We start from the raw sequence: 55,022 nt of genomic DNA on the forward strand, positions 1-55,022 counted from the left end.
GCGAGATCAGCGCGCTTGGGCGAGAGTGGCGTCGAGCGCGGCGAGCCGTTCGGGCGTGCCGACGTCGGTCCAGGCGCCGCGGTGGTGCTCGCCCGAGACCGCGCCCCGCGCCATTGCCGCGCGCAGCAGCGGCGCCAGGCGGAACCGTGGCGGCGTGGCATCGGCCCCTGTCGCGTCGCCGATGATGTCGCGCCATCCCCGCAGCAACGCCGGGCGGTAGATCCCGATGCCGGCGAAGGTCAGCCGGTCCGGACCCGATGCGTGCACGCGGTCGCCTTCGAGCACGAAGTCGCCTTCGCTGTGGTGCGCCGGATTGTCGACCAACACCAGGTGCGCGTCGCCGTTCGGCTCGCGCGGTAGCGATGCGAGATCGTGGTCGCTCCAAATGTCGCCGTTGATCGCCAGAAACGGCGCCTCGCCCAGCAACGGTAACGCCTGCAGCATGCCGCCCCCGGTTTCCAGCGGCGGGGTGCCCTCGTGCGAATAGTGCAGTTGCAGGCCCCAGCGTTCGCCATCGCCCAGGACGGGCGCGAAGCATTCGGCCAGCCACGAGACGTTGATGACGACCTCGCGCACGCCTGCGCTGGCAAGACGCTCCAGGTGCCAGACGATCAGCGGCTTACCGCCCACGACCAACAGCGGCTTGGGGGTGTGGTCGGTCAGCGGCCGCATGCGTTCGCCAAGGCCCGCAGCGAAGATCAGTGCCTTCATCGGGCGGCGCTCGTATCGGGCGTGCGCATCCGTGCTGCGGGAGTGGGGAAGGAGGGAAGCAACGTGGCGGCCTGCTCGCGCGATGGGGCCGTCAGCTTACCGGGGCGCCGCGATGTGGGCTCGATCACCGGATGCTCAGCGTGCGGGGGCGACCACGTGGTCGAACAGCCCGCCGGCGGCGAAGTGCACCCGGTGGGCGTGTTGCCAGCCACCGAATGCCGCATCGACCGTCACCATCGGCACGGCGCGGAAGCGCGCACGCTGCGAGGCCGGCACCTGGCTCGGGTCGGAAGGCCGGTAGTGGTGTTGCGCGGCGAGCCGTTGCCCGGTCGGCGAGTACAGGTACCGCAGGTAGGCGTCTGCGCACGCGCGGGTGCCGTGCGCATCGACATTGCGGTCGATCAGCGCGACTTGCGGCTCGGCGCGGATGCTCAGGCTCGGATAGACGATCTCCAACGCCTGGCTGGTGTGCGGATCGGCGAGCAGGCGCAGCGCCTCGCTCTCCCAGGCCAGCAGTACGTCGCCGCGGCCGCCCTCGACGAACGAACGGGTCGCCGCGCGCGCGCCGGCGTCGGCAACGACGACATGGGCGAACAGGCGCCGCATCCAGTCCAGCACCTGGGTGCCGTCGCGATACGTGCGCGAAGCCCAGGCCCACGCGGCGAGATAGTTCCAGCGCCCGCCGCCGGAGGTCCGCGGGTCGGGCGTGACCACGCCCACGCCGGGCCGCACCAGATCGCCCCAGTCGTGAATCCGTTGCGGGTTGCCCTTGCGCACGAGCAGGACGACGGTCGAGGTGTAGGGCACGCTGTCATGGGGCAGACGGGTGCGCCAGTCCGGATCCAGCAGGCCGGCTCCGGCGAGGGCATCGATGTCCGCAGCCAGTGCCAGTGTCGCCACGTCTGCAGCCAGCCCGTCGACGATCGCCCGCACCTGCTTACCCGAACCGCCATGGTGCATGCGCACGTCGACGGTCTCGCCGGTGCGCTGGCGCCAGTACGAGGCGAACGCACGGTTGTAGTCGACGTAGAACTCGCGGGTCGGATCGAACGACGCGTTGTGCAGGGTCGTGTCCTGCGCGGCGGCATCGCGACAGGCGAGGCCCGTGGCCAGCGCCAGGACGAGCACGGCGATCGACGGCAGACGACAGCTCATGATGCGCGCAATCGAAGGGGTGGGCGCCCGACCTTAGCGCGGTGCGGGACGCCGCGACAGTGCGCGCGACGGGACGGTGCCGCAGCACCGTCCCGTGCCGGGATCAGCAGCCGCCGGGATCAGCAGCAGCCGTGGTCGCCGTGACGCTGGCCGCTGTCGGCAGCGACTGCCGATCCCGAGGTCTCACCGCGCTGGCTGGCGTGGTGATGCTCGGCGATCACCCGGGCCACGCAGGCAGTGACCCGCTTGCCCATCTCGATGTGCAGGAACTCGTTCGGCCCGTGGGCGTTGGAGTGCGGACCGAGCACGCCGGTGATCATGAACTGCGCGCCGGGGAACTTCTCGCCCAACATGCCCATGAACGGGATCGAGCCGCCTTCGCCCATGTACATCGCCGGCTTGCCGAAAAACGCCTGGCTGGCCGCCTCGATCGCCTCCGACAGCCACGGCGACATCGCCGGCGCGTTCCAGCCGGTCGCGGCCTTCTCCAGCGCCAGCGTGACCGTCGCGCCGTTGGGCGGATCCTGGGTCAGCGCTTGCTGCAGCAGCTCACCGGCCTGTTTGCCGTCGACCGTGGGCGGCAGGCGCAGCGAGAGCTTGACCGCGGTGTGCGGGCGCAGCACGTTGCCGGCCGACTGCAGCGACGGCAGCCCGTCGACGCCGGTCACCGACAGCGCCGGACGCCAGGTGCGGTTGAGCACGAGCTCGGCGAGGTCCTCGGTGACCTGGCCGTCGGCATCGACCGGGAACATCGGACGCAGCGCGCCGGTCAGCGGGAACTTGTCGTAGATCGCCGTATCGAGCACCTCGGCAGCGCGGCGCGCCTGCTCCAGCCGCTCGGCCGGAATGTCGGCATGCAGCCCCTCGGGCAGGATCCGGCCGGTCTTCTCGTCCTCGATGCGCGACAGCAGCTGACGCAGCAGGCGGAAGCTCGAGGGCACCACGCCCGACGCGTCGCCCGAGTGCACGCCCTCGTCGAGCACCTTGACCGTCAGGTTGCCGCCGGCCAGGCCGCGCAGCGACGTGGTGCACCACAGCTGGTCGTAGTTGCCGCAGCCCGAGTCCAGGCAGACGACCAGCGACGGCTTGCCGATGCGGTCGGCGAGGTGGTCGACGTAGGCGGACAGATCGTAGCTGCCCGATTCCTCGCAGGCTTCGATCAGCACCACGCAGCGCGCGTGGGGCAGGCCCTGCTCGTGCAGCGCCAGGATGGCGGTCAGCGAGCCGTAGATCGCATAGCCGTCGTCCGCGCCACCGCGGCCGTAGAGCTTGCCGTCGCGCAGCACCGGCTGCCAGGGACCGAGGTCATCGTCCCAGCCGGTCATCTCCGGCTGCTTGTCCAGATGCCCGTACAGCAGCACGCAATCGTCGTTGCTGCCGCCGTTGGCGGCCGGGATCTCGATGAAGATCAGCGGCGTGCGGCCTTCCAGACGCACCACCTCCAGTTGCATGCCGGGGATCGCCTGGGCGCCGGCCCAACCGGCCATCAGCTCGACGGCGCGCTCCATGTGGCCGTTGGCCACCCAATCGGCGTCGAACATCGGCGATTTGTTCGGAATACGGATGTATTCGACAAGCTGCGGGACGATCTCGTCGTCCCATTTGGCGCCGACGAAACGGTCGGTGCGGCGGGTATCCATGGCGCGAGCTCCACTTGCGGCGTAAGCGGCCATTCTACCGCGCGGGCGTTGTAGGACTTTTCCTACACGAAATTGAGGAGTCGGCCTGCTTCGCGACGGCGGACAGGCGGATAGGCTGTGTCCATGGCGTTGGGGAGACTGGCAACACCGACAGGGATGACAGATCGCCAGTCGGGAAAGGAATCCACCCAATCGCCAAGGAGTTCGCCATGAAGCCGTTCAAAGCCCTCATCGCCGCTCTCGTCCTCTCGCTGTTGATGGCCGGTTCGGCCTTCGGCGCAGACGGGGTCGAGAAGGTCAACGTCAACACCGCCGATGCCACGACCCTCGCCCGGGTGCTGCACAACATCGGGCCGTCCAAGGCCGAGGCGATCGTGGCTTACCGGGACGAGAACGGGCCGTTCCGCAGCGCCGAGCAACTGGCCATGGTCAAGGGCATCGGTCTGCGTACGGTCGAGAACAACCGGGACCGGATCGAGCTGGGGTCGCCGATGGCGCGCCAGCAGCAGACCGCCCAGCGCGCGTCGGGGACGCCGGCCAAGGGCGCGGCGCAGCAGCGCTGAGCCACCCATCGCCCGCACCGGGGCAAGGAGCGTCGGTGCAGGTCGAGGAGCGGGATGCTCCACAGGATCCGGCAAGGACGCCGTTACATGGATGTAGCCGTCGCCCGCCCCGCATTGGATGCGTGGCGGGCGACCTCTTTTGGGGCCCGGCCGATTGCACGGGCCCCATCTGGGAACCACCATCCGGCAGCCGGCGCGCCACGGCCCCGCTGATCGGCCGGGGTGTGCTCGATCCGGGGTCTTCTTGATCGGGGCGTGTTCTCGATCAGGCCTTAGACTCGGGCGATGGCCGACCCTGCAACCGTCCGGATCATTCCCGCCGCCACCGCGCGTTCGGTGCGCTGGCGCAATGGCCACGGCTGGACGCGCGAATTGTTCTGCGCGCCCGCCCCCGCCCCCGCGGCCGCGGCCGCGCCTTCGGTCGACGCCGCCGCGGCCCCTTGGCCCTGGCGGATCTCGATCGCGCGGATCGACCGCGATGCGCCGTTCTCGGCGTTCCCCGGCGTCGACCGCGAACTGATGCTGCTGCGCGGCGGCCGGCTGGACCTGCAGGTCGCGGACCGCCGCATCGCGCTGGCGTCGCGGTATGCCCGGCACCGCTTCGCCGGCGAACGCGACGTGGCCGCCTGTGTGCCGGCAGGCGGCGTCGAGGTGTTCAACCTGATGTGGCGGCGCGACCTGCATCGGGCCCGGCTTTGGCACCTGCCGTTGGCCGGCGCCTTGGCGTGGCGCGCCGACCCGGCGACGACCTGGATCGTCCATTTGCTGGCCGGGCACGCGCGATGCGGCAGCGGCGCGGCGCAGGCGGCGCTGGCGGCCGGCGATACCGCCGTGCTGAGCGATGCGTCTGCATCCGGCCGGGTGTCGATCGAGGGCGAGGGCGCCTTGCTCGCGATCTGCCTGCGCGACCGGCTGGACGCAGGCCCGGACGACGCGTGCGCGCCTGCCGGGCCGGACCCGAGGCCAGGGATCAGAAGCTGACGTTCACGCTCAGCCAGATGCTGCGCGCCTTGTCCTTGTTGTTGTAGTCGTCCTGGGCCGACAGCGTGTAGCTGCCGCTGTCCTCGACGAAGCTGTACTGATAGGACGTGAAGTCGCGATCGAGCAGGTTGTTGATTCGGCCGTTGATGGTGACCGCCTCGTTGACGCGGTACGAGGCGCCGAGGTGGAGTACCTCGTAGTCCTTCCAGTACAACTCCTGCTCGAGCACCGTGTCGAAGCCGCGGTAGCGCTTGGAGCGGGCCTCGGCGGTCAGGAACACCGTGAAGGCCTCGGTGGCGCGCCAGTCGAGCGTGGCGTTGGCCATATGCCGGGCGCTGTTGCCCAAGGGCCGGCCGGAGTTGCTGCCGCTCTTCTGCTCGCTGTCGGTGAAGGTGTAGTTGGCGCGGAAGCCGAAGGCATCGCTGATCCGCCAGCGGCCGGCGAGTTCGGCGCCCTGGACCACGACCTCGTCGATGTTGACCGTCTTGGTCGAGTTCGAATAGCCCAGGTCGGCATAGTCACCGGTGCCGCTGCAGGCGATCGTCAGCGTCGGGCCGCAGTTCTCCGACCCGATCTTGTCGTCGAACTTGTTGTGGAAGATCGTCGCGTTGAAGCCGTGGCCGTCGGGGTGCTGCCAGTAGGCCGCCAGTTCGGTGCTGGTGCTGGTTTCGGGCTGCAGGTCGGGATTGCCGAACATCGGCGAGACGCCCTGGGCGCCGAAGCCGGTGATGCCGTCATAGAGCTGGGTGGTCTTGGGCGTCTTGAAGCCGGTGCTCACGCCGCCCTTGACCGTCCACTGCTCGCTCAGCGTCCACACGCCATACAGACGCGGGCTGACGTGATTGCCGAACACCTTGTGATCGTCGTAGCGCAGGCCGGCGGTGACCGACACCGGCTCGGCGATGGTCCAGGTGTCCTCGGCGAACAGCGAATACATGTCGTGCTTCTGCTTGGCGCCGGCAACGCCGCGCTCCATGCCGAACACGCCATCGATCAGCTCGCCGCGGATGACCTGGGCGCCGACCACGGCGACGTGCGCGCCATTCCAGTCGAAGGGCAGGTCCAGCTTGGCGTCGAGCGTGTACTGGTTGCTCTCGAGCGTGCGATCGGGGCGCGGCAGGTAGGCCAGCAACTGCGCGTACTGGTCCGGCGCGAGATGGGCCTCCATGACTGCGAGCTTCTGCGCCTCCGACAGGTTGTTCCAGGCGGTCGCGCTGTAGCCGGTGCCGCCAGCCGAATTGGGGCAGTAGCCGGCGGCATTGACCGTCCCGCCCAGGTTGCCGCAGGCCGCGTTCCACAGCGACTGCAGGCTCTGGCGCTCGGCCACGGTGTAGGGCAGGGTGCGGCCCTCGTTGCGGGTTTCGACATAGCCCAGCGACACCAGGCTGTTGCCGAACGACCAGCGTCCCTCGTGTGCGATCGACCAGGTGTCGCGGGTGAATTCCTGGCTGGGCCGATAGCCGGCGCGCGGTTCGATGCGGCCGTTGTTGCCGATGCGCAGCATCGCGCCGTAGTCGTCGACGGTGCCGACCGGATATTCCTCGACCCCGTTGTCGTTGAGCCGGGTGCTGTTGTCGTACTCCTGGCGCGAGGCATCGATGTCGAGGGTCACGGTCTGCGCGTCGGTCGGTGTCCAGCTCAAGGTGATGCCGGCCGCCTTGTTGGTGTTGTCCACGGTCTTGCCGCCGCCGCCGAAGCCCAGTGCGCGGGTGTGGACCTCGCCATTGGGGTCGGTGACCGGCGCGTACACAGGATTGGAGGCCTCGCGGTCGTACCAGCTGGCGCGCGCGCTCAGGTTGAGCTTGCCCGGCACCAGCGGCCCGGTGACGAAGAGGTCGACGGTGGTGTCGTCGCCGAACTGGTCGTCGGTCTCGAACGTGCGGCCCAGCGTGACCGAGCCGGCCCAGCTGTCGAGCTCGCGCTTGGTGATGATGTTGATCACCCCGCCCATCGCGTCGGCGCCATAGAGCGTGGACATCGGGCCGCGGATCACTTCGATGCGCTCGATCGCATCCAGCGGCGGAATGTGGTTGAACTGGTTGCCGACGAAGCTGTTGGGATAGATGTCGCCGTGGTTGTTCTGGCGCCGACCGTTGATCAGGATCAGCGTGTAGTCCGCGCCCATGCCGCGCATCGAGATCGTGCCCTGGCCGGTCTTGTCGCGCGTCTCGCCGATGTCGATGCCTTCGATATCGCGCACTGCGTCGAGCAGGGTCATGTAGGGGCGATGGGTCAGGTCGTCCTGCGTGATCACGCTGATGCTCGCCGGGGCGTCGGTGATCTTCTGCTCGAAGCCGGCGGCAGTGACGACGATGGTGGCGAAGTTGCGGGCGTCGTCCTGGGGCAGGACGGTGTCGGCCAGCGCGGGCGCGGACAGCAGGGCGAGCAGGCTCACGGCCAGCGCACGGCGGCGCGGGGCGGTCGAACGGATCATGGAAGGTCCTTGTCGAAAGATCGGAAAACGGCCGCACACGCGGCGTGGCGCGCCACCGGACGGCGGCGTCGCAAGACGGAGGCACACAGACGGCGAGGCGAGCAGCGCGGTCCGGGATCGCCGGCGCGCGGTGTGTCAGGCGCGCGGAGGCGCCTGTCCCGGCGGCAGCGTCAGATCTGGACGCAGCGCATGTGGCGCGTCGACCGCGTCGGGGAAGGACGGCGGCCCGAGCGCCTGCGTGGCGTCGGCGGGCGGCAGCAGCAGTGTCGAGGCCATTGCGGGGGGCGGCGGCAGGCCGGGCGCGGCATCGCGCGGCGCGACACGAGCCGACAGCGGCAGTGGGCGACGGAACTTGGCCTCAGGCGGCGCGTCCTGCGTGGCCGGAAGATCGGGCAGCGCGACCGCATCGCCGAGGCCGGCGACCGCCGGCAGGCTGCGGGGTGCGACGCCGAGGACGACAGCCAGCGCCAGTAAGGCCGCCAGGGCCAGTCTGGCCCAGCCCGATATCGTCCACTGCGATGGAGGCCGCGTCGTCACGAACCGGGCACGCTCGAGCAAGAAAGCTGACGAGCGATTATATGAGAATGATTTTCATAAACAAGTCTTAACGCAATTCATTCTCATATGTGACATGCAGCAAGCGCGAACCAGCCGGAGGCTTCTATCGCAGCGGGTCAGCGCAACGACCGCTGGACCGTCAATCCCGGTCGTCGCGCGTCCAGACCCCGCCGTGCTCGATCTTGGTCGGGAACTTCGCGACCGGTTCGTAGGCCGGCGCGCACAGGGCGCGGCCGTCGCGCACATCGAACTTCGCGCCGTGCAGCACGCATTCGATCGTTGCTTCGCCCGGATCGAAGTCGCCGCCACCCGACAGCGCGAAATCCTCGTGGCTGCACTGGTCCTCCAGCGCGTACAGGTCGCCGTCGAGGTTGAACACCACGATCGGCACGCCGGTCACCTCGTCGAAGGTGGTGCGCATCTCGCCGGGCAGCAGCTCGGCGGTTGCGCACACGAAGGTCCAGGTCTCGCTCATCGTGCGGCTCCGAAAGAGGTGGCCGCGAACATCTTTTCCAGCACTTCGAAGCGCAGATCGGCGCGCAACGGGATGCCGAAACGGACGTCGCCATAGGGAAACGGCTTGTGGCGTCCGGTGCGGCGATAGCCGCGGCGCTCGTACCATGCGATCAGCGCCTCACGCACATCGATGACGGTCATGCGCATGCCGGGCAGGCGCCAGTCGTCGCGGACGATGCGCTCGCATTCGGCCAGCACCGCGTCCCCGGTGCCCCGGCCCTGCAACTGCGGGGAGACGGCGAACATGCCGAAGTAGCCGTGGCCGTCCTCGATCGCGACGTGGGCACAGGCCAGCGGCGTACCGTCCATGCCGTCGACCACGACCACGCGGCTGTCGGGACGCACGATGTCGGCGCGCAGCACGTCCGGATCGATCCGGGCGCCGTCGAGGAGGTCGGCTTCGGTGGTCCAGCCCACACGACTGGTGTCGCCGCGATAGGCGGACGTCACCAGTGCGACCAGCGCGGGCACGTCGTCGACAGTGGCAAGGCGGAAGGTGGGAAAAGCGGGCATCGTGGCGAGGCTAGCGGACGGGAAGATCACCATTATGGCCGGCGGCGCGCGCGGCGCCGACCGGGACGCCGCGATGCGGCGCGTCAGCCCAGCAGTCGGCGGACCTTGCGCAGCGCGGCGACGAAGGCGTCGATCTCGTCGTGGGTGTTGTAGAACGCCGGCGAGGCGCGACAGGTGGCCGCGACCCCGTAGAACTGCAGCAGCGGATGCGCGCAGTGCTGGCCCGAGCGCACGGCCACGCCCTCCAGGTCGAGTAGCGTCGCCAGGTCGTGCGCATGCGCGCCCTCGACCAGGAACGACACCACCGCGGCCTTGTCCGGTGCGGCGCCGAGGATGCGCAGGCCGTCGATCGTGCCCAGCGCTTCGGTCAGGTGCGCGAGCAGCGCGGCTTCGCGCTGTTCGATGTGGTCCATGCCGAGTCGTTCGAGGTAGTCGACCGCCGCGCCCAGACCCGCGAAGCCGGCAATGTTCGGGGTGCCGGCTTCGAAGCGCTGCGGCGGGTCGTTGTAGACCGTGCCGCCGAAGGCGACCTCCTTGATCATCTCGCCGCCACCCAGGAACGGCGGCATCGCCTCGAGGTGCTCGCGGCGCGCCCACAGCGCTCCGGTACCCGTCGGCCCGCACATCTTGTGGCCGGTGAAAGCGTAGAAGTCGCAACCGATCGCGGCGATGTCCACCCGGCGGTGCGGCACTGCCTGCGAGCCGTCGACGACGGTCGTCACGCCGTGCCGGCGCGCCAGGCGACAGATCTCGCGTACCGGGGTGACGGTGCCCAGCACGTTGGAGACATGGGTGACCGCAAGCAGCTTCACGTCCGGCGTCATCGCACGGCGCAGCGCCTCGAGGTCGAGCGTGCCGTCCTCGAGGATCTCCGCCACTCGCACCGTCGCACCGGTGCGCTCGGCGACGATCTGCCAGGGCACGATGTTGGCGTGGTGCTCCATGCGCGAGACCAGGATCGTGTCGCCGGCCTTCAGCCGCGGCAGCGCCCACGAGTAGGCCACCAGGTTGATCGCGAACGTGGTGCCGCTGCACAGCACCAGTTCGTCGGCGCGCACGTTGAGGAACTGCGCCAGCTTGCGCCGCGTGCCTTCGTAGGCTTCGGTCGCTTCGGTGCCGAGCTGGTGCACGGCCCGGCTTACGTTGGCGTTGTGGCGGCGGTAGTGGCCGTCGACCGCCTCGATCACGCAGGCGGGCTTCTGGCCGGTGTTGGCGTTGTCGAAGTAGATCAGCGGCTTGCCGTGTACCTCCCGCAGCAGCAGCGGGAAGTCGGCACGTACCGACGCCCAGTCGATTTCGCCGTGACCGTCGGCGGGCACGCTGGGGCCGTCGAACGGCGGATCGAGCGGCGGCAGGGCGCTCATGCGCGCACGAGCGCGGCGAGCGCGTCGTCCAGTGCGGTTTCGGCCAGCGTGCGCAGCGTCTCGTCGGCGATCGCGGCCAGCGGTTCGCGCACGAAGGCGGCGGTGAGCAGACGCTGCGCATCGCCAGCGGGCAGGCCGCGCGAGCGCAGGTAGAACAGCGCGCCGGGATCGAGCTGGCCGACCGTGGCGCCGTGCGCGGCCTGGACCTCGTCGGCATGGATCACCAGCACCGGCTGGGTATCGATCTCGGCGGTCGCCGACAGCAGCAGATTCTTGTTCGACAGCCGCGCATCGGTGCCGTCGGCGCCGGCATCGATGGTGATGCCGCCGTGGAAGACCACCCGGCCGCGGCCATCGCCGATCCCGCGCCACAACAGCTGGCAGGCGGTGTCGCGGGCGATGTGGCGGATGCCCAGGCGCGTGTCCAAGTGGCCGCGGCCGCCGGCCAGCAGCACGCCGTTGGCCGTCAGGCGCGCATCGGCACCGACCAGGCGCACGTCGAGCTCGTGGCGCGACAGCGCCGCGCCGGCCTCGACGTCGACGCGGTCGTAGATCGCGCCGGTCTGCAGCTCCGCGTCGGTGCGCAGGAACGCAGTCGCGCCGACGTCGCGGCGCTGCAGCCGCAGATGGCGCAGGTGTGCGCGATCGGCGAGGCGCAGCGAGCACACGTCGTTGTCGAGGTGGCGATGGGTGCCCGCATCGAGATGGTGCTCGACCACGGTCAGCCGCGCGCCGGCGCCGAGCGCGATGTGGTGGCGCAGGTGCCAGGCCTGGTCGGTGTCGGCCGGCGCACCGACGAACACCAGGTGCAGCGGGGACGCGACGTGGACGCCGGCGTCGACCGCGATCGCCACGCCGTCGGTGGCGAGCGCGGCGTTGAGCCGGACGAACACCGCGTCGGCCCGGTCCTCGATCGCAGGCAGCGCATCGGCCGCCTGGACGGCGCCGATGGACAGCCCGGCGACGCCAGGGCCGGGATCGGAGAGCGCGGGCGCGGCGCGGCCGTTGACGAACACCAGCCGCGGCGCCGGAATGCCGGCGATCAGCGCCGGGTCGATCGCGACGTCGCCCGGCGCGGCAAAGCTGCGGCGCTCGAGCGCGCGCAGCGAGGTGTACTTCCAGGATTCGCTGCGCGGGCCGGGCAGGCCGGCAGCCAGCGCGGCGTCGAGTGCAGGACGACGCGCAGCGTCGCCATCGAAGCCCGCGGCGAGGGAGTCGAGCAGGGCGCTCATCACGCCGCCGCCTCGGGTGCGACGCGGTCCTTGACCCACGCATAGCCCTTTTCTTCGAGCTGCAGCGCGAGCTCCGGACCGCCGCTCTGCACGATGCGACCGTCGGCCAGCACATGCACCACGTCGGGTCGGATGTAGTCGAGCAGACGCTGGTAGTGGGTGATCACGATGAACGCGCGATCGGGCGAGCGCAGCGCATTGACGCCGTCGGCGACGTTCTTGAGCGCGTCGATGTCCAAACCCGAATCGGTCTCGTCGAGAATCGCCAGCTTGGGCTCGAGCACGGCCAACTGGAAGATCTCGTTGCGCTTCTTCTCGCCGCCGGAAAAGCCCTCGTTGACGCCGCGGTGCAGCAGGCGGTCGTCGAGGTGCAGCACCGCGAGCTTCTCGCGCACCAGGCGCAGGAACTGCATCGAGTCGAGTTCCTCCTGGCCACGCGCCTTGCGCTGCGCGTTGAGTGCGCTGCGCAGGAAGTAGGTGTTGTTCACGCCCGGGATCTCGACCGGGTACTGGAACGCCAGGAACACGCCGGCGGCGGCGCGCTCTTCGGGCTCGAGCGCCAGCAGGTCCTGGCCCTCGAACGTGACCGTACCCGCGGTGACGTCGTAGCCATCGCGACCGGAGAGGATGTTGCCCAGCGTGGACTTGCCGGCGCCGTTGGGGCCCATGATGGCGTGCACCTGGCCCGGCTTCACGTCGAGCGAGAGGCCCTTGAGGATGTCGCGTTCGCCGATGCGGGCGTGGAGGTTGTCGATGTTGAGCATGGGATTCGGCATTGGGGATGGGGGGACGGAAAAAGCGGGTCGAAAGGCTGGGGCGGGCTCGAGGCCCGAATCCCCCGGTCCGTCGCCCGGGAAGGGTCGCTTGTGTCAGCCGACAGAGCCTTCCAGCGAGACTTCCAGCAGCTTCTTGGCCTCGACCGCGAATTCCATCGGCAGCTCACGGAAGACCTGCTTGCAGAAGCCGTCGACGATCAGGCTGACCGCGTCTTCCTCGGAGATGCCGCGCGCGCGGCAGTAGAACAGCTGGTCGTCGCTGATCTTGGACGTCGTCGCCTCGTGCTCGACGGTCGCGCCGGGGTGGCGGACCTCGATGTACGGGAACGTATGCGCGCCGCAGTCCTTGCCGATCAGCAGCGAGTCGCACTGGGTGTAGTTGCGCGCGCCTTCCGCGCCACTGCCGACCTTGACCAGACCGCGGTAGGTGTTCTGGCCGCGGCCGGCGCTGATGCCCTTGCTGACGATCTTGCTCTTGGTGCGCTTGCCGACGTGGATCATCTTGGTGCCGGTGTCGGCCTGCTGGCGATGGTGGGTCAGTGCCACGGAGTGGAACTCGCCCGAGGAGTCGTCGCCCAGCAGCACGCAGGACGGATACTTCCAGGTAATCGCCGAACCGGTCTCGACCTGGGTCCAGGTCACCTTGCTGCGCGCGCCACGGCACTCGGCGCGCTTGGTCACGAAGTTGTAGATGCCACCCACGCCGTTCTCGTCGCCGGGGTACCAGTTCTGCACCGTCGAATACTTGATCTCCGCATCCTCGAGCGCGACCAGCTCCACCACCGCGGCGTGCAGCTGGTTCTCGTCGCGCATCGGCGCGGTGCAGCCTTCCAAATACGAGACGTAGGCCTTGTCTTCGCAGATGATCAGCGTGCGCTCGAACTGACCGGTGTGGCCGGCATTGATGCGGAAGTAGGTGCTCAGTTCCATCGGGCAGCGCACGCCCTTGGGAATGAACACGAAGCTGCCGTCGGAGAACACCGCCGAATTGAGCGCGGCGAAGTAGTTGTCGCCGACCGGGACCACGCTGCCCAGGTACTGGCGCACCAGGTCCGGGTGTTCCTGGATGGCTTCGGACATCGAGCAAAAGATCACGCCCTTCTCGGCCAGTTCCTTGCGGAACGTGGTGCCGACCGAGACCGAGTCGAATACCGCGTCGACCGCGACGCCGGCGAGCTTGGCGCGCTCGTGCAGCGGCACGCCGAGCTTGTCGTAGGTGTCGATCAGTTCCTTGGGCACCTCGTCGAGCGACTTGTACTTCGGCCCCTTGGGCGCGGAGTAGTAGCTGACCGCCTGCAGGTCGATCGGCGCGATCTGCAGCTTGGCCCAGTGCGGCACCGGCATCGTCAACCAGTGGCGATAGGCGGCGACGCGCCAGTCGGTCATCCACGCAGGCTCGCCCTTCTTGTGCGACAGGGCGCGCACGACGTCCTCGTCCAGACCGGGCGGGAAGCTGTCGGATTCGATATCGGTGACGAAGCCGGCGTCGTAGCGACGGCCCAGCTGCGCGTGGATCTCCCGATTGGTCTCGGGGGCTTCGATGATGTCGGTGGCCATGGGGGCGGCTGCCTACTGTCTATGGGTGCGCGAGGCGGGCGTCGATGCGCTTCGCCCCGGCAGGGGTGGGAAAGGAAGGGGCGCGCGGGGCGTCGTCGAGCATCTGCGCCAGCGTCACGCCGCGCAGGGCCTCGGCGACGACCTCGTTGATGCGGCGCCAGTTGCCCTGTACGCCGCACTGGTCGGAAATCCCGCACTGGCTGTCGTGCAGGCTGCACTCGGTCATCGCCAGCGGGCCTTCCATCGCCTCGACGATCTGCACCAGGTTGATCGCCGACGGCGCGCGTGCCAGGCGGTAGCCGCCGTTGGCGCCGCGGAAGCCCTCGACCAGCCCGGCCTGGGCCAGCGGCTTGAGCAGCTTGCTGACCGTCGGCGTCTCCAGGCCTGCGCGCTCGGCGAGCTCGGTCGCGCTCATCACCGTGTCCGGCCGGGCGGCGAGCACGGTCAGAACGACGGTGGCGTAATCGGTGAGCTTGGTGACCCGGAGCATCGTGAGAAAAGCTGACTGCGGAATGTGGACCAAAATTGTACTTTTTTGGTCGTGCGATCACAACGTCCGCGCATGCCGGCGTTCAGTGCGACGCGCCAGTGGCGGTGGACGGGCGGGTCCGCGACAATGCGGCGCTTGTCCTCATCGCCCCAGAGCGCACGATGCCCAAGAAGAAGACCAGGAAGATCGAGGCCCGCCGTTCGGCGATCCACGGCAATGGCGTGTTCGCCACCGAAGCGATCGCCAAGGGCGAGCGCATCATCCGCTACAAGGGCTTTCTGCGCAGCCACGCGGACGTCGATGCCGAGTACGGCGACCAGGAAGAGGACGGCCATACCTTCCTGTTCACGCTCAACGACGAGTACGTCATCGACGCCAACATCGAGGGCAACGTCGCGCGCTGGATCAACCACTCCTGCGATCCGAACTGCGAGGCGGTGGTCGAGGAAGACGCCAAAGACCGGCGCCACAAGGACAAGGTCTTCATCGAGGCGCTGCGCGATATCGCCCAGGGCGAGGAGCTGACCTACAACTACGGCATCACCCTGGCCGAGCGGCACACGCCCGCGCTCAAGAAGCTGTGGGGCTGCCGCTGCGGCGCGGCGAACTGCACCGGCACCATGCTCCAGCCCAAGCGCTGAGGTCAGCGCGCAGCCGCCCGCGCCCGGCGATCAGGGCGCGGCCACCTCGCGCAGGTCCGCAGACGCGATGTGCCAGGCGCGCTGCGCCTGGCTGGCCCCATCGACCGCCGCAGCGCGCAGGACGTAACGCCCCTCGTAGCGGCGGATCGAACCGTCCGCCTGCTGGGCGCGCAGCGACACCGGCACCTCGATGTAGCGCGAACCGGCGGCCGCATCGATGGGCCCGGGCGCGCCGATGTCGACCATGACCGTGGATGTCTGCGCAAAGCCGGCGGCGAACTGCTCGGGCGTCTGCCCGCTCGCCCGGCCGCCATCCGACCACAGGGCATAGGCGCTGGCGTAATCGAGCGCGTTGATCGCGGTGTAGTAGCTGCGGATCGCCGCCACCGCCGCCTCCGGGCTCGGCGGCGCGATGTCCGCGGTGGCGTCCGTCGCTGCCGGCAACAGGCCGGTCTCGGGATTGTCCTCGAGCGGAACGGCGGCCAGATCGGGCGCCGGGGCCCGGCCGCCCAGTGGCACATCGCCGGGGCCGGGCGCGCCCGGCATGCCGGTCACCGGATCGCCGGTGGCAACGGGTTGCGGCAGGCCGGTGGTGTCCGCACTGCCGTCCGCGGCCTTGCTGCGCTGGGCATCGCGGTCGCCACAGGCTGCCAGCGCCAGTACGGTGCACAGCGCCAGCGCGGCGCGGTCAGCGCGCAAGGTGCACCACCACGCGGCCGTCGCCGACTGCGACCTCACCGATGCGCTTGCCGGCCGGCAGCTTCGACAGCAGGTCGTCGTCGAGCCGGTAGATCGGCTCGCTGCGCGCGTACTCGGCCAGCAGGCCATTGACGATGCCCTGCGCGCCGCCCTTGAGCAGCGCATGGGTGCCTGGCAGATCGAATTGCAGCAACTGTGGATCCTCCAGATGCAGGCCGCGCGTGGCGGCGTCGTAGCGCAGGCCACTGACCAGCGCCAGGTGGCCCAGACGGTCGTCGGCGACGGCACCACCCACGCCCAGATCGAAATCCAGTCGCAGCCGCTGCTCGCCTTGCGGGATCGTCAATCGCGGGTTCTGCAGCGTCACCGAGACCAGCCCGCCGACGCGCTCGAAGGTCCTGGGAAAGCGCGTGTCGAGCTGGCGCTGCAACTGTGGCGCGGTGAACGCGACCTGGTCGCCGAGCCAGGCCTGGACCACGCCCAGCGAGGTGCAGGCGGTCAGTACGAGCAGCAGCGACAAGACAACGGGACGGGCGAGGGCGCGCATGTGACGGTCTCCTGGTGCAGTCCTGCGCACCCTACGTGTCGGCGGTGAATGCCGGGTTAGCGGTGACCACGCTCGTCGGGCGCGGGCGCGAGCACGCGGCGATGCGGTTGCAGCCACGCCAGCAGCAGACCGAGCAACTGCAGCGCGATCACATCGAGCACGACCTGGCGCAGCATCAGACTCAGCGGGAACGGCTGGCCGGCATGGGCGAGCAGATGCCAGGGCACGAACGACACCATTGCCAGCGCCAGCCCGAAGCGGGCGCCATGCCAGCGCTTGCTGCGCACCGGTGGCGGCAGCCAGCGGTAGAGCCAGGTCATCGCCAGGCCGAGCGACAGATACGCCAGCAGGATCCAGCCGACATTGGCGTTGGCATCCTCGCGTGGGCGGAACAGATGGGCGAGCGCCAGGTAGTCGGCGCGCAGCAGCACGCCATGGACCAGGAAACCCAGCAGCAGCGCGCTGGCCGAGAGCGTCAACCCGCAGATCCAGAAACGCTTGTCCATCTCCAACTCCGATGATGCATGCCAGCGCCGCGCGCAGGGTAACCCGGAAGTGCGGCGCAGTGCCGGGCCGCGCCGGTGCGCTGCGGCAGCGCACGCCGTCGGTGGCGCTTCAACGCGCGGCGGGGGCGTCGTCGGACGCCGCGGCGGCGCGCAACAGGGGCAGCGGGTCGAACGCGCCGTCGGCCGCGTAGATGCCGTAGTGCAGATGCGGCGGCGTGCCGCGCGCATTGCCGGTGTCGCCGACTGTGCCCAGCATGTCGCCCGGACGGACCACGTCGCCGACCGACAGCAGCTCGGCGAAATCGTCCAGGTGCGCGTAGTAGTGCCGTTGGCGTCCCGGGCCGACGACCCAGACCTGGCGTCCCCCGAGGCCAGCGTCGCGGATGCCCACGACCAGGCCCTCGGTGGTGCTGCGCACCGGCGTGCCGCGCGGCGCGAAGATGTCCACGCCCTCGTGCTGCCGATCGCGCCCGCGTAGCGCACCGAAAGTGTCGGCGACGCGGCCGGCGGTGACGCCGTCGACCGGCATCGGCAGGGCCTCGGGCGCTGGCGCGGCGGCGATCCGGGCGACGGCGCGCGGCTGCGCCATGAAGGGTTGATGCCAGGCCCAGTGGCCGGCGGCGGCCAGTACCGCCAACACCAGCACCGCACGCAAGGTGCGGCGCAACTGCGGCGTGTAGTCGCGGGGGCGGGTGGAGGCAGGCGGCGTCATGGCAGCGACGGTAACCGCGTCGCTGCGAAGGTGGGGTCGGCGCGCTGTGCGTCAACGTCCGGCGGCAGCGCGGACTTCCTTCTCGAGGTTCGCCTTGAGCTCGGGCGCGATGCCCAACTGACGCGCAAGCTCGTCGAGATAGCTCCGTTCCATGAAGCTCGTCTCGTCGGCGACCAGCACGCTGGCCAGGTACATCTCCGAGGCGATCTCCGGCGAGGTCGCGGCGCGTGCGATCTCGGCCGGATCCAGCGGTTTCTCCAGTTCGGCGTGCAGCCAGGGCTGGATGTCGGCAGCGGTGTCGATGCGCCGGAACTCGGCCTCGATCACCTCGCGCTCGCGTGCGTCGAGATGGCCGTCCGCCTTGGCGGCGCCGACCAGGGCCTTGAGGATCGCCTGGCTGTGCAGATCGGCCTGCGGTGCGGGCAACCGGTCGACGGTCTGCGGCGCCGGTACGGCCACGTCCGCCTGCTGTTTCTGATAATCGCCATAGGCGCGGTAGGCCATCATGCCGATCGCGGCCAGGCCGCCGTAGCTGGCGAGCTTGCGGGTCTTGCGATGCTTGCCCAGCAACAGGCCCAGCGCACCACCGGCGACTGCGCCCTTGCCGAAGTCCGCATTGAGCAGGCTGCTGCCCGGCTTGCCGCCGCTCTGGGAGGTGAGGAGATGGTTGAGGAACCCCTGGAAACTCATGGCGGCGATCCGACGTGATGGGCGCTCAGGCGCGGGCCGGCGAGCTTGCGGTGCCGACCGTTCGCATCGTGTGCACGTTGCGCTACAGGGTGCATGTGCGGGGCCCGTAGGGCAGCACGGGGGATCGCGCGCGGTCCGGAAACGCGATCGGGACGGCCAAGGCCGTCCCGATCGGGGCAACGCATCATCCGCCTGGGATCAGGCAGCGGCGTCCTTGAGCTTCTTGAGCGGGCGCACCTTGACCTTGACCGAGGCGGGCTTGGCGGCGAACCACTGCTCTTCCTTGGTGAAGGGGTTGATGCCCTTGCGCTTGGGCTTGGCCGGCACGCTGACCGAGGTGATCTTCAGCAGGCCCGGCAGGGTGAACGAGCCGGCGCCCTTCTTGCTGATCGAGCCGTGCACGGCGCCTTCGAGCGCGGAGAACACGGCGCGGACCTCCTTCGCAGCCAGGCCGGTGGCGTCGGCAATGTGCGCGACCAGACCCGACTTGCTCAGCGCTTCCTTGATCGGCTTGGGTGCTGCGGACTTGGCGGCGGTCTTCTTCGGCGCAGCCGCCTTCTTGGCCGGCACTTTCTTGGTGGTGGCCTTCTTCGTTGCCATGGGTCTGTGGTTCCCTCGTCAAATATGGATTGGATGATTCCTGGCCGAGCGAGCCGGCAAGCGAAATGTAGGGCATCCCTGCGCACCCGCCAATAGGAAAGCGCAAAAAAACAGCGGTTTTAGGCCGCCCGCAGCGCCGCCGATCGCGGTTGCGCCTGTCTGGCGGCTGTCCGCGTGCGCAAACGCGACCCGTTGGCGCACCCATGGCCACCTGGGACGGCAGCGCGTCGCCCCAAGAACGCCCGCGTCACGTCTGCACCGATACCCTCGCCGGCTCCTGTCCCGATGGAGAACGCGTCATGGGTATTTCCCGCCACGCCACCGCCCGCTGGAGCGGCGATCTGAAGTCCGGCAAGGGCGCTTTGTCGACGCCGCAAAGCGGTCTGCTGGACGCCGTGCGCTACGGGTTCAACAGCCGATTCGGCGAGGAAAAGGGCACCAATCCCGAAGAGCTCATTGCCGCCGCGCATGCCGGCTGCTTCACGATGGCGCTGTCGGCCAAGCTCACCGAGGCCGGGTTCGCGCCCGAGTCGATCGACACCCGCGCCGATGTCGACCTGTCGATGGATGGCGGCCCGCAACTGAGCGCGATCCGCTTGAAGACGCGCGCCAAGGTGCCGGGCATCAACGCGGCGCAGTTCCGCGAGATCGCCGACGACGCCAAGCAGAATTGTCCGGTCTCCAAGGCGCTGTCGGCGGTGCCGCTGTCGCTGGAGGCCGAACTCGAGGGCTGATGCACCTGCCTCCTGCCGTGCCGCAGCGCGGTGCGGCAGGGGCCTGTCGGCGTTGATGCCAGCAGGCCGATGCTTGGCTCAGCGCCAGTCGATCATGCCGCGCACCACGCTTTGAACCCGGCCGCCCGACCAGACCTCGCCATCGGCGTCGACACGCAGTTCGAGCATCGCATCGTGGCCGACTTCCCGGCCCTGGCTGACACGGTAGCCACCGTCTTGCCCGGGCAGCGCGTCGCGCGCCGCGAGCCAGGCGGCCAGCGTCGCGTTGGCCGCGCCCGAGGCAGCGTCCTCGAAGCATGCGGTGGCGCCGACGAACGCGCGCACCGCCAGGTCGTAATCGCTGCCGCCTGCGCTGCGCGCGAAGGCGCACACACCCATGCTGCCGGTGGCCTCGGCCAAGGCGGCGATCGCATCCCACTGCGGGGTCGCCGCGCGCAGCGACGACTCGTCGGCAACTTCGGCCAGCCACCAGCGTCGCCCGCCGTCCATCAGTGCCGGCGGTAGCGCGCCCGGCGGCAGCGACGCCAAGGCGGTACGCAGCCGCGGGTCCTCGCTGCTCGCGACTTCGACGATGCGTGCGCGCGGCGTGCGCACGGCGATTGTCCGGGCCGCGCCCTCGCCGACCACCGCCAGCGGCAGGCATCCGGCGATGCCCTCCTGCACCAGCACGCCGTCGCGCGGATGCGCCAGGCCGGCGTCGAGCACGACGTGCGCGGTGCCGACGCTCGGATGTCCGGCGAACGGCACTTCGCGGCGGGGCGAGAACATGCGGATGCGGTAGCTGGCCGCCTCGCTCGAGGCTGGGAAGACGAATGTGGTCTCGGGCAGCCGGGTCCAGCGGGCGATGGCCTGCATCGCATCGTCGGTCAGCCCCTCGGCATCGAGCACCACCGCCAGCGGATTGCCGGCACCGGGCCGGTCGGCAAACACGTCCACCTGGACGAAACGTCGGGAAGTCATGCGCAGGGGGCGTCATGCGGCGCGACAGCTTACCCAACCCGTGCCCGAAATCGGGCGGTTCGATTCCCTCCGCCTCCGCCGGCGCCTAGAATCGGCGTTCCGCCGCGCATGGCCTTTGCGTCGGCGACGCGTCCACTGCAGCGCCCGCGCGGTGCTGTCTTCCCCCTTCGTCCGAGACCCCACCTCCGATGTCCTCACCTTTCGACGATCGCTGGATCGTGCTCAAGTTCGGCGGCACTTCGGTGTCGCGCCGCCACCGCTGGGACACCATCGGCCGGCTGGCGAAACGCCGGGCGCAGGAGCACGACGCACGCGTGCTGGTCGTGGTGTCGGCGCTGTCGGGGGTGACCAACGAACTGACCGCGATCGCCGATGGCAACGCGGCGGACGGGACTGTCGATGCGCTGGTCGAGCGCCATCGCACGTTCGTCGCCGAGCTCGGGCTCGATGCCGACGCCGTGCTCGGCGTCCGCCTCGCCGCGCTCCAGGCCCTGGTGCGCGATGCGCGTGCGTCCGAGCGGCCGCTGGACTGGCAGGCCGAGGTGCTGGGGCAGGGCGAACTGCTGTCCTCGACCATCGGCGCGGCGTATCTGGCCGCGCAGGGGCTGGATTTCGGCTGGTGCGATGCGCGCGACTGGCTCGACGCGGTGGCGCTGCCCAACCAAAGCGGCTGGGCCTCGCGGCTGTCGGTGAACTGCCGGCGCGAGCCCGACGGCGACTGGCGCGGGCGCTTCGCCGCGCAGCCGACGCGGATGCTGCTGACCCAGGGGTTCATCGCGCGGCATGGCGACGGCGGCACCGCGATCCTGGGCCGCGGCGGCTCGGATACCTCGGCGGCGTACTTCGGGGCGTTGCTGGGCGCGCGCCGCGTGGAAATCTGGACCGACGTGCCGGGCATGTTCAGCGCCAACCCGCGCGACGTGCCCGATGCGCGCCTGCTCGCGCGGCTCGACTACGCCGAGGCGCAGGAGATCGCGACCACCGGCGCCAAGGTGCTGCACCCGCGCTCGATCAAGCCCTGCCGCGACGGCGGCGTGCCGATGGCGATCCTCGACACCGAGCGTCCGGATCTGCCGGGCACCGCGATTGACGGCAGCGCCGAGCCGGTACCCGGGGTCAAGGCGATCAGCCGGCGCAACGGCATCGTGCTGGTGTCAATGGAAGGCATCGGCATGTGGCAGCAGGTCGGCTTTCTGGCCGACGTGTTCGAGCGCTTCAAGCGTCACGGCCTGTCGGTCGATCTGATCGGCTCGTCGGAGACCAACGTCACCGTGTCGCTCGATCCGAGCGAGAACCTGGTCAGCACCGATGTGCTGGCGCGGTTGAGCGACGATCTGGCCGAGGTGTGCCGCGTCAAGGTCATCGCGCCCTGCGCGGCGATCACCCTGGTCGGGCGCGGCATGCGCTCGCTGCTGCACAAGCTCTCCGATGTCTGGGCGACGATGGGGCGTGAGCGCGTGCACCTGATCTCGCAGTCGTCCAACGACCTCAACCTGACCTTCGTCATCGATGAGGCCGATGCCGACGGCCTGCTGCCGGTGCTGCATGCCGAGCTGATCGGCAGCGGCGCGATGCCGGTCCACGACAGCGCGGTGTTCGGCCCGAGCTGGCGCGAGATCGCGCACGGCCGCCGCGAACGCCCGACGCCGTGGTGGCAGCACGCGCGTGCGCGTCTGCTCGCGCTGGCAACGCCCGGGGCGCCGCGCTACATCTACCACCTGCCGACGGTGCGCGAACGGGCGCAGGCGCTGGCGGGCGTCGCCGCGGTCGACCGACGGTTCTACGCGATCAAGGCCAACTCGCATCCGGCAGTGCTGCGCACGCTGGTCGAGGCCGGGTTCGGCCTGGAATGCGTGTCGCGCGGCGAGCTCGAGCATGTGTTCGCGACGTTGCCCGAGCTCGACCCGGCGCGTGTGCTGTTCACGCCAAGCTTCGCGCCGCGCGACGAGTACGCCGCGGCCTTCGCGCTCGGCGTCACCGTGACCCTCGACAACGTCGAGGCGCTGCAGCGCTGGCCGGACGTGTTCCGCGGTCGCGATCTGTGGCTGCGGCTCGATCTGGGGCGCGGTGATGGCCACCACGCCAAGGTCGTCACCGGCGGCGCGGCCTCGAAGTTCGGGCTGGCGCTGCCGGCCTTCGATGCCTTCGTGCACGCGGCCACCGATCTCGACGTGCGCATTACCGGGCTCCACGCCCATCTGGGCAGCGGCATCGAGACCGTTGCCCACTGGCGCGAGGTCTACGCCGAGTTGGCAGCGTTCGCCGACGCGGTGGGCACGGTCGAGACCATCGATATCGGTGGCGGCTTGCCGATACCCTACCGCCCCGACGACGCCCCGTTCGACCTTGCGGCCTGGGGCGTGGGCCTGGCCAGCATCAAGGCCGAGTACCCACGCTATCGCCTGGCGATCGAGCCCGGTCGATTCCTGGTTGCCGAGTCCGGCGTGTTGCTGGCAACGGTGACCCAGGTCGTCGACAAGCTCGGCACGCGTCGCGTGGGACTCGATGCGGGCATGCACAGCCTGATGCGGCCGGCGATGTACGACGCCTGGCATGGCATCCACAACCTGTCCAGGCTCGACGACGAGCGCCAAGTCGTCTGCGATGTCGTCGGTCCGATCTGCGAATCGAGCGACGTCTTCGGCACCCGGCGTCTGCTGCCGGCGGCGACCGCCGAGGGCGACACCGTGCTGCTCGCCGACGCCGGCGCCTACGGTTTCGTCATGGCTAACGACTACAACCTGCGCGGCCTGCCGGCTGAAGCGGTGCTGGAGGCGGACGGTGACGCATGACGACCGTTGCCCGGCTGTCGATGATGGCGGGCGGCACGTCGCTGCGCCGGGGCCGGGCATGCCCCCGGTCCTGGAGTATGTGCTGGTCTCGGCATTGATCGCCTGCCTGCTCGCGGGCAGCGCGTTGTGGATGTTCGGTGTCGACAAGTTTGGTGTGGCAGGGTTTGCCGTGTTTGCAGTGTTCGCCGCTGCTGCGGCGGCGTTGGCTGCGGCCGGAGTTCCGCGTTGGCGGTGGTTGCCGAACACGCTCGGCTACGGTCGGGCGGGCGCCCTCTGGACTGCCTTCTTCACCGTGCTGCTTGCGTTCGTGTTGTATCCGCTGTTGCTGCTGGCCATGCGGCTCGTGATGTACCGCGATATCGATGTCGAAATCGCCGTGATCGCCGCCGGTATCGGCGCTGTGTTCGGCGGCGTGCCGGCCCTCTTTTTCGAATACTTCGCTGCCCGGCGCCTGCTGCGCCGCAGTGGCCCGGAACCTTCCAGTCGATGACCACGTTCGATAGATCCGCCATCCGCAGTTTCCGCTTCGTCGACTGCGACCTCGACGCCGCGACCGGCGTGGCGCGCTTGCGCTATGCCTTCGACGATGGCCCGGAGCTGGTCGAGACTGTGACCGTGCCCGGCGCTCCGTTCGCGCTCGAGGGCGTGCGCGCGCAGGCCGCGACCCGCGCGCTGCGCCTGCTGCACCTGCTCGCCGGCGTGAGCTACTACAAGGCCGCCGTGCCGCCGCAGATCCGCATCGACGGCTATACGATCGATGCCGCCACCGCGGCCCTGCTCGAGGACGCGTACGTGCATGGGCTGGGCGAATTCGCCTACCGCAACGGGCTCGACCTGCACGGCAAGATCCGCTTCCCGGCCGACGCCGCCACGGACGAGGCTTCCGCACCGGCGCTGGACCTGCGCGCCCATGCGCTGGTCGCGATCGGCGGCGGCAAGGATTCGCTGGTATCGATCGAGGCGCTGCGCGCGCTGGACGTCGCGCAGACCGTGGCGTGGATCGGCGGCTCGCAGCTGATCCGGGTCTGCGCCGAGCGCACCGGTCTGCCGACGCTCAACATCGGCCGCCAACTGGCGCCGCAGTTGTTCGAGTACAACCGCCAGGGCGCACTCAACGGCCACATCCCGGTCACCGCGATCAATTCGGCGATCCTGGTGCTGGCCGCGGTGCTGCACGGTGTCGACCAGGTGGTGTTCTCCAACGAACGCTCGGCCAGCTACGGCAGCCTGATCCAGGCCGCCGATGGCAGCACGACCAACGAGGTCAACCACCAGTGGTCGAAGGGCTGGGCGTTCGAGCGCGCGTTCGGTGAGCACGTGCAGCGGCACGTCGCCGCCGACCTGCACTACTACTCGCTGCTGCGGCCGCTGTCGGAGCTGGCGGTCGCGCGCCAGTTCGCCAGGACCGACCGCTACGACGCGCACTTCTCCAGCTGTAACCGCAACTTCCATCTGCTCGGCGAGCGGCCGGTCAACCGCTGGTGCGGCATCTGTCCCAAATGCCATTTCGTGTTTCTCGCGCTGGCCCCGTTCATGCCCAAGCCGAGGCTGGTGGCGATCTTCGGCCGCAACCTGCTCGACGATCCGGCCCAGGTGCCCGGCTTCGATGCCCTGCTGGAGTATCGCGACCACAAGCCGTTCGAATGCGTCGGCGAGGGCCGCGAATCGCGTGCGGCGATGGCCGCGCTGGCGCAGCGCCCGGAATGGCGCGAGGATGCGGTGGTCGCCCGCTTTGCGCGCGAGATCGCGCCGCGGCTCGACGCCGGCGAACTCGACATCGCGCCGATGCTGGTAGTCGACGAGGAGCATCGCGTGCCCGCCGCATTGTGGGAACGCCTGCGTGCGCATCTCGCCGCTTGACGCGCTCGCCGCCCAAGGCGGCCGTATCGCGCTGTGGGGCTGGGGGCGCGAAGGACGGGCCGCGTATGCCGCGCTGCGCGCCGCGCGGGTCGCGGGCCCCGGCGTGTCCGAGCCGGCGTCCGGCGAGCGCCGGGCGTCGACGGCGGCGCTGCCGCTGACGGTGTTCTGCACGCCCGCCGAGGCCGACGCGGTGCGCGGGTTGGGCGATCCGGCGCTGTTGGTCGAGACCGAGGCGAGCGCCGAACGCCTGGCGCGCTTTGCCGTGGTGATCAAGTCGCCGGGCATCAGCCCGTACCGGCCCGAGGCTGTGGCCGCGGCGGCGCAGGGCACGCGGTTCATCGGCGGCACCGCGCTGTGGTTCGCGCAGCGCGCCGCACCGGGCGAGATCGCGGCTGGCACGATCTGCGTCACCGGCACCAAGGGCAAGAGCACCACGACGGCGCTGCTCGCCCACCTGCTGCGCAGCGCCGGCCGACGCACCGCGCTTGCCGGCAACATCGGCTTGCCGTTGCTGGAACTGCAGGGTGCGCAGGCCGATGCCTGGGCGATCGAGCTGTCGAGCTACCAGACCGGCGATGTCGCCGCGAGCGGCGTGCGGCCGGACGTGGCGGTGGTCACCAATATTTTTCCCGAACACTTGGACTGGCACGGCAGCGAGCAGCGCTATGTCGAGGACAAGCTCGCGCTGGTGACCCAGGCCCGGCCACGGATCGCGGTGCTCAACGCCGCCGATCCGCGTCTGGCCGCGCTGACGCTGCCAGACAGCGAGGTGCGCTGGTTCGGGCGCGCCGATGGCTGGCACCTGCGCGGCGACGTGCTGTATCGCGGTGATGCCAGTGTGCTCGACACCGCCGGCCTGCCGCTGCCCGGGCGCCACAACCGCGGCAACCTGTGTGCGGTGCTGACCGCGATCGAGGCGCTCGGCATCGACGCTGCGCCGCTGGCTGCCGCGGCCGCCGGGTTTGTGCCGCTGCCGCACCGGTTGCAGACGCTGGGCACCCGCGACGGCGTGACCTGGGTCAACGATTCGATCAGCACCACCCCGCACGCGACGCTGGCGGCGCTCGACGTGTTTGCCGGCCGCCGGGTCGCGCTGCTGGTCGGCGGCCACGACCGCGGCCTGGACTGGCAGGCCTTCGCCGATGCGATGCAAGCACATGCGCCGCACGCGATCGTGACCATGGGCGCCAATGGCCCGCGGATCCACGCCTTGCTGGCACCGGTCGCGCGTGCGCGCGGTTTCGCGCTGGCGCAGGCGGGTGACCTGGCCGCGGCGGTGGCGCAGGCGCGCGCGGCGCTCGGCGGCGAGGGCGTGCTGCTGCTCTCGCCCGGCGCGCCGAGCTTCGGCGCCTATCGCGACTACACCGCGCGCGGCCGCCATTTCGCCGAACTCGGGGGCTTCGACCCTGATGCGATCACCGCGATTCCGGGCCTGGGTATTGCCTGAACTTGCACGCCCGGACGTGCGCCGGGCGGAGTAGGCTGGACCGGTCCCCGTCGCCCGGAGCCGTCCGATGAAGCACCTGTCCCTGCTCGTGTTGTCGCTGGTCTGTGCCACATCCGCGTTCGCCGCGCCAAAGGCCGATCCGGTCGAGTGGACACTCGACGGCGAGACCTTCGCCGGCGTGCTGGTCTACGACGATGCCGTCTCGGGCCCGCGGCCGGGGCTGGTGATGGTGCCCAACTGGAAGGGGGTCAACGACTCGGCGGTCGAGAAGGCGCGGCAGGCGGCCGGCGACCGCTACGTCGTGCTGGTCGCCGACGTCTACGGCAAGCACGTGCGGCCCACGACCGATGCCGAGGCTGGCCCGGTCGCCAAGGCGCTGCGCGACGACCGGCCGACCCTGCGCGCACGCGCGCGCAAGGCGGTCGAGGTGCTCAAGGCGCAGCCCCTGGTCGATGCAGATCGGATCGCCGCGTTCGGTTTCTGCTTCGGCGGCACCACGGTGCTCGAACTTGCCCGCGCCGGCGAGGCGCTCGCCGGCGTCGTCAGCCTGCACGGCGGCCTGTCGACGCCGCTGCCGGCCGCGACCGACGCGGTGAAGGCGCCGGTGCTGGTGCTCAACGGCGCGGCCGACCGCAGCGTGAGCGCCGAGGACATTGCCGGCTTCGAGCGCGAGATGGACGCGGCCGGCGCCGACTGGCAGTTCGTCAACTACAGTGGCGCGGTGCATTGCTTCGCCGAGGCCGATGCCGTGAGCCCGCCGGGCTGCGTGTACGAGCCGCGCGCGGCGGCGCGCGCCTGGCGGCAGATGGGCGATTTCTTCGCGGAGGTGCTGGCCCCGCCGACCCGCTGAGGCGGGCCTGCGGCGGGCGTCGCGCACGCGCCCCGAAAGCGCGGCTTTTAGTACCCGCGTTCGACCGCGTACCGGGCCAGGCCGCGCAGCGCGGCCACAGCGTCGTTGTCCGGCAGGCCGTCGAGCGCGCGTTCGGCGGCGTCGGCGTACTCGACCGCGCGTGCGCGGCTGTAGGCGAGGCTGCCGGCGTCGGCGATCGCGGCAAGCACCTCGGGCAGGGCCGTGGTGTCGCCCTGCTCGACGATCGTGCGCAGCCGCGCGCGGCGCTCGGGCGTGGCTTGGGCCATCGCGTGGATCAGCGGCAGTGTCGCCTTGCCTTCGGCAAGATCGTCGCCGAGGTTCTTGCCCAGCGCCGTGGCGTCGCCCGAGTAGTCGAGCACGTCGTCGGCGATCTGGAACGCGTAGCCCAGCTGCATGCCGTAGTCGTAGAGCGCCTGCTGGGTGGCCGCATCGGCGCTGGACGCCATCGCGCCCAGGCGGGTGCCGGCGGCGAACAGCACCGCGGTCTTGCGCTCGATCACGCGCAGATACGCAGCCTCATCGGTGTCGGGGTTGCGCACGTGCAGCAGCTGCAGCACCTCGCCTTCGGCGATGCGGTTGGTGGTGTCGGCGAGCAGGCGCATGACCGCCATGCTGTCGAGCTCGACCATCAGCTGGAAGCTGCGCGAGTACAGGAAGTCGCCGACCAGCACGCTGGCGGCGTTGCCCCAGATTGCGTTGGCCGTGCTGCGGCCGCGGCGCAGGTCGGATTCGTCGACGACATCGTCGTGGAGCAGGGTCGAGGTATGGATGAACTCGACGATCGCCGCAAGCTGGTGGTGGTCGGCGCGCACCTGCCCGGTGGCCTGGCCGGCCAGCATCACCAGCATCGGCCGCAGCCGCTTGCCGCCCGCCGAGACGATGTGCTCGGCCACCTGGTTGATCAGCAGTACGTCCGAGGCCAGCCGGCGCCGGATCAGCGCATCGACCTGGGCCATGTCCGCGGCGGCGAGCGACTGGATCGCCGGCAGGTCGAGCCTGGCGGCCGGGGCGGCGGCGTTGTTCATGCGGGATCCGGGACGGGCAGACCCGGAATTATAGGAGAGCCCCGACGGCGGCGGGGGCGCTTTCCCGGCCCCACGCCAGGGGGTTGCCGGATCCCGCCCCGGCGACCGGTATAATTCACTGTCCGCGCCCCCTCTTCATTCCCGGACACCCGCGCCGGCGCAATTCCAAGGACTCCTCATGGCCCGTGGCATCAACAAAGTGATCCTGGTCGGCAATCTCGGCAACGATCCCGACACCAAGTACACCCAGGGCGGCATGGCCGTGACCCGTATCAGCCTGGCCACGACCAGCGTGCGCAACGACCGCGACGGCAACAAGCAGGAGCGCACCGAATGGCACCGCGTGGTGTTCTTCGGCAAGCTCGGCGAGATCGCCGGCGAGTACCTGCGCAAGGGCAGCCAGGTCTATGTCGAAGGCGAGATCCGCTACGACAAGTACACCGGCCAGGACGGCGTGGAGAAGTACTCGACCGACATCGTCGCCAACGAGATGCAGATGCTCGGCGGTCGCGGCGAGGGCGGCGGTGGCGGTGGCGGTGGCGGTGGTGGCGGTGGTGGTTACGACCGCGGCAGCCGTCCGCAGCGCGGCCCGGGCAACGACGGTCCGCCGCAGCGCAGCGCCCCGGCGCAGCGCCAGCCCCCCCCGCAGCAGCGTCCGGCCCCGATGGACGACTTCTCCGACGACGACATCCCGTTCTGATCGCGGGCGACATCGCGTCGGCAACGAACCCCAGCGCGCCCGTGCACGCTGGGGTTTTTGTTTGGGACAGGGGGGCGTGGCGCCATGATCGCCCGACGGTTGCGCAGGGCGTCAGCGCTCACCGTCGGGGTCGTAATCCGGCGTGCGGGACTGCGGCGCTTACGCCCTGCCTAGCCCAGCAGGATCGAGGCCCAGACCGTGCCGACCATCAGCAGCGCAATGGTCTGGGCGGCGCTGCCCATGTCCTTGGCGCGCTTGGACAGCGGGTGGCGCTCGAGCGAGATGCGATCGACCACCGCCTCGATCGCGGAGTTGAGCAGCTCGGTCAGCAGGCTGATGAAGCACACCGCCAGCATCAGTGCACGTGCGAGCGGTCCCACGTCCAGCAGGCAGGCCACGACGACGAGCGTGCCATGCAGGCCCAGCAACTGGCGGAACGCCGCCTCGCTGCGGAAGGCAGCGAGAAAGCCGTCGCGCGAGTAGAGCAGGGTGTGCGCGATCCGGCTCAGGCCGGTCTTGCCGTGTGGGTACTTGCCGGTCTCGGCGGGGCCTGGCGATGGCATCTGCAATGTCCTGCAACGTTGGATCAGGACCAGCGTGGCGCAGGCGCCGTCAGATGTTCGTCAGCCGCGTCGCCGTCTGGGGTATCGTCCGGGCCGCTGCGCAGGGACAGGCCGTCCGGTCAGGCATCGGCCCGCATGTCGAGCGTGAACCGGCACCCGTCCTCCGAACTGTCGACCGTCATCCGCCAGTCCAGGTGCTCGACGATGCGCTGCACGATCGACAGGCCCAGGCCTTCGCCGCTCTGCCGTGCGCTCGGCTGGAAGCGCTGGAACTGCTGCGGGTCGATGCTGGGCGGCAGGCCGGGACCGGTGTCGGCAATCACCAGGGTCGCGTCGTGCAGGGCGATGCGCACCTCGCCCTCGTCGGTGTACTGGCAGGCGTTGCGCAGCAGGTTCCAGATCACGCTGCAGGCGAGTTCCGGGTTCGTGTGCAGATGGATGTCCTGCGGCGCGTCCAGGACCAGGGCCACCGGCTTGCCCGCCAGCCACGGCCGGCAGCGCGCCATGCATTCCTCGATCAGCGGCCGCAGCGCGACGTCGCTGCGGGTCAGGCTCTGCGGATCGCGCGAGAGCAACAGCATGCAGGCCAGCTGACGCTGCATCTCCTGGGTGGTGCGCACGATGCGTTCGGCACTTGCGACCAAGCGGCTGTCGGCAGGCAACTGGTGGGCGATCGTTTCCGCGGCGCCCGCGATGATGGCCAGCGGCGTCCGCAGTTCGTGGCTGGCATCGCCGACGAAGCAGCGTTCGCGTTGCAGGAACTGCTCCGCTTCATCACTGTGCTGGGCGAATGCGCGGGCGAGGATGCCGATCTCGTCGCGCGCCTCCTGGAACGGAAAGGGCTTGTGCTTGCGCTCCACCGCTTCGGCCAGGCGCGTGATCGGCGCGATGACCCGGGTCGCGGTCGCGCGTCCGATCCAGAAGGCGCACAGGATGCACAGCAGGATGATCAGCAGCGCGTAGATGTTGATCGCAAGTTCGAGATACGCGAAGTGCGCATCGGCTTGCTGCAGGTAGTAGCGCTCACCGTCGCGCTCGAAGACCAGCAGGTGCCAGCCGCCCGGCCTTTCGGCGCCGTGGTAGCCGGGCGGATACCAGTGCAGTGTCTCGGGTACGGTCCGAGCGTCGTAGAGCCGGGTGTCTTCGGGAAGCGTGGAGGCGACACCTTGCGCAAGGTCGGCCTCCAGCCGGTGCGCCGTGCGGGTCAGGCTGTGGGAGATCACATTCTCCCGCAGTTCGTCGTAATCGAGCTGCTCGGCCAGCACCACGAGCGTCATCGCCGCGACCATCGCCAGCACGAACGACACCGTGATGCGGGTCTTGAGCGTCATCTGGCGGAGCGCGGTACGCATGACCATCACGTCGGGCCGTCCTCGATCAGTCCGGCATCTTGGCCGCAGGCGCAAGCAGGCGCCAGCCCACGCCGTGCACGGTCTCGATCAACGCCGGCTCGAAGCTCTTGTCGATCTGCTGCCGCAGCTCGTGGATATGGGTCCGCAAGGCGCCGCTGTCGGGCGGATCGTCGCCCCAGAGCAGGTACTCCATTTCCTGCTTGCGGACCACGGCAGGGGCGGCGCGCATCAAGCACAGCAGCAACTTGTGGGTGCTGGGGGTCAGCGCGATCGCCTGGGACTGCCGCCAGGCCTGTGGGGCGCGGGTGTCCACCTGCAGGTCTTCCCAGCGCAGCGTGCCTTGCACCTGCCGGCCCTGCGCGCGGCGCACCAGCGCCTTGATGCGTGCATCGAGTTCCTTGAGCGAGAACGGCTTGACCAGGTAATCGTCCGCGCCCAGTGCGAAGCCCTGCACACGGTCGTCGACCGGGTCACGGGCGGTCAGCATCAGCACCGGTACCGGGTTCTGGAACTCTTCGCGCAGCCTGCGGCACAGCGTCATGCCGTCGAGCCGCGGCAGCATCAGATCCAGCAGGATGGCGTCGTAATCGTTCTGGGTGGCCATGTGCAGGCCCGTGGCGCCATCGCGGGCGTCGTCGATGACGTAGCCCAACGGCTCGAAGAAGCCGTACAGGTTGGCCACCAGCTCGGGGTTGTCCTCGATGATGAGCAGTCGGGTCATGGGGCGTGTGCTCTAACAACTTCCTGACGATGGGGTCTCAAGACTGCGCGCACCTTTTTACGGCTGGACCTCGCGCATGTCACCGCCCTCGACGCCCCTGCGGCTCAATCCCGTTCAGCTGACCTGGGTGGCAGCGTTGTTCTTCGCCACCATCGGCAATGTCGTGCTGTGGCGGACCTTGTGGCTGGAGGTCGAGATCGACGGCCTGCGCAGCCTGTCATTCTTCCTCAGTCTGCCGGTGTTCCTGTTCTGCATCATCAACCTGCTGCTGACACCGGTCGTGGCCCTGCCGTACGTCCGTAAACCCTTGTTGGCCTCCCTGGTGGTGATCAGCGCCGGCTGCAGTTACTTCATGCTGCATTATAACGTGCTGATCGACCGCAGCATGGTGCAGAACTTCTTCGAGACCAATCAGGCCGAAATGGCCTCGTATTTCTCACTCCCGCTGCTGCTCACCATTCTCGGGCTCGGGATATTGCCGGCTATGGTCACGATTTTCCTGCAGACCAAGCCGGTCGGCACGCCGATGCGCACGCTGCTCTGGTGGCTGGGCAATGTGCTGGTGACATCGGTCGTGCTGATCGCGGTGACGATGGCGTTCTACAAGGACTATGCGTCGTTGTTGCGCAATAACGGCCATATTCGCGACCAGTTCTTGCCGTTCAACTTCGTGCGCAATACCAATGGGTATCTCAAGCGCAGGTACAGCGCGACCTCGCAGCCGCTGCGCACGGTCGCCGAGGACGCCACCCGGCCGGCGCCTGTTGCAGGTGCGCGGCCGAAACTGGTGATCGCGGTCGTGGGTGAAACCGCGCGGGCGCAGAATTTCCAGCTCAACGGCTATCCGCGTCCGACCAATCCGGCCTTGTCCAAGCGCTCGGACATCATCAGTTTCTCGGACGTGTGGTCCTGTGGCACCGCTACCGCGATCTCGTTGCCGTGCATGTTCTCGCGCATGACGCGCCCGCAGTACGACGAGGTGCGGGCAGCGACGGAAGAAAACCTGCTCGACGTGCTGCAGCGCACCGGGGTCGAGATTCTCTGGCGCAACAACAACAACGGCGGCTGCAAGGGCGTCTGCGTGCGCGTGGCCAACGAAGACATGCCCAAAATGCAGATCGCCGAGCACTGCGTCAACAAGGACGGCACCTGCTACGACGAAGTCTTGCTGCACCAGCTCGATACGCGGATCGATGCGATGCATGGCGACGCACTGATCGTGCTGCACCAACTGGGCAGCCACGGTCCGACGTACTTCGAGCGCTATCCGGCAAAGGCGCGCGCGTTCACGCCCACCTGCGACAGCAACCAGATCCAGAAGTGCAGCAGCGAGGCGCTGACCAACACCTACGACAACACGCTGGTCTACACCGACCAGATGCTCGCCAACACCATCGATCTGTTGCAGCGCTACGCCGATCAGCGCGATGTCGCGATGATCTACCTGTCCGATCACGGCGAATCGCTGGGCGAGCGCGGTATGTATCTGCACGGCACCCCGTACATGATCGCCCCCGACGAGCAGAAGAAAGTGCCGATGATGATGTGGTTCTCGCCTGCGTTCTCGCAGCACGCCGGGCTCGACCTCGCTTGCCTGCGCAGCCATGCCGCCAGCCGCACCTACAGCCACGACAACTTCTATCACGCCATGCTCGGGCTGTTCGATGTGCGCACCGGCGTGTACGAGCGCGACCTGGATCTATTCGCTGGCTGCCGTACGCCGTCGGCACGACCCGCCGGCTGACGGGTCGTAGCGAGCGGGGCAGGGGACGCGTGGGTCAGGAGGCGGCTGGGCCGGGCCGCGCGATCGCGTCGCCGGTGGCCTCGAGGACGCATCCCGTCTCGTCGAGCAGCAGCCGCGCGCGGCGGCCGGCGTAGTAGAACGTTGCGCGATACCGGCCGCTATCCTCGCCGATGCCGCGCTCGCACAGCACGCTGACCTTGCCGTCGGCCATCAACTGGCGGAATGCCTCGCCGGCCAGGCCCAGCCGGGCGGCAACCAGCGCGCCATCGACCTCGAGTGCCGGCTGCCGCCTGCGCGGCGCGGCGATCGTGAATGCCTCGCTCACAGCGCGAGGCCGGCCAGCGACTCCGCGTCCAGGGCGCCGAAGTCGCTGGCGGTCTGCGCGAAGCGCTCGATCAGCGCGCCACGCGAGCTGTCGTCGTCGAACTGGGGCGCAGGCATGTCATCGCCTGCGAGATCCTGATAGCCGTGCATGGGAAGCCTCCTCGCTCACGAGGCATCCTCGCCCGCCCGCGAGTGCCGCGCCTTGATCTGGATCAGACCAGGGCGCCCAGGCGGAGATGCGGGCGTGTGGCGACACGACGCGCGCGCGGGCAGCCGGTGCCGCGAGGGGGGCGGGCAGCGCCTGTCAGCGCACGCCGTGCATCCAGCGCCGCACCAGTGGCGCGAGCACGAAGTAGGCCACGCCCGAGCCGACGCCGATCCACAGCATGATCTGGAACAGTTCGCCGTACTTGGCCGCGGCCACGGCCATGTCGATCGCCTCGCCCTCGGCGACCTCGAGTGCGGTCAGCTTGCCGAACTGCGCGGCCAGCACCTCCGAGTACGCGGTCGCCAGCCAGAACGCGCCCATCATCAGGCCGACCACGCGTGCGACCGACAGCTGGGTGACCGCCGACAGACCGATCGGCGACAGGCACATCTCGCCGATCTCCAGCAGGAAGTACGCCAGCACCAGCCACCACACACTGGCCAGCACGCCGTTGCCCGCGGCCTGCGCAGCCAGCAGCAGCGGCACGAACGCCAGCCCCGCGAACACCAGGCCGATCGCCATCTTCGTCGGCTTGCCGGGGTTGAGCCCGCGGCGGTCGAGCCAGGGCCACAGCCAGGAGAACACCGGGGCGAGCACGACGATGAAGAACGCGCCAAGGAAGGTCAGCGAGCCGGCCGTCTGCGGCACCAGCACGACGTCGTGCACCAGCGCGATCGCGAGCGCCACGACCATCGCGATCGCCGCCGCGCGCGCGGTGCCGGTGCGGCCGCGGTCGCTGGCACGCAGTGCGAGCACCATCAGTAGCGGGCTCGCGCCCAGCGCGAAGATCGCCCACGGTACGCCCGGCGTATAGCCGCCCGGGGTCAGCCCGAACAGATCCTTGGTCAGCATCCGGTCGGTGAACGTGACCCACGAGCCGTAGGTCTGCTCGTAGAGCGTGAAGAAGATCAGCACGCCGAAAATCAGCAACACGAGCGCGAGCATCTGCTCGCGCTCGACCCGGCTGCAGTGCCGGATCAGGAACCAGACGAACCAGATCACCAGCGCGGCGGCGATCAGATGCATCGCGCCGTGCACCGTCCACGTGCGCTGGATCAGCTGCCACACCACCAGCGCGCCGCCGAAGCTGCCGGCGTAGATCCACCATTCGCGACTCAGCGGTCCGAGCTTCTCGGTCAGCTTCGCCGGGTCGTTGGGCTCGGCGTGACCGCCCAGATACTTCTGGCCCCACAGGAACACGACCAAGCCGGCGACCATGCCGATGCCCGCGGCGCCGAAGCCGTACTTCCAGCCGTAGGTCTCGCCGAGGAACGCGCAGACCAGGCTGGCGAACAAGGCGCCGACGTTGATGCCGGCATAGAACAGCGTGAAGCCCGAATCGCGGCGCGGGTCCTCGGGGGCGTAGAGCTTGCCGACGATCGTCGAGATGTTCGGCTTCAGAAACCCCACACCCATGATGATCAACGCCAGCGACAGGTAGAACACCTGCAGTGCGGTTTCGTCGCGTACGACCGTACCGTCGACGATGCGCGCCTGCTCGCCTTCGAAGGCCATGCCCAGGTGGCCGAGCACCAGCAGCACGCCGCCCAGCACCACCGCCTTGCGCATGCCCAGGTAGCGGTCGGCGAGCAGGCCGCCGAGCACCGGCATGGCATAGACCAGGCCGCCGTAGGCGCCGAGCAGGTCGAAGCCGGCGTCGTCGCCGAACAGGTGGTACTTGAGGATGTACAGCAGCAACAGCGCCTTCATGCCGTAGAAGGAGAAGCGCTCCCACATCTCGGTGAAGAAGCAGACGAAGACGCCCTTGGGATGGCCGAGGAAGTCGTCGGTGCCGCTCCGGGCGGTAATGGAGGCTGCGGCCATGGGCGCGTCGTCATGGAAATGGCGGAAGCCGCGAGTATAGGCGGCATCCGCGGGCGCCTGCCGCGCGCTAGACTAAGCGACACGCGCGGGGAGCGCGTCACCGGCCGGCCCTCTTGCGGCGACCGCTTATCAAAAGGAGTCAATGGAATGGTCCGCAATGGACTGCAGTGGATGCTCGCGCTCGTCTTGGCGATCGCGTGCGCGGGCGCGTATGCGCAGGTCGATCTGGCGCCGTTCGTCGAGGACGACGGTTTCCGCGACATCAAGATCTCGCCGACCGGCGAATACTTCGCGGCAACGATGCCGCACGGGGACACCACCGCGATCGGCGTGATCCGCTGGACCGATCGCAGCATCGTCGGCAGCTACCGGTTGCCGCGCAACACCCACATCGCCGACTTCTGGTGGGCCAAGGACGATCGCCTGGTCTTCGCGTTGGCCGAGCGCTTCGGCGCGCGCGATTATCCTAATCCGACCGGCGAGCTGTATGCGATGAACGCCGACGGCTCGCGTGCGCAGTTGCTCGTGGGCTGGCGCGTGCGCGGCACGCCGACCGGCACGCGGATCCCGGCCGGCGGAAAGGCCGAGCTAGTCCAGGCCTGGCCGATCGATCTGCTGGCCGGCGACGCGCGCAACATCCTGGTGTCGGTGACACCCTTCACTCGCGATCCACTGACCCGCGTCGATCGGCTGGACGTCTACACCGGCCGGCGTACCACCGAGGCGACGGTGCCGGTCGGGCGCGCGACGTTCACGACCGACCATGCAGGAGAGGTGCGCTTCGCGGTCGGCGCGCGGTCCGACAACCTCAGCCAGCTCTATTACCGCGCCCGCCGCGGTGAGGACTGGCGGCTGATCAACGACGAGCGCCAGAGCGGGCGCCAGGAGTCTCCGATCGGCTTCTCCGAAGATGATCGCATCGCCTACCTGCGCGTCTCCCAGCCCACTGGCCCCGACGCGATCGTCGCGTGGGACATTGCCTCGGACACACGACGCGAGGTGCTGCGCGATGCCGTCGTGGATCCCGAGGTCATCTATCGACCCGGCACCCAGACGCCGGTCGGCGCGCGGTTCCTGGGCGCGACGCCGCGACAGGTATTCTTCGACGATACCTCGGCCGATGCGCGGCTCGGGCGCATGTTCGAACAGGCGTTCCCGGGCCAAGTCGTGCGGATCGCTTCGGCCACCCGTGATGCCTCGACCAAGCTGTTGTTGGCGACCAGCGATGTCGACCCGGGCACTTTTTATACCTACGACGCGGTCAACAAACATGCGGATTTCGCACTCGCGCGGCGTGCAGGCGTCGACACGACGCAGATGGCACCGATGCGCGCAGTCTCGTTGCCGGCCCGCGACGGCCTGGTGCTGCACGGCTACCTCACCCGTCCGTCGGGGCATGACAACGACCCGTTGCCGCTGGTGGTGCTGCCGCATGGTGGGCCGTTCGGCATCTTCGACGACTGGGCGTTCGATCCTGACGTGCAGGTGCTGGCGCAGGCCGGGTATGCGGTGCTGCAGATCAATTACCGCGGCTCGGGCAATTACGGTCGCAGCTTCCGCCAGGCCGGTGCGCGCGGCTGGGGCACGACGATGCAGGACGATCTGACCGATGCGACCCGCTGGGCGATCGCGCAGGGCATTGCCGATGCCGAGCGTGTCTGCCTCTACGGCGGCAGCTATGGCGGCTATGCGTCGCTGATGGGCGTGGCGCGCGAGCCGGAGTTGTATCGCTGTGCGGTGGGCTACGTCGGCGTCTACGATCTGCCGCTGATGCGGACCGAGAACCGACGGTCGGCCGCCTGGGCGAGCACCTGGACCGACGAGTGGGTCGGTGACGATACCGCGCAACTGGCGGCGCGTTCGCCCACACGTCTGGCGACGCAGATCCGCGTGCCGGTGCTGCTGGTGGCCGGCGGCCAGGACGAGGTTGCGCCGGTCGAACACACGCGCCGGATGGAGCGTGCGCTGCGGGCGGCCGATGTGCCGGTCGAGACCTTGTACGTCGCCAACGAGGGACACGGCTTCTACAAGCCGGAGAACAAGCGCGCGTTCTACACCCGGTTGCTCGCGTTCCTGTCCACCCACCTGGGCGGCGCCACCGCGAAGGAATGAATGCGGGCCGGTGCCCGGTCATGCGACGCCCCGCGCAGGCGGGGCGCCATCGGGCGCTTTGCCAGCCCGGCGGCACCGGCCTACCATGCGGACTCTTTGCCCGGAGCCCGTCCCATGCCATTGCGTCCCGCCCTGCTGTCGTTGTGCCTGCTCGCCGTATTGCCGGCTGCCGCCCAGGAGCGCGGGCTCGACGTCCGTGATCTGGTCAAGCTCGACCGGGTGTCCTCGCCGTTGCTGACCGCCGATGGCCGCCAGCTGGTCTTTGCCCAGCGCACGCTGGATTTCGATTCGGGCAAGGCGACCACGGCGCTTTACGCGCGCAACCTGGTGACCCGTGATCTGGCGCCGCCGAAGCGGATCACGCCCGATGGCTGGAACGTCAACTCGCCTGCGTTGTCGGCCGATGGTCAGACGGTCTACTTCCTCAGCAGCAAGCACGGTAGCTCACAGGTCTACGCGATGCCGCTGGGCGGCGGCGCCCCGCGCCAGTTGACCGACGTCGCAGTCGACATCGGCAGCTTCCAGGTGTCGCCCGATGGCCGTCGCGTGGCCTTCAGCGCCGACACCTTCGGTGATTGCGCGGCCGATCTGGCGTGCACCCAGCGCAAGCTCGGCGAGCAGAAGGACGCCAAGGCCAGCGGCGTGGTCTACGACCAACTGTTCGTGCGCCACTGGGACACCTGGAAGGACGGCACTATGAGCCGCCTGTTCGTCGCCGATCTGCCGGCCGCAGGTGCGCGCCCGGTCGCCACCGTGCGTGCGCTGGGTCATGCACTGCAAGGCGATATCCCGTCCAAGCCCTTCGGCGGCGCGGAGGATTACACCTGGGCCCCGGACGGCCGCTCGGTCGTGGCCAGCGTCAAGGTCGCGGGTCGTGAGGCGCCGTGGTCGACGAACTTCGATCTCTACCGCATCGACGCCACCGGCGATGCCGCGCCGGTCAACCTGACCGCGTCGAACCCGGCCTGGGATGCCGGCCCGGTGTTCAGCGCCGATGGCCGCACGCTGTTCTACCGCGCGATGAAGCGGCCGGGCTTCGAGGCCGACCGCTACGCGCTGATGGCGATGGATGTCGCCAGCGGCCAAGCGCGTGAGATCGCGCCGCAGTGGGACCGCTCGCCGAGCAGCCTGCAGCCGTCGGCCGATGGCCGCACGCTGTACGTCGCCGCGCAGGACACCGGCGAATACCCGCTGTTCCGCGTCGATGTCGCCACCGGCGAGGTCACCAAGCTCATCGCCGATGGTTCGATCTCCGCGTTCGCGATTGCGGGCGACACCATCGCGCTGAGCCGTAATTCGATCCGCAGTGGCGATACCCTCTACACCGGCTCGCTGCAGTCGCTGGGCGCCGATACGCAACTGCGCCAGATCACCCCGACCGCCGCCGAGCGCCTGCCCGATGTCGCCTTCGGCGACTACGAGCAGTTCTCGTTCAAGGGCGCAGGCAACGAGACCGTCTATGGCTATGTGGTCAAGCCGTGGAACTACCAGGAAGGCCAGACCTATCCGGTCGCGTTCCTGATCCACGGCGGTCCGCAGGGCAGCTTCGGCAATGGCTGGAGCTACCGCTGGAACCCGCAGACGTATGCCGGACAGGGCTATGCGGTGGTGATGATCGACTTCCACGGCTCCACCGGCTACGGCCAAGCATTCACCGACGCGATCAGCGGCGACTGGGGCGGCAAGCCGCTCGAGGATCTGCAGAAAGGCTGGGCGGCGGCGCAGCAGAAGTACGCCTTCCTCGACGGCGACCGCGCCTGCGCGCTGGGCGCCAGCTACGGCGGCTACATGATCAACTGGATCGCCGGCAACTGGTTCGACCGCAGCGGGCAATCGCCGTGGAAGTGCCTGGTCAATCACGATGGCGTGTTCGACACGCGCTCGATGGGCTATGTGACCGAGGAACTGTGGTTCACCGAATGGGAGAACCAGGGCACGCCGTTCGACCAGCCGAAGAACTACGAGCGCTTCAACCCGGTCAATCACGTCGCCAACTGGAAGGTGCCGATGCTGGTGGTGCAGGGCGAGAAGGACTACCGCGTGCCGGTGGACCAGGGCCTGTCGACGTTCACCGCGCTGCAGCGCAAGGGCATCGAGTCGAAGCTGCTGTACTTCCCCGACGAGAACCACTGGGTGCTGCAGCCGCACAACAGCGTGCTGTGGCACGACACCGTCAACGCCTGGCTCAAGCAGCACATCGGCCAGTAAGCGTCGCGCCGCCTCGTCGTCACCGGCGGGGCCTGCGTCGCCTCGCGCCCGGCACGCTGCCGGGCGCGAGCGTGTCTTCCGACTCCGTCTTTTGAAGGTCCGACCGCATGGCGATCGAATCCGCTGCACCTTCCTCCGCGCTGATCACCAGCGACATCGTCCTGTTCGGCCTGATCGCCGCGACCCTGGGCCTGATCTTCTGGCTAGCCAGCGGCCCGACGCCGTTCTGGAAGAAATTCTTCACCTGGGTGCCGGCGCTGCTGCTGTGCTATTTCGTGCCGGCGTTCTACAACACCGTCGGGCTGATCGACGGCGAGCACAACAGCCTCTACAACCCGATCGCCAGCCGCGTGCTGCTGCCTGCGGCCCTGGTGCTGCTCACGCTGTCGATCGACCTCAAAGGCATCCTCAAGCTCGGGCCCAAACTGCTGTTTGTGTTCGTCGCCGGCACGGTCGGCATCGTGCTCGGCGCGATCGTCTCGTTCCAGATCATGGAATGGGTGCACCCGCCGGCCGTCGCCGGCGATACCTGGAAAGGCATGGCGGCGCTGGCGGGCAGTTGGATCGGCGGTGGCGCGAACATGGTCGCGATGCGCGAGGTGTACGGCGTCGATGCCACGTTGTTCGGCCAGTTCGCGGTGGTCGACGTCGCGATGGCCAGCGCCCTGATGGCGACGTTGCTGTTCCTGGCCAACCGTTCGACGCAGATCGACGCGCGTTCGGGCGCCGACACGCGCGCCATCGACGAGATGAAGGCCAAGATGGCCGCTTTCGAAGCCGCGAATGCCCGCATTCCCACGCTCACTGACCTGATGGTCATCGTCGGTATGGCCTTCGGTATCGTCGCCGCGGCGCATGCGATCGCCACGCCGCTGGCGGCCTGGTTCGGCGCCAACGTCGAGAACGCTGCGCAGTACAGCCTCGACTCGGCCTTCGTCTGGGTGATCCTGATCGCCACCGCGGCGGGGCTGAGTCTCAGCTTCACACGCGCGCGCAACCTGGAGAGCGCCGGTGCCTCGCGACTGGGCACCGTGTTCCTGTATTTCCTGATCGCCTGCATCGGCATGCAGATGGACTTCATGAAGCTGTTCGACCGCCTGGAACTGATCGCGATCGGCGCGATCTGGATGGCGGTCCACGTGCTGGTGATCTGGGGCGCGGCGCGCCTGGTCAAGGCGCCGATGTTCTACGTCGGCGTCGGCTCGATGGGCAACGTCGGCGCGGCCGCGTCGGCGCCGGTCATCGCCGCGGCCTTCCATCCCACGCTCGCGCCGGTCGGCGTGCTGCTGGGCACCGTCGGCTACGCCACCGGCACCCTGATCGCCTACTTCGTCGGCCAGATCCTGCGCCTCATGGCCGGCCAATAACCGGGGTCAATAACCGGGGGCAGAGTGGATTTTCACAACCGGGGCAGCGTGCATCTCGCGGGAATTGCACGCTGACCCCGGTTTTCACCGCAGCGTTCTGGCACCGGCTGTTCGGCCGGTCGCCCGGAATGGGGGCAGCGCGCAGCATGTACCGTCCAGCGCCGCAGACAAAGCAAAACCGGGGTCAGCGTGCATTTCGCTCACGAAATTGCACTCTGACCCCGGTTTGCAGGTTGGGTCAGCAGCAGCGAAAGCCGCTGCGTCCGCCGAAGCGGGCTTCCTGGCGTTCGCGAAAGAAGGTCTTGTAGTCCATCGGTTCGCGATCGGGATGCTTGTCGAGCATGTGGCGGACGTAGTTGTCGTAGTCGGGCACGCCGCAGCATAGCCGCGCGGTCTGCACCACTCTTCGCCACACACGTTTGTGTGTGGCGAAGTAGTCGACCGGGACCAGGGTGCCGGCCATCAGCCCAGCGCTCCGGCGACGGTCCGCATCACAGCCAGGCCTTCTGCTGGTCGGGCGAAAGCTCGACGTACGGGGTCTCGCGCGCGGTCGGCGTGGCCACGCGGCGGGCACGTACGATCGCGCGGATCGCGAAGAACAGCGTGCTGAACACCACGAACAAGAACAGTGCCGTCAGGCCTGCGTTGACGTAGGCGTTGACGACCACCTGCTGCATCTGGCCAGCGGTCTTGGCCGCGCCCAGCAGTTCGCCGTTGGCCAGCGCGGTCTTGTAGTGGCTGGCCTGGGCGAGGAAGCCGACTGCCGGCTTGGGGTCGAACAGCTTGATCAGGCCCGCCGCCGTGGTGCAGATCAGCAACCACGCCGCCGGCACCACCGTCACCCACGCGTAGCGGTCTTTCTTCATCTTGAACAGCACCACCGTGCACAGCATCAGCGCGATGCCGGCCAGCATCTGGTTGGCGATGCCGAACAGCGGCCACAAGGTGTTGATGCCGCCCAGCGGATCGACCACGCCTTGGTAGAGGAAGTAGCCCCACAGCGCCACGCAACCCGCCGTGCCCAGGGCATTGGCGCCCCAGTTGTCGGTCTTGCGCAGTACCGGCACGAAGTTGCCGAGCAGGTCCTGCAGCATGAACCGGCCTGCGCGCGTGCCCGCGTCCACCGCGGTCAGGATGAACAGCGCCTCGAACAGGATCGCGAAGTGGTACCAGAACGCCATCGCCGCCTCGCCGGTGAAGGGCAGAGCGTCGTGCAGGATCACCGCAATGCCCACCGCCAGCGTCGGCGCGCCGCCGGCGCGCGAGATGATGGTGTGCTCGCCGATCTGCTGGGCCTTGAGTTCCAGCGCCTCGGGGGTGATGACAAAGCCCATCTGGCTCACCGCCGCCGCCGCGCTGTGCACGTCGGTGCCGACGATCGCCGCGGGGCTGTTCATCGCAAAGTAGATGCCCGGATCGAGGATCGAGGCCGCGACCAGCGCCATGATCGCCACGAACGATTCCATCAGCATACCGCCGTAGCCGATGTAACGGGCGTGGGTCTCGTTGGCGAGCAGCTTGGGTGTGGTGCCCGAAGAAATCAGCGCGTGGAAGCCCGACACCGCGCCGCAGGCGATGGTGATGAACAGGAACGGGAACAGGCCGCCCTTCCAGACCGGACCGTCGCCGGTGGACGCGAACTCGGTCAGCGCCGGCATCTTCAGCGAGGTGACCTCGGGGCTGGCGATGACGATGCCGATCGCCAGCGCGACGATCACGCCGATCTTGAGGAACGTCGACAGGTAGTCGCGCGGCGCCAGCAGCAGCCACACCGGCAGTGTCGCGGCGACAAAGCCGTAGCCGATCAGCATCCAGGTGATCTGGGTGCCGGTGAAGGTGAACGCCGGGCCCCAGGTCGGATGGGCGCCGACCTTGCCGCCCAGCCAGATCGCGCCCAGCAGCAGCACGATGCCGACCACCGAGATTTCGCCGATCTTGCCGGGGCGGATGTAGCGCATGTACAGGCCCATGAAGATCGCGATGGGCATCGTCGCGATCACCGTGAACATGCCCCAGGGGCTCTCGGCCAGCGCCTTGACGACGATCATCGCCAGCACCGCGAGGATGATGATCATGATCATGAAGGCGCCGAACAGCGCGATCGTGCCCGCGACCTGGCCCATCTCCTCGCGGACCAGATCGCCAAGTGAGCGGCCGTTGCGGCGGGTGGACACGAACAGGACCATGAAGTCCTGCACCGCGCCGGCCAGCACCACACCGACGATCAGCCACAGCATGCCGGGCAGGTAGCCCATCTGCGCGGCCAACACCGGGCCGACCAGCGGACCGGCACCGGCGATCGCGGCGAAGTGGTGCCCGAACAGCACGTGCTTGTTGGTCGGCACGTAGTCCAGACCGTCGTTGTTGACGTGCGCGGGCGTGGCACGCCGCACGTCGAGCCCCATCACGTTCTTGGCGATGTACAGGCTGTAGTAGCGATAGGCGACCAGATAGATCGACACCGCTGCGACCACGATCCACAGCGCGCTGATCTGTTCGCCTTGACGCAGGGCGACGACGCCCATACAGGCGGCGCCCAGCAGCGCGACCGCGCCCCAGACGACGTGGTTGACGACACCCTTCATAGCGATTCCCCGGAAAGACCGCGCACAGGGTCGCGCCGGGGGGCGGCGCGGTCAATGCGCATCGAGGCCGATCGCGGCCCAAAGCCTTACGACTTTCGTATTAGACGCCGCGCGCGGCAAGGTGAATGGGGCAGGGACGGGCCCGGGCGTCCTGCTAGGATGGCGCGCCCTTTCGCCTTCGGACCTGCCCCGTGTCGACGATGCCGCTGCCCGCCCTGCGCATGCCCGCCGCGCATCGACCGCGCGTTTGGCGATGAACGCTCCGATGGAGGCCTCGGAGGCCTCGCTGCGCGAGCAACTGCAGGCGCTGATCGCAGGCTTGCCCGACGGCGACGTGCAGGTCGGCCCGCTGGTCGACGAGCTCGGCGCGCAGGGCATGTTGCTGCTGGTGATCCTGCTGACGCTGGTGTTCCTGATTCCGGTCTCGATCCCGGGGGTGAGCACGGTGTTCGGTGCGGTCATCGTGCTGATCGGCGTGGCCCGGATGATGGGGCGTCCCTTGTGGCTGCCGTCCGCGGTGCGCCGCCGTTCGGTGCCGGCCGGCCGCATGCGCGGTGCGCTCGACACCGGCCTGAAGTGGGTGCGCCGGCTCGAGCGCATCACCCGGCCAGGCCGCCTGGCGGGCCTGACCCACGGCCGTGGTGTCGGGTTGTTCAACGACGCGGCACTGATCCTGGGGGCGCTGCTGCTGATGGCGCCGTTCGGCTTCATTCCCTTCAGCAACACCGTGCCGGGCGTGGCACTGATGTGCCTGGCGATCGGCCTGCTGCAGCGCGACGGCACGATGGTGTTGCTGGGCCACCTGGCCAATGTGCTGACGATCGTCTATTTCGCAGTGCTGATCGGCGGTGGCGGACTGGCGATCCGCGAGGCGGTCACGCGCTTCTGGCCGGCGTAGTCGGTCGGCCAGTGGCCTGGACAGCGCGATGAAAAAGGGCTGGCGCTACAGCCAGTGTGCACGCTTGAACATGCGGTACAGCAGGCCCATGACCATGGCCGTGCCGCCGATCAGCAGCGGGTAGGCATAGCGTTCGTCGAGTTCGGGCATGTTGTGGAAGTTCATGCCGTACCAGCTGGTGATCAGTGTCGGGGCGGCGAGCAGCGCGGCCCAGGCGCCAAGCTTCTTGACGATCTCGCCCTGGGTCAGCGTGACCAGCGCCTGGTTGACCGCAAGCGCGGTGCCGAGCATGTCGCGCAGCGCATCGACGGTCTCGTTGATGCGGGCCGAATGGTCGAGTACGTCGCGGATGTAGGGCTTCATGTCGGACGGCACCAGCGGGCCGGTGTTGCGCATCAGTTGCGAGAGCACGTCCTGTAGCGGCGTGGCCGCGACCCGCATCCAGGTCAGTTCGCGCTTGAGTTCGTAGAGCCGGATCAGGATGCGGCGGTGGAACTGCGCACTGACGATGTGGCGTTCGAGCGCATCGAGCGTGGTGCGGAACTCTTCGACCACCGGCAGATAGTTGTCGACGATCGCATCGAGCACCGCGTACAGCGCCGCGGACGGCCCCATCGCCAGCAATGCCGGTTCGCGCTCCAGGCGGCGACGCGCCGGTGCGTACGACAGCGAGGCGCCGTGGCGCACACTCACCAGATAGCGGGGACCGAGAAACAGATGGGTCTCGCCGTAGGCGATGCGCTCGTCGACCGCCTGCGCGGTGTTGGCGACGATGAACAGCGAATCGCCATAGGCCTCGATCTTGGGCCGCTGGTGCGCCTTGCCCGCATCCTCGATCGCCAGATCGTGCAGGTCGAACTCGGCCTGCAACTGCGCCAGCACGCTCTGGTCGGGTTCGTAGAGGCCGATCCAGGCAAAACACGCCGGATCGTCGACCAGCGCCTCGCCGACATCGGCCAACGCCACCTCGCGCTTGCCGCCAGGCCCGTAGACCGCGCAGTTCACCACACTCGGCGGATTGGGCGGCGTGGCGCCGGACGTCACGGGAGAATCGCTCATCGGCGCATCCTCCGCGAAACCGGGGTCAGAGTGCAATTTCTCGCCGCATGGTGAGAAAAATGCACTCTGACCCCGGTTTTGCTTTTTGGGGTTTGGCTTTAGAGGGCGACGAACCGCACCGCCTGCCCGCCGGCCGGGGCCAGGCGAACCGACAGCGTGTCGCCGGCGCCGATCTCGCGCGACTCGATGACGATGTCGTGGGGGTCGTCGCGCCAGCCGGCGTTGTCGCCGTCGCGATAGATCTGCGCGGTGTAGCGGCGGCCAGGAGCGAGGAAGTCCAGGGGCACCTCGATCGTGCGCGCGCTGTCGTCGGTCACCGCGCCCAGGTACCAGTCGTCGCCGCCGCGCGCGCGGCGGGCGATCACCGCGTACTCGCCGACGTCGCCGGCCACCGCACGGGTGTCCTCCCAGTCGACCGGGACGTCGCGGATGAACTGGAAGGCCTCGGGACGCGCCTCGTAGTGCTCGAGCAGATCGGCCGCCATCTGCAGCGGGCTATAGATCACCACGTACAGCGCCAACTGTTTGGCCAGCGTGCTGGCCATCGGCTCGCCCGACTTGGTATCCATGCCGAACACGCCAGGCGTGAAGTCCATCGGCCCGGCCAGCAGGCGGGTGTACACCAGCGTGGCCTCGTGCTCGGGCGGGTTGCCCGGATTGCCCCAGGCGTTGAACTCCATGCCGCGTGCGCCTTCGCGGGTGATCAGGTTGGGATACGTCCGGCGCAGCCCGGTGTCCTTGACCGGCTCGTGCGGATTGACCGCGATGTGGCGCTTCGCGGCCGCATCGACCACGTGCTGGTGGTGGCGCACCATCGCCTGGCCTTCGTGCCAGGCGTAGCGCAGCCGGCCTTGGGCATCGCGCACCTTGGCCTGGCCAGCGTCGGCGACATAGCCGGTCTTGACCGCGTGCACGCCCAGGCGCGCGTACAGGTCGAACGCGTCGTCGAGCTGCTGTTCGTAATGGGCGGCATTGCCCGAGGTCTCGTGATGGCCGATCAGCATTACGCCCTTCTCGCGCGCATAGCGGGTGACCTCGTCGAGATCGAAGTCGGGGTAGGGGCGGGTGAAGCTGAAGGTCTCCCCGTTGCCGAACCACTCGCCATCCCAACCGACGTTCCAGCCTTCAACCAGCACGCCGCCCAGGCCGTTGGCCGCGGCGAAGTCGATGTGGCGCTTGGCGTGGGCGGTGGTCGCGCCGTGCTTGGAGCCCGAGGCCCAGGTCTTGCGGTCGAGGTGCATCTCCCACCAGATGCCGACGTACTTCATCGGCCGGATCCAAGAGACGTCGCCGAGTGCGTTGGGCGCGTTGAGGTTGAGGATCAGGCCCGACTCGACCAGGCCACCGGCGCGATCGGCGATCTGGATCGTGCGCCACGGCGTCGCGAACGGCGCGGCGACTTCGACCTTGGCCTCGCCGATGCCCGGCGTCAGTGCTGCTTTGAGTTTGCGGCCGTCGACGCGGGTCAGGTTCATGCCCGAATAGTCGACCAGCGCCGCTTCGTGGATCGACAGATGCAGGCCGTCATCGGTGCGCAGCGTGATCGGCGTCTGCGCGTCGCCGACTTGCTCGATCGGTGTGCGATGGTAGAGGTACTCCTCGCGGTTCCACTCGAAAGCCGGAATCCACCAGGCCGTTGCCGCATCGGCGACGACGAATTCGGTCAGCTCTTCGCTGATCGCCAGGCGGCGCAGTCCCGGCTGGTCGGGAAAGTCGTAGCGGAACCCGACGCCATCGTCGAACACGCGGAACACCACGTCGAAACGGCGCTTGGCGCCGCTGGTCTCGGCGAAGGTGACGCGAAGTTCGTTATGGTGGTCGCGCATGTGCCGGCGCTCGCCCCACGGCAGCTCCCAGGCCTCGTCGTGGCGGCGTGTGCGCTGGTCGACGATGGCGAGGTTGCGTTCGAACTTCGGTGCGTCGGCGAACAGCATGCCCAGACGCGAATCGGCGATCACCGGCCGTCCGGCCCGGCTGACGCGGTAGCTGGCGCGGCCCTCGTTGTCGGTCGTGACCTCGACGGCGATCGTCGCGTCTGGCGAGGTGATGCGGGCGGCCGATCCGGCCGGCGGATTCGCGAGGGCCGAGAGCGGCAGCAGCAGGGCGAGACAGAGCGTGAACCGGTTCGACATGTGCGGCGCCCTCCCAAGCGCATTCGCGTGCGGTCGTCCCGATTCTGTCACGCAGGTCCGAGGCGCCGTGGCCGCATACGTATGCAGGCGTCACGCGCGGTGTCTGCAATGCAAGCAGCGCGCGCGGCCGCAACCCGCGGCCGTCCATCACCGGTGCGGCGTGCCTAGGCGAGAGCGGCCGGCTGCTTCGGACGCAGTGCCGCCAGCAGGGCGATATGCACCGGCAGCACCAGCGACAGCCAGGCCGCATTGCGCTGCGGCAGCACGGGCAGCCAGTGCAGGAACAGCGCGACGATGCCGAGAGTGGCAACCGTCGGCAGCACGATCGCGAACACCCGGCCAGGTGCGTGGCCGCGCGCGAGCCGCCAGCCGCCGGGCAGCAGCAACAGGCACAGCGGGTTGAACAGCAGCAGGTTGTGGTTGCGCCAGCCGAACACATGCTCGGTGCCCAGCCACAGGAACAGCATCACCGCACCGAGCAGCGCGCACAGTGTCCAGAAGCCGAGCGCAGTGGCGGCCAGGGCACGCGGCGCGCGGCGTCCGAGCGCGAGGGCGGCGGCCCCCAGCACGAGGCCGGCCAGCAACCACGGCCACCACTGGCGCGCGCGCTCCGGCGGCTCGGCCGGCTGGCGGTGCGGCAGCACCTCGACTTCCTCGGCGACCAGCGGCCGGCCGTCGGCATGGTGGATGCCGCGCAGCGCTTCGGCCAGCCGCATCGGCACGAACATGTCCTGCCACAGCGCATTCGGCCGATCGGCGGCCGGGCCCAGGCCGATGTCGAAGCCCAGCCACATCCACAGCGCCGGGGACGCCAGGCGCACCGCATCGCCGCGATAGGTGTTGCCGCGTGAGCGGCCCTGCAACTGCCGGTGCAGCAATCCGCCAAGCGCGTCGTCGAGCGCGTCGCGCACGCGCGTGGAGCAGTTGTCGGTGAAGTAGTCGTAGCGGTAATGCGCGTTCTCGGGGCGCGCATTCCAGGCCAGGGCCGTCGCCAGATGCCGGGCCTGCGCCGGGTCGAGGTCCAGCCACTGGATCGACACCCCACGCCCGACCTCGCGGTAGTAGGCCAGGTCGTCGGTCAGCGGCAGCGCGGCGAGCTGGTAGCGCATGTCGCCGCGCACGAAGCGGGCGACGAAATCGGGTTCCGACGGGTCGAAGAAGCCGAAGTTGTAGGACACCGGCTCCGGCGCTGCCGGGTCGTCGATCACGATCGCGTTGTGGCCGAAGCGTTCGAAGAACACTTCGCCCGGCTGCATCGTCGCCACCCCGACCCGTGGGGCGTCGCTTGCGACCTGGGCCCATGCGGGCCAGGCGAGCAGGGCCAGCAGCAGCGCGAACGCGTGGCGCCAGGCGCGCGAAACGGTCGCGCGCGGTGTCTCAGTCCTGGGCATGCACGCTGACGTGCAGCGCATGCAGCCGGCGCGAGTCGGCATCGGTGACGCGGAAGGCGAACCGGCCCAGTGCCAGCTCCTCGCCGACCTCGGGCAGATGGCCGATCGCGCCGATGATCACCCCGCCGATGGTGTCGTATTCGTCGTCGTCGAAATCGGCGCCGAAGCGCTCGTTGAAGTCCGCGATCGGGGTCAGCGCGCTGACCGCGAACTGGCCATCGGCCTGGGCGGCGATCAGTGCGTTCGGATCTTCGGCGTCGTCGTGCTCGTCGTCGATCTCGCCGACGATTTCCTCGAGCACGTCCTCGATCGTCACCAGCCCGGCGACGCCGCCGTACTCGTCGATGACGATCGCCATGTGGTTGCGCGAGAGTCGGAACTCGCGCAGCAGCACATTGAGCTTCTTGGATTCGGGGATCAGCACCGCCGGACGCAGCAGCTCGTGGATCGAGCCGGGGCCGTTGTCGGCGACCACGCCGCGCAGCAGGTCCTTGGCGAGCAGGATGCCGAGCACCTCGTCCTTGTCGTCGCCATGCACCGGGAAGCGCGAGTGGCCGGACTCGACCACCTGCTTCATCAGGTCCAGGAACTTGGCATCGGCCGGCAGCGCGACCATCTGCGCACGCGGCACCATCACATCGCCGACCGTCTTGCTGGAGATGCCCAGCGCGCCTTCGAACATGCGCAGGGTGTCGGCGTCGATCAAGCCATCGGCGTGGGTGTCACGCAGCAGCTCGACCAGGTCCTCGCGGTTGGTGGGTTCGCCGGAGATCGCCGAGCTGATCCGGTCCAGCCAGCTACGGCGCTTTTCGTGGGGCTCGGTGGCGGTTTGACTACTGTCGTCTTCTGACATTGCGTTGGTATGGGCCGCCCCAGGGGGGAGGGGCGATGGTGGGACGTGCGGCGAAAGTCTAGCGCGTCCGCCGCCGCCGATGTCCAGGCGGCCGTCACGGGCGGAACTCCGGGGCCCGGCGCGGAGAATTCCGAAGCCGCGCCGCGGCGATGCCCGATCGCGGCGGTACGCGGCTGACGGCGATGCTGGCCACACATTCATTCAGGAGTACCGATATGTCGATTGCGATCCGCCCATCCCGCCTGGCCGCCCTGGGGCTGGCCGCCGTGCTCGCGCTGCCTGGCCTGGCCAGCGCCGACGCGCGTCTGGACGGGCCCTACGTCGACGCCGCGACCTATGCCCGCGGCGACGATGCGCGCGTCGAGGCCTGGTACGCGATGACCTACCAGTTGCCCCGGCAGTTCGACCAGATCTGCGGCGACACCTTCTGCGAGGGCGAGTACACCAACCTCCAGCCCTTGCGCTTCGAATGCTCGGTGCACCGGGACGATGGGCGGATCGGCATGTGCGTGTGGAGTTTCGCGGCCAGCGAGGAGTTCCTGGTGGCGCGCACCGGCCGGATCATCGTGCAGCCGAAGGTCTGGCACTGCCGAACACCGCTGGCGGCCGGCACCACGCTGCCGGCGATGCTCGACGCGGTGGCCGGCGGGGACGCGCTTAATGCGGTACTGCCGGGTGCGCGGTCGATCTTCGACGGGCTGGTCGATTGCCTCTGAGCGCCTGGGCAAGCGCCGGCGGCTTAGCCGGGTAACCGGTAAGGGTCGTCGATGCCGAGCGAGGCGAGGACTTCGCGCTCGAGCTGCTCCATCGCCTCGGCGTCCTTGTCGTTCTCGTGGTCCCAGCCCAGCAGGTGCAGCACGCCGTGCACGGTCAGGTGGGCGTAGTGGTCGCCCAGGCGCTTGTGCTGTTCGGCAGCCTCGCGCGCGACCACCGGCGCGCAGATCACCAGGTCGCCCAGCAAGGGCAGGCGGACGCCCTCGGGCAGCCCTTCGGGCAGCTCGGCCGGGAAGCTCAGCACGTTGGTCGCGTAGTCCTTGCCGCGGTAGTGGCGGTTGAGTGCACGGCCCTCGTCCTCGTCGACCAGGCGGATCGCCAGGTCCGCTTCGCGGATCCGGCCATCGAGCGCGGCACTCGCCCAGCGGCGGAAGCTGGCCGCCGAGGGAATGCCCTTGCGCGGCAGCGCATAGCCGACGGCGATGTCGAGATGGGGCGCGGCCTGGGTCATGGCGGGTCTCATGCAAACAGGAAAAATCAGGGGCAGGCGGTCAGGCGATCCACTCGACTAGCATCAGGAACGGGCGTTCGCCCTCGTCCAGCCGATAGAGCACGGCGCCCATGGGGCCATCACCCCGGCGGGGATTGGTCCGCGTGACCAAGACCGCATCGCGCAGGCCCGCCTCGCCGGAGCGCCACATCGCGGCGTCGCCGCGCTCGAGCATCGCGCCGATCAGATAGCGCGCGTCGCCCGGTACGTCCTCCAGCGCCGCCCGCAGGCAGCCGTATCGGTCATGTCCAGGCAGCCGGGGCGAGGCCAGCAGCTGGGCCGCGCGATTGCCGCGGATCAGGGCCAGGCGTTCGGACTCGTCGCGCCACAGCGGCGCGTCGTGGTCGGCCGCGCGGTCGTTTTCTCTCTGCGGGGGCTGCGGCCGGGCCGCGACCGCGCGCTCGAGGTCGGTCAGCGGCAGGCTCACCATGACCGATCCAGCCTCGATCGACAGGCAGGGCGCGGCGATCGCGGCCGCGGTGGCGATCCGCTGCGATGTCGGAGACGTCTGCGCCGCGGCCGCAGTGGGCAGGGCCAGCGCCAGGGCGAACGCACCGATGCGGCGCAGCGCCATCGCTCAGGCCGGTCCGGTCGCCGCGTCGCTGGCATCGCGGCGTTCGTAGGCGCCAACGATGCGCGCGACCAGCGGATGGCGCACGACATCGCGTGCTTCGAAGAACGTGAAGCTCACGCCCTCGACCTCGCGCAGCACGTCCAGCGCGTCGCGCAGGCCGGACTTCACGTGCTTGGGCAGGTCGATCTGGGTCAGGTCGCCCGTGACCACGGCCGTCGAGCCGAAGCCCAGGCGGGTCAGGAACATCTTCATCTGCTCGATCGTGGTGTTCTGCGCCTCGTCGAGGATCACGAATGCATCATTGAGCGTGCGTCCGCGCATGTAGGCCAGCGGCGCGATCTCGATGACGTTGCGTTCCAGCAACTTGGCGACCTTCTCCACGCCGAGCATCTCGTACAGCGCGTCGTAGAGTGGGCGCAGGTACGGGTCGACCTTCTGGCTCAGATCGCCGGGCAGAAAGCCCAGCTTTTCGCCGGCCTCGACCGCCGGACGGACCAGCACCAGCCGTTGGACCTTCGATTCGTTGAGCGCCTCGACCGCCATCGCCACCGCGAGGAAGGTCTTGCCGGTGCCCGCCGGACCGATGCCGAAGTTGATGTCGTGGGTGGCGATGCGGTGCAGGTAGCGGACCTGGTTGGCGCCGCGCCCGCGGACCGTGCCGCGCTTGACCCGGACCGCCACTTCCTGCGGCACGACATCGTCGTCGCGCGCCACGTTGGCCTCCGACAGCCGCATCGCCACGGCCTGGCTGTCGAGCGTCTCGGTTTCGGTCTCGTCGTAGAGCGCGCGTACGAAGGCTTCAGCGCGGGCCACCACATCGCGGTCGCGACCGGTGATGCGGAACACATGGCCGCGATTGGCGATCTCCACGCCCAGGCGCAGTTCGATCTGGCGCAGGTGGCCGTCAAAGGGGCCGGCGAGGTTGGCGAGGCGCTCGGTGTCGTCCGGTTCGAGGACGAAGTCGGTCTGGGGGCTGGTCTGCATAGGGCGCGCAGGGTAGCGCATCGCCATGCAGGGCGGCGTCGCGGCCCAGGGTTCAGCGCGCATTCGGACATTAATTGATCGATCAATTAATATCAGGCGCATGGCCCGATCCCGCACCCCCGATCCCGCCCGCACGCCAGGGCGACCGCCCGCTGGCGACACCGACCGGCGCGGCAGCGCGCTCGATGCCGCGCTCGCCTGCTACGTGCGCCGCGGCATCGCGGCGACCTCGCTGCGCGACATCGCCACCGAGGCCGGGGTGACCCCGGCGCTGCTGCATTACTACTTCCGCGACGCTGCCGGCCTGCGCGATGCGGTGATCGCCGAACGGCTGATGCCGGTGTTCGACGAGGTCCGCGAAACCCTTCTGGGCATGGCGGACGCGTCGCTGCGCACGGTGCTGGTCGCATTCGTCGACCTGCTGTGCGCACTGGTCGCACGGCACCCGTGGATGCCGGCGCTGTGGATCCGCGAGGTGGTCAGCGAAGGCGGCGACCTGCGCGATCTGCTGGTCACCCGGCTGGCGCCGGAGATCAGTGCGTTCATGGCCGCGCGCTTCGCCCAGGAGCAGCAGGCCGGCCGGCTCAATCCCGCGCTGGATCCTCGGCTGCTGATGGTCTCGCTGGTCGGACTGACGCTGTTCCCGGCCGCCGGCACCCCGATCTGGCGGCAATTGTTCGCCAGCGACGAGCTTGGCATCGACGACATCCGCCTGCACGCGCTCGCCTTGCTCGATCGCGGCCTGGAGCTGCCCGCATGACCCGTCTCCTCCCGCTCGCCGGTCTCGCGCTCGCGGCCGTGCTGCTCGCCGGTTGCAGCCGCGAGCCGCCGCATGCGCTCGGTACCCTGGAATACGACCGCATCACGCTGCCGGCCCCCGCTGCCGAGCGCATCGCCGAGATCGCGGTGCGCGAAGGTCAGCGCGTGGAGGCCGGCGAGCGCATCCTGACCCTGGAGCGGACCCGCGGCGATGCCCAGCTCGCAGCCGCCGAAGCGGAGGTCGCGCGCCAGCGTGAGGCGCTGGAGGAATTGCGCAACGGCGCACGCCGCGAGGACATCGATCAGGCGCGGGCCAATCTCGCCGCCGCACAGGCGCAGGCGCGCGATGCGCGCGCCTATTACGAGCGGTTGCAGCCGCTGGGCGGCCGGCAACTGGTCTCGGCGGCCGATGTCGATCGCGCGCGCGCGGCCGCCGGCAATGCCCAGGCGCAGGTCGCCGGCGCCCAGGCCGCGTTGGCCGAGCTGCAGAACGGCGCCCGCCCCGAGCAGATCGCGCAGGCCCAGGCTGCGCTCGAGGCCGCGCAGGCCCAGGCACGGACGCAGTCGGTCAGCACCGGGCGGCTGGATGTCGTCGCGCCACGCGCGGCGCGGGTGGACAGCCTGCCCTACCGGCTCGGCGACGAGGCCCCGGTCGGCGCACCGCTGGCGGTGCTGCTGGTCGGCGAGCAGCCCTATGCGCGGGTCTACGTGCCCGAGCCGCTGCGGCCCGGTGTGCAGGTCGGCGATCGCGCCACCGTGCGCGTCGGCGCGGCAGGGGAGCGCGTCTACGCCGGACGCGTGCGCATGGTGCGCAGCGAGCCGACGT

52 protein-coding genes (1 of these 52 running past the window's edge) are annotated in these 55,022 nt (G+C 69.2%); 18 read left to right on the forward strand and 34 right to left on the reverse strand.

Features of this window, described 5'->3' with window-relative positions; genetic code table 11:
• Positions 1–6 precede the first annotated feature (6 nt).
• The 3 genes from murU to WAF18_RS08675 form a co-directional block, all read right to left on the reverse strand.
• On the reverse strand, positions 7–711 hold the full coding sequence (murU, locus tag WAF18_RS08665) for an N-acetylmuramate alpha-1-phosphate uridylyltransferase MurU (RefSeq protein ID WP_337244751.1): 705 nt from the start codon (positions 709–711) through the stop codon (positions 7–9).
• A 135-nt stretch (positions 712–846) separates the two neighbouring features.
• The gene (locus tag WAF18_RS08670; protein ID WP_337244752.1) at positions 847–1,866 is read right to left on the reverse strand and encodes a sulfate ABC transporter substrate-binding protein; all 1,020 of its coding nucleotides are present in this window, start codon (positions 1,864–1,866) and stop codon (positions 847–849) included.
• A 119-nt stretch (positions 1,867–1,985) separates the two neighbouring features.
• Positions 1,986–3,506 carry a M20 family metallopeptidase gene (locus WAF18_RS08675; RefSeq protein WP_337244753.1) on the reverse strand — a complete coding sequence of 507 codons (1,521 nt, stop codon included), beginning with the start codon at positions 3,504–3,506 and terminating at the stop codon, positions 1,986–1,988.
• Positions 3,507–3,715: 209 nt separating this feature from the next.
• On the opposite strand from WAF18_RS08675, the gene WAF18_RS08680 reads away from it, so the two are divergent.
• Entirely contained in the window at positions 3,716–4,069 is a 354-nt protein-coding gene (locus WAF18_RS08680; RefSeq protein ID WP_183426731.1) for a ComEA family DNA-binding protein, read from the forward strand.
• A gap of 285 nt (positions 4,070–4,354) precedes the next feature.
• Positions 4,355–5,050, forward strand: coding sequence for a HutD family protein (locus WAF18_RS08685; protein WP_337244754.1), 696 nt, complete (start codon positions 4,355–4,357; stop codon positions 5,048–5,050).
• On the opposite strand, the gene WAF18_RS08690 is transcribed toward WAF18_RS08685, so the two are convergent.
• The 9 genes from WAF18_RS08690 to WAF18_RS08730 all read right to left on the reverse strand — a co-directional run bounded on the left by WAF18_RS08690 (position 5,040) and on the right by WAF18_RS08730 (position 14,490).
• Positions 5,040–7,484 (reverse strand): TonB-dependent receptor, encoded by a 2,445-nt coding sequence (locus tag WAF18_RS08690; protein ID WP_337244755.1) that lies wholly within the window; start codon positions 7,482–7,484, stop codon positions 5,040–5,042. The genes WAF18_RS08685 and WAF18_RS08690 overlap by 11 nt on opposite strands.
• A gap of 135 nt (positions 7,485–7,619) precedes the next feature.
• On the reverse strand, positions 7,620–8,021 hold the full coding sequence (locus WAF18_RS08695) for a hypothetical protein (protein WP_337244756.1): 402 nt from the start codon (positions 8,019–8,021) through the stop codon (positions 7,620–7,622).
• A gap of 160 nt (positions 8,022–8,181) precedes the next feature.
• Positions 8,182–8,517 (reverse strand): non-heme iron oxygenase ferredoxin subunit, encoded by a 336-nt coding sequence (locus WAF18_RS08700; protein ID WP_183426735.1) that lies wholly within the window; start codon positions 8,515–8,517, stop codon positions 8,182–8,184.
• The gene (locus WAF18_RS08705) at positions 8,514–9,071 is read right to left on the reverse strand and encodes a GNAT family N-acetyltransferase (protein WP_337244757.1); all 558 of its coding nucleotides are present in this window, start codon (positions 9,069–9,071) and stop codon (positions 8,514–8,516) included. Before WAF18_RS08705 ends, WAF18_RS08700 begins: the two co-directional genes overlap by 4 nt.
• Before the next feature lie 83 nt (positions 9,072–9,154).
• Entirely contained in the window at positions 9,155–10,435 is a 1,281-nt protein-coding gene (locus tag WAF18_RS08710; RefSeq protein ID WP_337244758.1) for a cysteine desulfurase, read from the reverse strand.
• Positions 10,432–11,667, reverse strand: coding sequence for a Fe-S cluster assembly protein SufD (gene sufD, locus WAF18_RS08715; protein WP_337244759.1), 1,236 nt, complete (start codon positions 11,665–11,667; stop codon positions 10,432–10,434). Before sufD ends, WAF18_RS08710 begins: the two co-directional genes overlap by 4 nt.
• Positions 11,667–12,431 (reverse strand): Fe-S cluster assembly ATPase SufC, encoded by a 765-nt coding sequence (sufC, locus tag WAF18_RS08720; RefSeq protein WP_183426813.1) that lies wholly within the window; start codon positions 12,429–12,431, stop codon positions 11,667–11,669. The genes sufD and sufC overlap by 1 nt, the downstream gene beginning before the upstream one ends.
• Before the next feature lie 105 nt (positions 12,432–12,536).
• A complete protein-coding gene (gene sufB, locus WAF18_RS08725) occupies positions 12,537–14,000 on the reverse strand; it encodes a Fe-S cluster assembly protein SufB (protein ID WP_337244760.1) in 1,464 nt (487 codons plus the stop codon).
• A 19-nt stretch (positions 14,001–14,019) separates the two neighbouring features.
• Positions 14,020–14,490 carry an SUF system Fe-S cluster assembly regulator gene (locus WAF18_RS08730; RefSeq protein WP_183426740.1) on the reverse strand — a complete coding sequence of 157 codons (471 nt, stop codon included), beginning with the start codon at positions 14,488–14,490 and terminating at the stop codon, positions 14,020–14,022.
• A 161-nt stretch (positions 14,491–14,651) separates the two neighbouring features.
• On the opposite strand from WAF18_RS08730, the gene WAF18_RS08735 reads away from it, so the two are divergent.
• Positions 14,652–15,131, forward strand: coding sequence for an SET domain-containing protein-lysine N-methyltransferase (locus tag WAF18_RS08735; protein ID WP_183426741.1), 480 nt, complete (start codon positions 14,652–14,654; stop codon positions 15,129–15,131).
• 30 nt (positions 15,132–15,161) lie between these two features.
• Here the strand turns inward: WAF18_RS08735 and WAF18_RS08740 are convergent, their stop codons facing one another.
• The 6 genes from WAF18_RS08740 to WAF18_RS08765 all read right to left on the reverse strand — a co-directional run bounded on the left by WAF18_RS08740 (position 15,162) and on the right by WAF18_RS08765 (position 18,885).
• Entirely contained in the window at positions 15,162–15,830 is a 669-nt protein-coding gene (locus tag WAF18_RS08740; RefSeq protein ID WP_337244761.1) for a hypothetical protein, read from the reverse strand.
• Complete coding sequence (locus tag WAF18_RS08745) at positions 15,820–16,377, reverse strand: DUF1439 domain-containing protein (protein ID WP_337244762.1); 558 nt, start codon at positions 16,375–16,377, stop codon at positions 15,820–15,822. The genes WAF18_RS08740 and WAF18_RS08745 overlap by 11 nt, the downstream gene beginning before the upstream one ends.
• 56 nt (positions 16,378–16,433) lie before the next feature.
• The gene (locus WAF18_RS08750) at positions 16,434–16,883 is read right to left on the reverse strand and encodes a hypothetical protein (protein WP_337244763.1); all 450 of its coding nucleotides are present in this window, start codon (positions 16,881–16,883) and stop codon (positions 16,434–16,436) included.
• A gap of 109 nt (positions 16,884–16,992) precedes the next feature.
• Complete coding sequence (locus WAF18_RS08755) at positions 16,993–17,595, reverse strand: M23 family metallopeptidase (RefSeq protein WP_337244764.1); 603 nt, start codon at positions 17,593–17,595, stop codon at positions 16,993–16,995.
• A 51-nt stretch (positions 17,596–17,646) separates the two neighbouring features.
• Positions 17,647–18,285 carry a tellurite resistance TerB family protein gene (locus tag WAF18_RS08760; RefSeq protein WP_337244765.1) on the reverse strand — a complete coding sequence of 213 codons (639 nt, stop codon included), beginning with the start codon at positions 18,283–18,285 and terminating at the stop codon, positions 17,647–17,649.
• Positions 18,286–18,483: 198 nt separating this feature from the next.
• Complete coding sequence (locus WAF18_RS08765; RefSeq protein WP_337244766.1) at positions 18,484–18,885, reverse strand: HU family DNA-binding protein; 402 nt, start codon at positions 18,883–18,885, stop codon at positions 18,484–18,486.
• Positions 18,886–19,184: 299 nt separating this feature from the next.
• Between WAF18_RS08765 and WAF18_RS08770 the strand changes: the two genes are divergently transcribed.
• The gene (locus WAF18_RS08770; protein WP_337244767.1) at positions 19,185–19,619 is read left to right on the forward strand and encodes an OsmC family protein; all 435 of its coding nucleotides are present in this window, start codon (positions 19,185–19,187) and stop codon (positions 19,617–19,619) included.
• Between the two features lie 78 nt (positions 19,620–19,697).
• Here WAF18_RS08770 and WAF18_RS08775 read toward each other — a convergent pair whose 3' ends face one another.
• A complete protein-coding gene (locus tag WAF18_RS08775) occupies positions 19,698–20,579 on the reverse strand; it encodes a PhzF family phenazine biosynthesis protein (RefSeq protein WP_337244768.1) in 882 nt (293 codons plus the stop codon).
• Positions 20,580–20,767: 188 nt separating this feature from the next.
• Between WAF18_RS08775 and WAF18_RS08780 the strand changes: the two genes are divergently transcribed.
• The 5 genes from WAF18_RS08780 to WAF18_RS08800 all read left to right on the forward strand — a co-directional run bounded on the left by WAF18_RS08780 (position 20,768) and on the right by WAF18_RS08800 (position 27,528).
• Complete coding sequence (locus WAF18_RS08780) at positions 20,768–23,371, forward strand: bifunctional aspartate kinase/diaminopimelate decarboxylase (protein ID WP_337244769.1); 2,604 nt, start codon at positions 20,768–20,770, stop codon at positions 23,369–23,371.
• The gene (locus WAF18_RS08785) at positions 23,361–23,861 is read left to right on the forward strand and encodes a hypothetical protein (RefSeq protein WP_337244770.1); all 501 of its coding nucleotides are present in this window, start codon (positions 23,361–23,363) and stop codon (positions 23,859–23,861) included. Before WAF18_RS08780 ends, WAF18_RS08785 begins: the two co-directional genes overlap by 11 nt.
• Positions 23,858–25,231, forward strand: coding sequence for a UDP-N-acetyl-alpha-D-muramoyl-L-alanyl-L-glutamate epimerase (murL, locus tag WAF18_RS08790; RefSeq protein WP_337244771.1), 1,374 nt, complete (start codon positions 23,858–23,860; stop codon positions 25,229–25,231). Before WAF18_RS08785 ends, murL begins: the two co-directional genes overlap by 4 nt.
• Complete coding sequence (murD, locus tag WAF18_RS08795) at positions 25,212–26,678, forward strand: UDP-N-acetylmuramoyl-L-alanine--D-glutamate ligase (RefSeq protein WP_337244772.1); 1,467 nt, start codon at positions 25,212–25,214, stop codon at positions 26,676–26,678. The genes murL and murD overlap by 20 nt, the downstream gene beginning before the upstream one ends.
• A gap of 67 nt (positions 26,679–26,745) precedes the next feature.
• A complete protein-coding gene (locus tag WAF18_RS08800) occupies positions 26,746–27,528 on the forward strand; it encodes a dienelactone hydrolase family protein (protein WP_337244773.1) in 783 nt (260 codons plus the stop codon).
• 47 nt (positions 27,529–27,575) lie between these two features.
• On the opposite strand, the gene WAF18_RS08805 is transcribed toward WAF18_RS08800, so the two are convergent.
• Positions 27,576–28,574, reverse strand: a complete 999-nt coding sequence (locus WAF18_RS08805; RefSeq protein WP_337244774.1) for a polyprenyl synthetase family protein — start codon at positions 28,572–28,574, stop codon at positions 27,576–27,578.
• A 178-nt stretch (positions 28,575–28,752) separates the two neighbouring features.
• On the opposite strand from WAF18_RS08805, the gene ssb reads away from it, so the two are divergent.
• Positions 28,753–29,274, forward strand: a complete 522-nt coding sequence (gene ssb / locus WAF18_RS08810) for a single-stranded DNA-binding protein (RefSeq protein ID WP_337244775.1) — start codon at positions 28,753–28,755, stop codon at positions 29,272–29,274.
• A gap of 170 nt (positions 29,275–29,444) precedes the next feature.
• On the opposite strand, the gene WAF18_RS08815 is transcribed toward ssb, so the two are convergent.
• From WAF18_RS08815 to WAF18_RS08825, 3 genes are all read right to left on the reverse strand, one after another.
• On the reverse strand, positions 29,445–29,837 hold the full coding sequence (locus tag WAF18_RS08815) for a diacylglycerol kinase (protein ID WP_337244776.1): 393 nt from the start codon (positions 29,835–29,837) through the stop codon (positions 29,445–29,447).
• Positions 29,838–29,956: 119 nt separating this feature from the next.
• Positions 29,957–31,189 carry a HAMP domain-containing sensor histidine kinase gene (locus WAF18_RS08820; protein ID WP_337244777.1) on the reverse strand — a complete coding sequence of 411 codons (1,233 nt, stop codon included), beginning with the start codon at positions 31,187–31,189 and terminating at the stop codon, positions 29,957–29,959.
• Between the two features lie 25 nt (positions 31,190–31,214).
• On the reverse strand, positions 31,215–31,910 hold the full coding sequence (locus WAF18_RS08825) for a response regulator transcription factor (protein WP_183426758.1): 696 nt from the start codon (positions 31,908–31,910) through the stop codon (positions 31,215–31,217).
• Between the two features lie 76 nt (positions 31,911–31,986).
• Here WAF18_RS08825 and WAF18_RS08830 point away from each other — a divergent pair, with 76 nt between their 5' ends.
• A complete protein-coding gene (locus WAF18_RS08830; protein ID WP_337244778.1) occupies positions 31,987–33,654 on the forward strand; it encodes a phosphoethanolamine--lipid A transferase in 1,668 nt (555 codons plus the stop codon).
• Between the two features lie 34 nt (positions 33,655–33,688).
• On the opposite strand, the gene WAF18_RS08835 is transcribed toward WAF18_RS08830, so the two are convergent.
• Both WAF18_RS08835 and WAF18_RS08840 read right to left on the reverse strand, forming a co-directional pair.
• Entirely contained in the window at positions 33,689–33,979 is a 291-nt protein-coding gene (locus WAF18_RS08835; RefSeq protein ID WP_337244779.1) for a DUF6522 family protein, read from the reverse strand.
• Between the two features lie 303 nt (positions 33,980–34,282).
• A complete protein-coding gene (locus tag WAF18_RS08840; protein ID WP_337244780.1) occupies positions 34,283–36,010 on the reverse strand; it encodes an oligopeptide:H+ symporter in 1,728 nt (575 codons plus the stop codon).
• 147 nt (positions 36,011–36,157) lie between these two features.
• Here WAF18_RS08840 and WAF18_RS08845 point away from each other — a divergent pair, with 147 nt between their 5' ends.
• The 3 genes from WAF18_RS08845 to WAF18_RS08855 all read left to right on the forward strand — a co-directional run bounded on the left by WAF18_RS08845 (position 36,158) and on the right by WAF18_RS08855 (position 41,697).
• Positions 36,158–38,122, forward strand: coding sequence for a S9 family peptidase (locus tag WAF18_RS08845; protein WP_337244781.1), 1,965 nt, complete (start codon positions 36,158–36,160; stop codon positions 38,120–38,122).
• Positions 38,123–38,236: 114 nt separating this feature from the next.
• A complete protein-coding gene (locus WAF18_RS08850) occupies positions 38,237–40,330 on the forward strand; it encodes a S9 family peptidase (RefSeq protein ID WP_337244782.1) in 2,094 nt (697 codons plus the stop codon).
• A 107-nt stretch (positions 40,331–40,437) separates the two neighbouring features.
• Positions 40,438–41,697, forward strand: coding sequence for a DUF819 family protein (locus WAF18_RS08855; protein WP_337244783.1), 1,260 nt, complete (start codon positions 40,438–40,440; stop codon positions 41,695–41,697).
• A 238-nt stretch (positions 41,698–41,935) separates the two neighbouring features.
• On the opposite strand, the gene WAF18_RS08860 is transcribed toward WAF18_RS08855, so the two are convergent.
• Positions 41,936–42,160 carry a CstA-like transporter-associated (seleno)protein gene (locus WAF18_RS08860; RefSeq protein WP_183426764.1) on the reverse strand — a complete coding sequence of 75 codons (225 nt, stop codon included), beginning with the start codon at positions 42,158–42,160 and terminating at the stop codon, positions 41,936–41,938.
• 28 nt (positions 42,161–42,188) lie between these two features.
• Positions 42,189–44,282 carry a carbon starvation CstA family protein gene (locus WAF18_RS08865; RefSeq protein WP_337244784.1) on the reverse strand — a complete coding sequence of 698 codons (2,094 nt, stop codon included), beginning with the start codon at positions 44,280–44,282 and terminating at the stop codon, positions 42,189–42,191.
• A 253-nt stretch (positions 44,283–44,535) separates the two neighbouring features.
• Between WAF18_RS08865 and WAF18_RS08870 the strand changes: the two genes are divergently transcribed.
• Complete coding sequence (locus WAF18_RS08870) at positions 44,536–45,180, forward strand: exopolysaccharide biosynthesis protein (RefSeq protein ID WP_183426766.1); 645 nt, start codon at positions 44,536–44,538, stop codon at positions 45,178–45,180.
• Positions 45,181–45,225: 45 nt separating this feature from the next.
• Here the strand turns inward: WAF18_RS08870 and WAF18_RS08875 are convergent, their stop codons facing one another.
• The 4 genes from WAF18_RS08875 to WAF18_RS08890 all read right to left on the reverse strand — a co-directional run bounded on the left by WAF18_RS08875 (position 45,226) and on the right by WAF18_RS08890 (position 50,615).
• Complete coding sequence (locus WAF18_RS08875) at positions 45,226–46,239, reverse strand: magnesium and cobalt transport protein CorA (protein ID WP_337244785.1); 1,014 nt, start codon at positions 46,237–46,239, stop codon at positions 45,226–45,228.
• A gap of 98 nt (positions 46,240–46,337) precedes the next feature.
• Positions 46,338–48,371 (reverse strand): glycoside hydrolase family 97 protein, encoded by a 2,034-nt coding sequence (locus tag WAF18_RS08880; protein ID WP_337244786.1) that lies wholly within the window; start codon positions 48,369–48,371, stop codon positions 46,338–46,340.
• Between the two features lie 164 nt (positions 48,372–48,535).
• Complete coding sequence (locus WAF18_RS08885) at positions 48,536–49,762, reverse strand: DUF4105 domain-containing protein (RefSeq protein ID WP_337244787.1); 1,227 nt, start codon at positions 49,760–49,762, stop codon at positions 48,536–48,538.
• Positions 49,749–50,615 carry a transporter associated domain-containing protein gene (locus WAF18_RS08890; RefSeq protein WP_183426769.1) on the reverse strand — a complete coding sequence of 289 codons (867 nt, stop codon included), beginning with the start codon at positions 50,613–50,615 and terminating at the stop codon, positions 49,749–49,751. Before WAF18_RS08890 ends, WAF18_RS08885 begins: the two co-directional genes overlap by 14 nt.
• 215 nt (positions 50,616–50,830) lie before the next feature.
• Here WAF18_RS08890 and WAF18_RS08895 point away from each other — a divergent pair, with 215 nt between their 5' ends.
• Positions 50,831–51,331, forward strand: a complete 501-nt coding sequence (locus WAF18_RS08895; protein ID WP_337244788.1) for a hypothetical protein — start codon at positions 50,831–50,833, stop codon at positions 51,329–51,331.
• A 23-nt stretch (positions 51,332–51,354) separates the two neighbouring features.
• On the opposite strand, the gene ybeY is transcribed toward WAF18_RS08895, so the two are convergent.
• From ybeY to WAF18_RS08910, 3 genes are read right to left on the reverse strand one after another with little or no spacing between them, the layout of a single operon-like run.
• Complete coding sequence (gene ybeY, locus WAF18_RS08900) at positions 51,355–51,840, reverse strand: rRNA maturation RNase YbeY (RefSeq protein ID WP_183426771.1); 486 nt, start codon at positions 51,838–51,840, stop codon at positions 51,355–51,357.
• A 40-nt stretch (positions 51,841–51,880) separates the two neighbouring features.
• A complete protein-coding gene (locus WAF18_RS08905; protein ID WP_337244789.1) occupies positions 51,881–52,453 on the reverse strand; it encodes a hypothetical protein in 573 nt (190 codons plus the stop codon).
• Between the two features lie 3 nt (positions 52,454–52,456).
• Positions 52,457–53,437 carry a PhoH family protein gene (locus WAF18_RS08910; protein WP_337244790.1) on the reverse strand — a complete coding sequence of 327 codons (981 nt, stop codon included), beginning with the start codon at positions 53,435–53,437 and terminating at the stop codon, positions 52,457–52,459.
• A gap of 100 nt (positions 53,438–53,537) precedes the next feature.
• Here WAF18_RS08910 and WAF18_RS08915 point away from each other — a divergent pair, with 100 nt between their 5' ends.
• Entirely contained in the window at positions 53,538–54,197 is a 660-nt protein-coding gene (locus WAF18_RS08915) for a TetR/AcrR family transcriptional regulator (protein ID WP_337244791.1), read from the forward strand.
• A protein-coding gene (locus tag WAF18_RS08920; RefSeq protein WP_337244792.1) for an HlyD family efflux transporter periplasmic adaptor subunit crosses the window boundary here: on the forward strand, positions 54,194–55,022 show its 5' portion. Its footprint extends 119 nt past the window's final position; 829 of the gene's 948 nt are visible here — the first part of the coding sequence; it begins with the start codon at positions 54,194–54,196; its stop codon lies beyond the right edge, outside the window. The genes WAF18_RS08915 and WAF18_RS08920 overlap by 4 nt, the downstream gene beginning before the upstream one ends.

Source organism: Luteimonas sp. gir (assembly GCF_037198055.1).
GTDB lineage: Bacteria > Pseudomonadota > Gammaproteobacteria > Xanthomonadales > Xanthomonadaceae > Luteimonas > Luteimonas citri_A.

What these genes read in the sequence shown, in the direction of transcription:
- murU (WP_337244751.1), bottom strand. Translation starts at nt 711, where the DNA reads ATGAAGGCACTGATCTTCGCTGCGGGCCTTGGCGAACGCATGCGGCCG.
- WAF18_RS08670 (WP_337244752.1), bottom strand. Translation starts at nt 1,866, where the DNA reads ATGAGCTGTCGTCTGCCGTCGATCGCCGTGCTCGTCCTGGCGCTGGCC.
- WAF18_RS08675 (WP_337244753.1), bottom strand. Translation starts at nt 3,506, where the DNA reads ATGGATACCCGCCGCACCGACCGTTTCGTCGGCGCCAAATGGGACGAC.
- WAF18_RS08680 (WP_183426731.1), top strand. Translation starts at nt 3,716, where the DNA reads ATGAAGCCGTTCAAAGCCCTCATCGCCGCTCTCGTCCTCTCGCTGTTG.
- WAF18_RS08685 (WP_337244754.1), top strand. Translation starts at nt 4,355, where the DNA reads ATGGCCGACCCTGCAACCGTCCGGATCATTCCCGCCGCCACCGCGCGT.
- WAF18_RS08690 (WP_337244755.1), bottom strand. Translation starts at nt 7,484, where the DNA reads ATGATCCGTTCGACCGCCCCGCGCCGCCGTGCGCTGGCCGTGAGCCTG.
- WAF18_RS08700 (WP_183426735.1), bottom strand. Translation starts at nt 8,517, where the DNA reads ATGAGCGAGACCTGGACCTTCGTGTGCGCAACCGCCGAGCTGCTGCCC.
- WAF18_RS08705 (WP_337244757.1), bottom strand. Translation starts at nt 9,071, where the DNA reads ATGCCCGCTTTTCCCACCTTCCGCCTTGCCACTGTCGACGACGTGCCC.
- WAF18_RS08710 (WP_337244758.1), bottom strand. Translation starts at nt 10,435, where the DNA reads ATGAGCGCCCTGCCGCCGCTCGATCCGCCGTTCGACGGCCCCAGCGTG.
- sufD (WP_337244759.1), bottom strand. Translation starts at nt 11,667, where the DNA reads ATGAGCGCCCTGCTCGACTCCCTCGCCGCGGGCTTCGATGGCGACGCT.
- sufC (WP_183426813.1), bottom strand. Translation starts at nt 12,431, where the DNA reads ATGCTCAACATCGACAACCTCCACGCCCGCATCGGCGAACGCGACATC.
- sufB (WP_337244760.1), bottom strand. Translation starts at nt 14,000, where the DNA reads ATGGCCACCGACATCATCGAAGCCCCCGAGACCAATCGGGAGATCCAC.
- WAF18_RS08730 (WP_183426740.1), bottom strand. Translation starts at nt 14,490, where the DNA reads ATGCTCCGGGTCACCAAGCTCACCGATTACGCCACCGTCGTTCTGACC.
- WAF18_RS08735 (WP_183426741.1), top strand. Translation starts at nt 14,652, where the DNA reads ATGCCCAAGAAGAAGACCAGGAAGATCGAGGCCCGCCGTTCGGCGATC.
- WAF18_RS08745 (WP_337244762.1), bottom strand. Translation starts at nt 16,377, where the DNA reads ATGCGCGCCCTCGCCCGTCCCGTTGTCTTGTCGCTGCTGCTCGTACTG.
- WAF18_RS08750 (WP_337244763.1), bottom strand. Translation starts at nt 16,883, where the DNA reads ATGGACAAGCGTTTCTGGATCTGCGGGTTGACGCTCTCGGCCAGCGCG.
- WAF18_RS08755 (WP_337244764.1), bottom strand. Translation starts at nt 17,595, where the DNA reads ATGACGCCGCCTGCCTCCACCCGCCCCCGCGACTACACGCCGCAGTTG.
- WAF18_RS08760 (WP_337244765.1), bottom strand. Translation starts at nt 18,285, where the DNA reads ATGAGTTTCCAGGGGTTCCTCAACCATCTCCTCACCTCCCAGAGCGGC.
- WAF18_RS08765 (WP_337244766.1), bottom strand. Translation starts at nt 18,885, where the DNA reads ATGGCAACGAAGAAGGCCACCACCAAGAAAGTGCCGGCCAAGAAGGCG.
- WAF18_RS08770 (WP_337244767.1), top strand. Translation starts at nt 19,185, where the DNA reads ATGGGTATTTCCCGCCACGCCACCGCCCGCTGGAGCGGCGATCTGAAG.
- WAF18_RS08775 (WP_337244768.1), bottom strand. Translation starts at nt 20,579, where the DNA reads ATGACTTCCCGACGTTTCGTCCAGGTGGACGTGTTTGCCGACCGGCCC.
- WAF18_RS08780 (WP_337244769.1), top strand. Translation starts at nt 20,768, where the DNA reads ATGTCCTCACCTTTCGACGATCGCTGGATCGTGCTCAAGTTCGGCGGC.
- murL (WP_337244771.1), top strand. Translation starts at nt 23,858, where the DNA reads ATGACCACGTTCGATAGATCCGCCATCCGCAGTTTCCGCTTCGTCGAC.
- WAF18_RS08800 (WP_337244773.1), top strand. Translation starts at nt 26,746, where the DNA reads ATGAAGCACCTGTCCCTGCTCGTGTTGTCGCTGGTCTGTGCCACATCC.
- WAF18_RS08805 (WP_337244774.1), bottom strand. Translation starts at nt 28,574, where the DNA reads ATGAACAACGCCGCCGCCCCGGCCGCCAGGCTCGACCTGCCGGCGATC.
- ssb (WP_337244775.1), top strand. Translation starts at nt 28,753, where the DNA reads ATGGCCCGTGGCATCAACAAAGTGATCCTGGTCGGCAATCTCGGCAAC.
- WAF18_RS08815 (WP_337244776.1), bottom strand. Translation starts at nt 29,837, where the DNA reads ATGCCATCGCCAGGCCCCGCCGAGACCGGCAAGTACCCACACGGCAAG.
- WAF18_RS08820 (WP_337244777.1), bottom strand. Translation starts at nt 31,189, where the DNA reads ATGCGTACCGCGCTCCGCCAGATGACGCTCAAGACCCGCATCACGGTG.
- WAF18_RS08825 (WP_183426758.1), bottom strand. Translation starts at nt 31,910, where the DNA reads ATGACCCGACTGCTCATCATCGAGGACAACCCCGAGCTGGTGGCCAAC.
- WAF18_RS08830 (WP_337244778.1), top strand. Translation starts at nt 31,987, where the DNA reads ATGTCACCGCCCTCGACGCCCCTGCGGCTCAATCCCGTTCAGCTGACC.
- WAF18_RS08840 (WP_337244780.1), bottom strand. Translation starts at nt 36,010, where the DNA reads ATGGCCGCAGCCTCCATTACCGCCCGGAGCGGCACCGACGACTTCCTC.
- WAF18_RS08845 (WP_337244781.1), top strand. Translation starts at nt 36,158, where the DNA reads ATGGTCCGCAATGGACTGCAGTGGATGCTCGCGCTCGTCTTGGCGATC.
- WAF18_RS08850 (WP_337244782.1), top strand. Translation starts at nt 38,237, where the DNA reads ATGCCATTGCGTCCCGCCCTGCTGTCGTTGTGCCTGCTCGCCGTATTG.
- WAF18_RS08855 (WP_337244783.1), top strand. Translation starts at nt 40,438, where the DNA reads ATGGCGATCGAATCCGCTGCACCTTCCTCCGCGCTGATCACCAGCGAC.
- WAF18_RS08860 (WP_183426764.1), bottom strand. Translation starts at nt 42,160, where the DNA reads ATGGCCGGCACCCTGGTCCCGGTCGACTACTTCGCCACACACAAACGT.
- WAF18_RS08865 (WP_337244784.1), bottom strand. Translation starts at nt 44,282, where the DNA reads ATGAAGGGTGTCGTCAACCACGTCGTCTGGGGCGCGGTCGCGCTGCTG.
- WAF18_RS08870 (WP_183426766.1), top strand. Translation starts at nt 44,536, where the DNA reads ATGAACGCTCCGATGGAGGCCTCGGAGGCCTCGCTGCGCGAGCAACTG.
- WAF18_RS08875 (WP_337244785.1), bottom strand. Translation starts at nt 46,239, where the DNA reads ATGAGCGATTCTCCCGTGACGTCCGGCGCCACGCCGCCCAATCCGCCG.
- WAF18_RS08880 (WP_337244786.1), bottom strand. Translation starts at nt 48,371, where the DNA reads ATGTCGAACCGGTTCACGCTCTGTCTCGCCCTGCTGCTGCCGCTCTCG.
- WAF18_RS08885 (WP_337244787.1), bottom strand. Translation starts at nt 49,762, where the DNA reads ATGCCCAGGACTGAGACACCGCGCGCGACCGTTTCGCGCGCCTGGCGC.
- WAF18_RS08890 (WP_183426769.1), bottom strand. Translation starts at nt 50,615, where the DNA reads ATGTCAGAAGACGACAGTAGTCAAACCGCCACCGAGCCCCACGAAAAG.
- WAF18_RS08895 (WP_337244788.1), top strand. Translation starts at nt 50,831, where the DNA reads ATGTCGATTGCGATCCGCCCATCCCGCCTGGCCGCCCTGGGGCTGGCC.
- ybeY (WP_183426771.1), bottom strand. Translation starts at nt 51,840, where the DNA reads ATGACCCAGGCCGCGCCCCATCTCGACATCGCCGTCGGCTATGCGCTG.
- WAF18_RS08905 (WP_337244789.1), bottom strand. Translation starts at nt 52,453, where the DNA reads ATGGCGCTGCGCCGCATCGGTGCGTTCGCCCTGGCGCTGGCCCTGCCC.
- WAF18_RS08910 (WP_337244790.1), bottom strand. Translation starts at nt 53,437, where the DNA reads ATGCAGACCAGCCCCCAGACCGACTTCGTCCTCGAACCGGACGACACC.
- WAF18_RS08915 (WP_337244791.1), top strand. Translation starts at nt 53,538, where the DNA reads ATGGCCCGATCCCGCACCCCCGATCCCGCCCGCACGCCAGGGCGACCG.